Source organism: Verrucomicrobiia bacterium (assembly GCA_026414565.1).
GTDB lineage: Bacteria > Verrucomicrobiota > Verrucomicrobiia > Limisphaerales > Fontisphaeraceae > Fontisphaera.
Genome location: JAOAIT010000017.1, coordinates 57672 through 115342, shown reverse-complemented (window position 1 = coordinate 115342; position 57671 = coordinate 57672). Strand labels below are relative to the sequence as shown.

At 52.8% G+C, this 57671-nt stretch carries 40 protein-coding genes and 1 tRNA gene (2 of these 41 cut by a window edge); 7 read left to right on the top strand and 34 right to left on the bottom strand.

Annotated elements, in window-relative coordinates; genetic code table 11:
• Window positions 1-831, top strand: partial view of a hypothetical protein gene (locus N3J91_04245; GenBank protein MCX8155650.1) — the 3' end only. 1206 nt of this gene lie to the left of the window's left edge; only the last 831 of its 2037 coding nucleotides appear in the window; its start codon lies off the left edge, out of view; its stop codon occupies window positions 829-831.
• On the opposite strand, the gene N3J91_04240 is transcribed toward N3J91_04245, so the two are convergent.
• The 27 genes from N3J91_04240 to N3J91_04110 all read right to left on the bottom strand — a co-directional run bounded on the left by N3J91_04240 (window position 814) and on the right by N3J91_04110 (window position 38800).
• Window positions 814-3468 carry a hypothetical protein gene (locus N3J91_04240; protein ID MCX8155649.1) on the bottom strand — a complete coding sequence of 885 codons (2655 nt, stop codon included), beginning with the start codon at window positions 3466-3468 and terminating at the stop codon, window positions 814-816. The genes N3J91_04245 and N3J91_04240 overlap by 18 nt on opposite strands.
• A gap of 139 nt (window positions 3469-3607) precedes the next feature.
• Complete coding sequence (locus N3J91_04235; GenBank protein ID MCX8155648.1) at window positions 3608-4339, bottom strand: hypothetical protein; 732 nt, start codon at window positions 4337-4339, stop codon at window positions 3608-3610.
• 39 nt (window positions 4340-4378) lie between these two features.
• Window positions 4379-4891 (bottom strand): hypothetical protein, encoded by a 513-nt coding sequence (locus tag N3J91_04230; protein ID MCX8155647.1) that lies wholly within the window; start codon window positions 4889-4891, stop codon window positions 4379-4381.
• Between the two features lie 176 nt (window positions 4892-5067).
• Window positions 5068-5802, bottom strand: coding sequence for a hypothetical protein (locus tag N3J91_04225; protein MCX8155646.1), 735 nt, complete (start codon window positions 5800-5802; stop codon window positions 5068-5070).
• A 402-nt stretch (window positions 5803-6204) separates the two neighbouring features.
• Window positions 6205-6534: a PAAR domain-containing protein gene (locus tag N3J91_04220; GenBank protein ID MCX8155645.1), complete on the bottom strand. Its 330-nt coding sequence runs from the start codon at window positions 6532-6534 to the stop codon at window positions 6205-6207.
• A gap of 28 nt (window positions 6535-6562) precedes the next feature.
• Window positions 6563-7342, bottom strand: coding sequence for a hypothetical protein (locus N3J91_04215; GenBank protein MCX8155644.1), 780 nt, complete (start codon window positions 7340-7342; stop codon window positions 6563-6565).
• Between the two features lie 28 nt (window positions 7343-7370).
• On the bottom strand, window positions 7371-8783 hold the full coding sequence (locus N3J91_04210; protein MCX8155643.1) for a hypothetical protein: 1413 nt from the start codon (window positions 8781-8783) through the stop codon (window positions 7371-7373).
• A 7-nt stretch (window positions 8784-8790) separates the two neighbouring features.
• Window positions 8791-10791 (bottom strand): type VI secretion system tip protein VgrG, encoded by a 2001-nt coding sequence (vgrG, locus tag N3J91_04205; protein MCX8155642.1) that lies wholly within the window; start codon window positions 10789-10791, stop codon window positions 8791-8793.
• Window positions 10792-10889: 98 nt separating this feature from the next.
• Complete coding sequence (locus N3J91_04200; protein ID MCX8155641.1) at window positions 10890-11528, bottom strand: hypothetical protein; 639 nt, start codon at window positions 11526-11528, stop codon at window positions 10890-10892.
• Window positions 11529-11760: 232 nt separating this feature from the next.
• Window positions 11761-14526, bottom strand: a complete 2766-nt coding sequence (tssH, locus tag N3J91_04195; GenBank protein MCX8155640.1) for a type VI secretion system ATPase TssH — start codon at window positions 14524-14526, stop codon at window positions 11761-11763.
• 9 nt (window positions 14527-14535) lie between these two features.
• Window positions 14536-15612: a type VI secretion system baseplate subunit TssG gene (gene tssG / locus N3J91_04190; GenBank protein MCX8155639.1), complete on the bottom strand. Its 1077-nt coding sequence runs from the start codon at window positions 15610-15612 to the stop codon at window positions 14536-14538.
• Window positions 15576-17477, bottom strand: a complete 1902-nt coding sequence (gene tssF / locus N3J91_04185) for a type VI secretion system baseplate subunit TssF (protein MCX8155638.1) — start codon at window positions 17475-17477, stop codon at window positions 15576-15578. Before tssF ends, tssG begins: the two co-directional genes overlap by 37 nt.
• Complete coding sequence (gene tssE, locus N3J91_04180) at window positions 17474-17956, bottom strand: type VI secretion system baseplate subunit TssE (GenBank protein ID MCX8155637.1); 483 nt, start codon at window positions 17954-17956, stop codon at window positions 17474-17476. Before tssE ends, tssF begins: the two co-directional genes overlap by 4 nt.
• 7 nt (window positions 17957-17963) lie before the next feature.
• Window positions 17964-18755 carry a hypothetical protein gene (locus N3J91_04175; GenBank protein ID MCX8155636.1) on the bottom strand — a complete coding sequence of 264 codons (792 nt, stop codon included), beginning with the start codon at window positions 18753-18755 and terminating at the stop codon, window positions 17964-17966.
• Between the two features lie 118 nt (window positions 18756-18873).
• A complete protein-coding gene (locus tag N3J91_04170) occupies window positions 18874-19368 on the bottom strand; it encodes a type VI secretion system tube protein Hcp (protein MCX8155635.1) in 495 nt (164 codons plus the stop codon).
• A 125-nt stretch (window positions 19369-19493) separates the two neighbouring features.
• On the bottom strand, window positions 19494-20951 hold the full coding sequence (gene tssC, locus N3J91_04165; protein MCX8155634.1) for a type VI secretion system contractile sheath large subunit: 1458 nt from the start codon (window positions 20949-20951) through the stop codon (window positions 19494-19496).
• Between the two features lie 49 nt (window positions 20952-21000).
• Window positions 21001-21498, bottom strand: coding sequence for a type VI secretion system contractile sheath small subunit (tssB, locus tag N3J91_04160; protein MCX8155633.1), 498 nt, complete (start codon window positions 21496-21498; stop codon window positions 21001-21003).
• Window positions 21483-21770 carry a hypothetical protein gene (locus N3J91_04155; protein MCX8155632.1) on the bottom strand — a complete coding sequence of 96 codons (288 nt, stop codon included), beginning with the start codon at window positions 21768-21770 and terminating at the stop codon, window positions 21483-21485. The genes tssB and N3J91_04155 overlap by 16 nt, the downstream gene beginning before the upstream one ends.
• Before the next feature lie 57 nt (window positions 21771-21827).
• Window positions 21828-23108, bottom strand: coding sequence for a type VI secretion system ImpA family N-terminal domain-containing protein (locus tag N3J91_04150; GenBank protein ID MCX8155631.1), 1281 nt, complete (start codon window positions 23106-23108; stop codon window positions 21828-21830).
• A gap of 20 nt (window positions 23109-23128) precedes the next feature.
• The gene (locus N3J91_04145; GenBank protein MCX8155630.1) at window positions 23129-26416 is read right to left on the bottom strand and encodes an SUMF1/EgtB/PvdO family nonheme iron enzyme; all 3288 of its coding nucleotides are present in this window, start codon (window positions 26414-26416) and stop codon (window positions 23129-23131) included.
• On the bottom strand, window positions 26389-30075 hold the full coding sequence (locus N3J91_04140) for a hypothetical protein (GenBank protein ID MCX8155629.1): 3687 nt from the start codon (window positions 30073-30075) through the stop codon (window positions 26389-26391). The genes N3J91_04145 and N3J91_04140 overlap by 28 nt, the downstream gene beginning before the upstream one ends.
• Before the next feature lie 11 nt (window positions 30076-30086).
• Window positions 30087-30830 (bottom strand): DotU family type IV/VI secretion system protein, encoded by a 744-nt coding sequence (locus N3J91_04135; protein ID MCX8155628.1) that lies wholly within the window; start codon window positions 30828-30830, stop codon window positions 30087-30089.
• Window positions 30827-32239 carry a type VI secretion system baseplate subunit TssK gene (locus N3J91_04130; protein ID MCX8155627.1) on the bottom strand — a complete coding sequence of 471 codons (1413 nt, stop codon included), beginning with the start codon at window positions 32237-32239 and terminating at the stop codon, window positions 30827-30829. The genes N3J91_04135 and N3J91_04130 overlap by 4 nt, the downstream gene beginning before the upstream one ends.
• A 4-nt stretch (window positions 32240-32243) precedes the next feature.
• On the bottom strand, window positions 32244-33353 hold the full coding sequence (locus N3J91_04125; GenBank protein MCX8155626.1) for a hypothetical protein: 1110 nt from the start codon (window positions 33351-33353) through the stop codon (window positions 32244-32246).
• A 35-nt stretch (window positions 33354-33388) separates the two neighbouring features.
• Window positions 33389-35098, bottom strand: a complete 1710-nt coding sequence (locus N3J91_04120; GenBank protein ID MCX8155625.1) for a hypothetical protein — start codon at window positions 35096-35098, stop codon at window positions 33389-33391.
• Window positions 35099-35186: 88 nt separating this feature from the next.
• On the bottom strand, window positions 35187-37832 hold the full coding sequence (locus tag N3J91_04115) for a filamentous hemagglutinin N-terminal domain-containing protein (GenBank protein ID MCX8155624.1): 2646 nt from the start codon (window positions 37830-37832) through the stop codon (window positions 35187-35189).
• Window positions 37833-38281: 449 nt separating this feature from the next.
• Window positions 38282-38800 (bottom strand): glutathione peroxidase, encoded by a 519-nt coding sequence (locus N3J91_04110; protein MCX8155623.1) that lies wholly within the window; start codon window positions 38798-38800, stop codon window positions 38282-38284.
• A gap of 161 nt (window positions 38801-38961) precedes the next feature.
• On the opposite strand from N3J91_04110, the gene N3J91_04105 reads away from it, so the two are divergent.
• Window positions 38962-39561 (top strand): transcriptional activator RfaH, encoded by a 600-nt coding sequence (locus N3J91_04105; GenBank protein ID MCX8155622.1) that lies wholly within the window; start codon window positions 38962-38964, stop codon window positions 39559-39561.
• Window positions 39558-41891: a hypothetical protein gene (locus N3J91_04100; GenBank protein ID MCX8155621.1), complete on the top strand. Its 2334-nt coding sequence runs from the start codon at window positions 39558-39560 to the stop codon at window positions 41889-41891. The genes N3J91_04105 and N3J91_04100 overlap by 4 nt, the downstream gene beginning before the upstream one ends.
• A gap of 19 nt (window positions 41892-41910) precedes the next feature.
• Here N3J91_04100 and N3J91_04095 read toward each other — a convergent pair whose 3' ends face one another.
• Together N3J91_04095 and N3J91_04090 are read right to left on the bottom strand one after the other, a co-directional pair.
• Window positions 41911-42990 (bottom strand): ATP-dependent 6-phosphofructokinase, encoded by a 1080-nt coding sequence (locus N3J91_04095; GenBank protein ID MCX8155620.1) that lies wholly within the window; start codon window positions 42988-42990, stop codon window positions 41911-41913.
• A gap of 13 nt (window positions 42991-43003) precedes the next feature.
• Window positions 43004-45673, bottom strand: coding sequence for a YfhO family protein (locus N3J91_04090; GenBank protein ID MCX8155619.1), 2670 nt, complete (start codon window positions 45671-45673; stop codon window positions 43004-43006).
• Between the two features lie 372 nt (window positions 45674-46045).
• Here N3J91_04090 and N3J91_04085 point away from each other — a divergent pair, with 372 nt between their 5' ends.
• The 4 genes from N3J91_04085 (at window position 46046) to N3J91_04070 (ending at window position 52612) form a co-directional block, all read left to right on the top strand.
• Complete coding sequence (locus N3J91_04085; protein MCX8155618.1) at window positions 46046-46963, top strand: class I SAM-dependent methyltransferase; 918 nt, start codon at window positions 46046-46048, stop codon at window positions 46961-46963.
• Between the two features lie 8 nt (window positions 46964-46971).
• Window positions 46972-47889 carry a glycosyltransferase family 2 protein gene (locus tag N3J91_04080; protein MCX8155617.1) on the top strand — a complete coding sequence of 306 codons (918 nt, stop codon included), beginning with the start codon at window positions 46972-46974 and terminating at the stop codon, window positions 47887-47889.
• A 13-nt stretch (window positions 47890-47902) separates the two neighbouring features.
• On the top strand, window positions 47903-48826 hold the full coding sequence (locus tag N3J91_04075) for a glycosyltransferase family 2 protein (protein ID MCX8155616.1): 924 nt from the start codon (window positions 47903-47905) through the stop codon (window positions 48824-48826).
• A 1395-nt stretch (window positions 48827-50221) separates the two neighbouring features.
• The gene (locus tag N3J91_04070; GenBank protein ID MCX8155615.1) at window positions 50222-52612 is read left to right on the top strand and encodes an immunoglobulin domain-containing protein; all 2391 of its coding nucleotides are present in this window, start codon (window positions 50222-50224) and stop codon (window positions 52610-52612) included.
• Between the two features lie 134 nt (window positions 52613-52746).
• Here the strand turns inward: N3J91_04070 and N3J91_04065 are convergent.
• The 5 genes from N3J91_04065 to N3J91_04045 all read right to left on the bottom strand — a co-directional run.
• Window positions 52747-52822 (bottom strand) — tRNA-Glu (locus N3J91_04065).
• A gap of 62 nt (window positions 52823-52884) precedes the next feature.
• Window positions 52885-55410, bottom strand: a complete 2526-nt coding sequence (locus N3J91_04060) for a HEAT repeat domain-containing protein (GenBank protein ID MCX8155614.1) — start codon at window positions 55408-55410, stop codon at window positions 52885-52887.
• A gap of 39 nt (window positions 55411-55449) precedes the next feature.
• Window positions 55450-56748: a Gfo/Idh/MocA family oxidoreductase gene (locus N3J91_04055; GenBank protein ID MCX8155613.1), complete on the bottom strand. Its 1299-nt coding sequence runs from the start codon at window positions 56746-56748 to the stop codon at window positions 55450-55452.
• Between the two features lie 251 nt (window positions 56749-56999).
• On the bottom strand, window positions 57000-57182 hold the full coding sequence (locus N3J91_04050; protein ID MCX8155612.1) for a hypothetical protein: 183 nt from the start codon (window positions 57180-57182) through the stop codon (window positions 57000-57002).
• Window positions 57179-57671 carry the 3' portion of a hypothetical protein gene (locus N3J91_04045; GenBank protein ID MCX8155611.1) on the bottom strand. Its footprint extends 305 nt past the window's final position, so the window shows 493 of its 798 coding nt (coding positions 306-798); the start codon falls outside the window, past its right edge; the stop codon is at window positions 57179-57181. Before N3J91_04045 ends, N3J91_04050 begins: the two co-directional genes overlap by 4 nt.

Sequence of the window (57671 nt, the reverse complement as noted above, 5' to 3'; positions counted from 1 at the left end):
AATTTTGAAAAGCGAGCTCACGACGGCAAATGCGTTGTGGAAGGTGTGTTAAGATTGCCAGAAAAACCAATCTCTTCATCTTCTCGCGACCTGCTCTTTCTCACGTTGTCCGCCAACAACCGCAAACTAAACTTGTTAGCCGATATTGATTTGTGTGCCCCCACTGCCACGACAGGACATTGGTCTTATCAAGTTACGTCCAAACCTCAGTCATTGGCCATTGAATGGGAGAAGCTTCTGGGCAAGCCAGGGGGCAGTTTCTTCCCTCAGGCACGCATTCGGCTTCTTCCCAACCTCGGCAGCGGCTACGACTTATACGCCTGTGGCCTCTTGTGCCTTCGGTGCCTGCTGGCACACGATAGCCATTCTTTATTCTCCACACTTGAGCACCTGCACAACCTTGCGGAGGAAGTATCCAAAAATATTAGCCGCCCACTAGAATTGTCTCAACGAATCCACCACTTGCTGGAGGAGGAACGAAATTCATCACACCCTGAGAGCTCAACAGGGGGGTTACGCTGGCTCTCGACGCTGGGCCCGCATCGTCTTCTTGTAAACGAACTTGATATTGCTGACGCAGCGAATGCCACGCCTCTAAAGCTATGGTCACGATGTCTTGCTTTGGCTTTGCGATTGTTTCCCGGTTTAGTTCCAGAAAGTTATGCCCGCGACTTTGGTGATGGTGACATAGAAGCTCCGGAACTTATCTATCGCCAACCATTGGAAGATTTGGACAAGATTATGACCGACACCCGAAGGCTACTTTTGAATGATTGGACGCTAAATCGCGAGGTACACCAAGCGATTACGGCCCTACTTGGGCATAGGTAGAATAACCAACCGCATACCTGCGTTGGTGTTTGCCATACCACCTCCTAGGGTGTACTCACTATTATTAGGATTGACTCGGGTCCACCGATAACTTAACTTACCTTTCTCTGAATAGGCGTTGATTTTATGTAGCCACTCGAAGGGCCAGGCATCAATTCCTTCTAGATTTATTGTCGTCCTATTCTGATTTTTAATGTTCGTTATATTGTCCTCCCTTCCCCTCACTGCAATCCCACACCACTGGGCCTGTGTTGTATTTAATAAATCATATTTCCATTGAAGATCTCTGGGTGGTATATTCGTGTTAAGGATAGCACAATATTGTGCCGCGTCTATAGGACTTATATTATGCACAGCATTATTCTCAACTTTCTCGTAGGTGTTCGTCAGTTGTGATGGGTTCTTAATTTGAGCAGGCAAAACAGGGATGGCCTCCCCACCGATAACCTTCTTTAATAGCTCTATACCCTTCTTATACTGCTCATACGTTACCTTTGCTTTACCAACCCATGCCCCATTAGTCTTTATATCATCCCATTTGCCTCCCCCTGGCAACCCGTCCACCCATACGAATATCATGCCAATTTCATTTGTCCATAAGGAATCTAAATACCGGCTTTCCTTGGGCTCCGTTTGCTTTACCGTTACGAATATTATATTTGTTGCCGACCATACTCCATCTGAGGCTGTTATTATTACCTTTGCATCTCCAGCAGCCAAAGCGTTAATTACTACATTTCTCTCTCCATTGTCAAACGAAAGCTTTGCCGAGCAGATGCCCTCCGGTTGTGTGATGACGTTGGTATTAAAAATTTTCTGTTGGTCATCATTGAATGTCACTGGAAGGTTTGTTTCGATTAGCGAATCCATTATTAAAAAAACATTCGTGGTAGCATTAATGATTATTGGACGTTCATTTTTTTCAACTTTGATTGAAATGCGTGCCAATTCGGAGGTGTTTCCGTATCCTTTTGCTCTCCATGAAATATTCTCATATCCCCACATATCCTTTTTAGCGTTATAAGGAATTTCTGCTATATTTCCTTCCAAATTGAAGTTTCCATTAGTTTCAAAGTTGCCCAATTTTGTCTCCCCGATTAACTCATAAACAAGACCATTGGTTCGACTGCTTCCAACCGATATCTTTATTACACTACTTTCTCCTGCAAGTACGGTTGTTGTTGCATTGGATGCAACGATCCATGGCACGACAGCGATAGTCACCATTGAGGTCAATGATGTGTTGCCATTTCTTACGTGTACAGAAAGAATATTTGTCCCCATTTCTTTTCCATTTATGGTGACCTCTCTATTGCCATGAGTTACTGCCCTGTATTCCTTTGTATCATTGTTCTCAAGCTCTATTTCGTAATCTGTCATTTTATTTCCATCCGAATGCATAATAGAGAATATTATATTTGTACTACCATTCTCAACAACTTTGACATTATCAGGGATAGTTATGACTTGCGTGTCTGTGACCCATATAGGCATATTATTTGTTGTCCTCCACACTCCATCATCGATTATAAACCGAAGCCAGTGCTCACCTGCCCTTGATGGAGCGGTTAATAAAAAATAATATTTATTTTTTTGGATTTCACCTGAGTCGTATATTTCATTAATTTGGAATGAATTAACTTGCCATGTAAGATTCGTTTTATTTATAACCCGTTCATCCTCCAGCTCGATGTGGAATTGTTTAGTCTCGTTGACTTTTATTTCTCTTGGAATTGTATGATTGACCATCCTTGGTGGCTTGTTACTTTTTATAATCACATTTAAACACTCAGTTCCTGAAGTGCAATTTGAATCAAACGCCCTGATGCAAAAACTGTCACACATATCCGAAGAATATATAGGACTGTGGTATCTAATATTTATGAGACCATTAACAACACGGCCAGTCTTGTCAGCAATAATACCACGTTTTGGTTGTTGGACTATTTCGTATGATAGGTTCTTTAATTCCGATTTTACCATGATACTTATATCTAGTGTTTCTCCCTCTAATGCGGTTATATTATTCAGCTTTTGTAGCGCAATGGCTGGGCTCACCCTTACACGCAGGATATTTGAGTATGTGCCCTCCCCATGGATAACGCATATCGGGATCTGATATTCCTCCACATTTGTAAAGCATCCGGCTCTTGGACGAATAATGTTAGTTAACTGAAGTGAATATCCATCAATAAGGATCGGTGAGGCTGTTTTCGTTTCCAGGTAGAGGTTGGTGAAAAAACTAATGGAAATATTGCTAATCTGCAGCATTTTGGAATCTCGCCTGCGGATCTTGAATGATATTTCATGGCTTGCCCCTTCGGTAAGCTCATATAGGTCAGCCAAGCCAACAAATTCAAGCGCTGCCACTCCCATCACTTCAATCTCAACTGTCTGTGAACCTACCATTCTTTTTCCCTTCTTGCACTCAATGCGATATTTGTGGCGGCCAGGAGGATAATTCGGAGCCTTAAACACACAATCATAAATGATCCGACATAGTTTCCTGTTTGTTGTTAGAACGCCGAAGTCGGTTTCCGCTTCGTTGGGAAACTTAATCTGTAGGACTTCACTGTTAACTAGCAGCCCCTTTACTTCACATCGAAAATTTACCTGCTCCCCCGAAACAACAGTCATAAGCGGTGGATGGACTTGGAACCGAACATCAGTTAAGAAAATCCAGAAAATGCACCCAAACAACAAGAGGCCGATTGCGCCGCCTAGTATAGGGAGCGTATTATAAGACCAGCGAGGCTTATACTGGCGAGCAAACTGCTCAAGCCGTTGTTGATTGGTGGTAGCCATGGTTGCAAAGTTGATTGCACTTTTGGAACCAATGCAACGCCTGAGCTTTGGTGAAACGCCTTTTACGCAGGTCGCTGAGTGAACTCCACTCCTCTTCCGGATTTAAGGATTCGTCAGGAAGCGGCTGGCCTTTTATAAGAAGATAAATTATTTTAGCCAATGCCTGCAAGTCATTGCCTATCACATCATCCATATTAGCATGTGCAGGCAGTGGCTTTAGATCCGACAAGACATAACGCTCACGTTTTAGCCAAGTTCCCCGCTGATAAAAAACAGTGCTGGTCTGTAGGTTCCCATGTCCGCGGGGTGGACTCGATTTCCTCATTAATTCGCTGAGGCCAGCGAGAACATCCGAGACCACAGTATAAATACGCGTGTGATTGCAGCCGGAGGTAACCCAGTCCTCTACCGTGCCGCGAAACCGGTCAGTTACGTACCAGATGCCACGCTCGTCTTCATGGAAGTAATATATTGGGGCCAGGTGCTTTGCCCCCAGCAAAACTACCTTCTGCTGACACTTGATGGCCTCAATGACTCGTTCCGCCTCGGTCTCACCCGCTTTCAAACCTTGAGGTAACTGCTGCGACCGAATTGCAAAACGTAATAATAAACGATTTTGTCTCCCGTGATCGTCACGGTGAAATACCTCGAAGCCCTCAGGCACCTCCTTGGATATGATGTATGGTTCAAACAAATCGCGCACGCAGTTGCTATGGCCTTTGCAGCCGACAAAATCTATGGGTTATCTTTGCGTCGTAATCAGCGCAGCCGCATCACGCACAACTTCGACATTGATCAACTCTGCCTTTTTGTATGCTGGATTTCGCAGGTCAATAATAGACATGCGAATATCGCTTTGCATATTTTTCTTTACCACCTGTCGATTCAAGTCTGCCAATATGACTAGGTGGGTGACTCCATAATTCCTGATCCATTTACCCCACTCAGGATCTTGTGAGCGCAATTGAAACTTTTCCCCCTCAGGCAACTTCAGTTCACGAAGCAGCCCTTTCTCCTTAAAGGTTTGCCGCAATCCCTTGGGATTGTCAAACCATTCGTCAACGTTCATGGATTGCACCTTTTCAACCATGGCCAAAGGGACTGCCACCAGGTCAACCTCAATTTGCCCCACATTTTTCTTCAAAATGCATACATTAAGCGGTTTAGGTTTGGGAGCCCTCGCGCAACCGCCGGTGAAAATGGCGACCAAGGCCATGTTTAGGCAAATGACTGCCCAACTCATTAATTTTTTCATATTTTTGATTTTTAATGTTATTTTGATTAGCCTAAATTCCCTAGTGAAGCAATTGAAGGCCACTGTCAAGCTCAAATATTAGCCGCTTCTCAAGCTGCAGGTCCCGCAGCAGAAACTTCTGTCCAATATTCACCATCTGTGAAAAAGAGCGTCGTTTCTTAGCCATCAGATTTTGGTCAGGGTAATCCACCCATGAGGCCGGACGAACCCCAAGGACCTTTGCCCTGCCCTACATCGCAACCTAAATCTAGAAATGGTTCAACATTCTTTGCCATCTCTCTCCGTTGTTCCAGCGTCAGGCTTAAACCATCAGGCCCCATATCGGGCACTTGTGAAATCTCAGTTAAGCTGGTCGCCGGCAATTTTTGAACCGGCATTTTCATATCCGTCACCAAGCCAGGGTCTATCGCGGGTGCTTTTAGGCTTGGCGAAGGAGGTAAGATTCCTCCACTGGCTGGAATTGGTTTGCCAGCCTGCGCGGCAGCCAGCATCACCGCCCCTACAACCGCTTGGGCAGTTAATCCAGCACCAGAACCAGCCCACGCCGCACTTTGCGCCGCCCAAGCGGCGGGCGTCTGAAAACCGGTTTTCGCAGCAGCTTCGGCGGCAGCCTTTTGCCCCTCGGGGGTCGGATTCATCGCCCATTGCTTGGCCGCGTGGAGTGCTTCCCCATCGGCAGTGTTGGCGGGATTCGCCACTCTTTCCGCACTGGCACATGCCCACGTAACGGCCTTTTGTTCCGGCAAACCATACGCCAGTGCCTTAACTGCGTCATACGAAAGCTGCTGCTGATTGAGTGCCCTAGCCTGCTCACAGGGCGTCCGGCCCAGCTTTGCAATCTTTCGGGCTGTGGGGCTTAAGTAGCCCCAATCAGGCAATGATTCAGAATTTTCTGCTGCTGAAGCAACCATTTTAAGTCATATCAAGAGTCACTTCTTGCATAGGCCAAATGGTGGGTATTTTAGCTAATTGAATTCATGGGCACACCCGTTATTCTAGGTTGTTTGTGCAATCTTCCCAACCGTACGCCCAAGCATGTTGCCTGCGCTGCAGACCGCCAGAGCATTCCATTTTCATAGTTGATCCATTTGACTCATCTACAAACAAATGAGGGAAAGCATCGTAAGCTTGGGTACGGTCCACCCTACCGAGAGGACCCTCCCAGCTCTTCACAATAAGGCTTGACCATATTTCTCGGCTATTTTTTTAATTTCCGTCCAAAAATGAGACCTCTCTTAAAGCAGTTTGCTCAGGGCAAATGGCACTTTACAAACAAATGCTTCCCTCTAATCATCCGTCCCTTTTATCATGGCCTAAGCGGCTCTGCCGCCAGTCGCTCCCGCTGCATTTCCAATCAATACCGTTGGACAACCGCTCACAATGGCCCCACCATGGGCAGTATTATCTCCCATTCGGGCGGCCATCCTGTTTCCAATTAAAACGGTAGTTGAACCTCGAATTATAGTGTCGGGTGGCCCCACGCAAAGGCACATATCTCCCTGACAGGCAGCAGGACGGCCACCAATAAGCACGTTGGCAACGCCGGGGCCCGTTATTGGTCCTCCAACGTGTGGAATAGGCGGTGCACCCGGGTTCACCATCGGACATGTGTGCATATCTCCAATTCTCGCAGCTGGGGGCATAACGTGAATGAATAGGGCGGAGTTCTATCTAACGGACAATTAGCCATTTTCCTTCAATCTTCGCAACATAGATATCAAATTTAAAACGGCAGGACTCGGAGTGATATATCAGCGCCTCCTCCCAATTAGCCTGCTGCACACGTGCCAGTTTGTTTCCACCTATGACCATACAATTTAATGAATCAGCCGGTAAGACCTGCCGTTTTAGCCCTGGCTCTTCTAGAACAAATTGATATTGCTCACGCATGCTCTGGCGTAAATGCTCCAGATCATGACCGTTAGCTAAAGCGTCCTCACGGATTTTATAGTCAACCAATACCATAATATCATCCAGGTTTTGACGTTCTATGGCGTCAGCCAACTGCTCCACCAACAACAGGGCGGTCTGCCTATCCCTGGGGGACAACTTATCGGGCAAAGGTTCAGCGTCAACCCACAAGCGAGTAGGAGGATTCCCAGGCAATTCGAATATTGAACTGGATTCGTATGGGTACGCCTCTGGTTTGTCAGGCATCGGCCATCGATGTTGGGCTAGGATGTGCAACGGCTTGGGTATGGTTGACTCAGGATCAGATACAAATACTGAAACATTAGCTCTCGCAATACCCGGTTTATATGCCACTTCCGTGGGCCAATGCCAGAATGTACTAATTTGGTTTTTGCCGGGCATTATCCATTCATTTACAGTTCGAACCGACTTAAGCCCTACTCCATTTGGGTCGCGATATAAAGGAGCGCCATTCAACTTAATATAAGCCATCAAATGTTTTAATTCAACATATAAGCAGGTGTAAGAGGTGCCAGGCATATTTTTATTATCTAGCTCCAAGTTTTTGTTAACGGTCCTTTCCACATAGCCGGTAAGGTTCAAAGGGCCTATTAGGGTTTGGAAATACTTGGAAAGGCTCGAATATCTGCCATCTCAACTCTCCGGAAAGTATTTCGAACTTGAATGCTTTTAGTTCAACCCCAACAAATACCTCAAGCCCGCCAATCTCAATCTTAGGAGATAAAAAGAGCCCATCTTTATTCAATTCTAACTCATTCTGACCGCTCAAACCCGTTTCTCCGCCCCCCTCAACTTGGACTGAAACAACGGACTCGTGGCCAATACGGGCACATAGAGTGACTGTTACATTACCCTCGGCGCCAATCCGCACGCTGCCGCTTAGTTCATCCTTTCCATGACGGAAGAATTTCCCGGTTATACTGCCTTCAAGAAATGTTGATACGCCAATACCCACTTGAAGATAAATATCAGCTAAATATTTGCGAATGACATTTTTCGTGAATACCGGAGGTATTCCCACCTTGGCAGCAACTAATGTTACCAAGCTAAGCAGGATCTCGAGGCTAACGCCACACATGGGCCGAAGAGCGGCATTAACCTCCACTAAGTGAAATACCCGCCAATCGTCATTCTCGGCCCAGCCCCACTTGACATCACAACTGCCAGCCGCTGGCGCAATCTGTGGAAATATTTCTATAATACCGAAAGTATAAGTGCATAGTTTTTTCAAGTCTTTGTTTATGTCATCAGCAAGATCATCAATAGAATCCAAATCAAAATCTAGTTGATATTGCTGACTGGGAAATACTTCAATTCGAACTGCATGGTATACATCATCACAGCCGCGACCATATGCCATGTAGATATCCGGATCAGCATCAATCAGCCATAAATCATTATTAATTGGAGCGGGCACCACCTCTGTGCGCTTGGCGCCATTCTTCCACATACTTTCACTAGGTGGTACGCCATTTGTCAAACAGGTCTGCTTGCGGTTGACCGGCTGGCCGTCTTTGCTCTTGACCTCCATGTAAATCTCCTCGTTACCCCCCCATGCTTTACTGCCTGCAAAATGAAATTTTTCACAAAATGTCACATCCAAGCTAATATTGGACTGGCATTCTGGCACCACTTGTAACACCCCGCATTCATTTGGCTCGCGATTTTTACCTCCCTTCTTATGTTGACATGTGACCTTGAATATTCCAATTCCGCAAGGCTTTTCGGATTCCATCTGGGGTACTGGTGGAGGGAAGGCAAACAAATCTGAAGGTATCGGCCCTGAACCACCTGCCTGGTACTCCAAAACATCGGAGGTACCCAAACACTCCGAGCGGCGCCTCACGGGAGATTTATCCACTACTGTTACACCACCAGGATCAGCCGTATCAGCCAACCCCGCCATTGTGGGCCGCTTTGGCCGGACAACTTTGTGTGCGCGTCCGCGTTTGGGATTCATATATAAGCTAGTTTATTTTGACCAATCCTCCCTGAATTACCACCAATCCACGCCCCTTAATTGTGGCCATGTTACCCTTAACCGAGACATTCGCACCTGCTTCGATAGCAATCTGTCCTGGACTTGAAATACGAATTCCTCCTTTTTCGATGGCAATAAATGAGTCGCCGACTCTGATTGTGATGTTGGAATTGGCCTCAAGCACCAGGTTGTCGGCGACAAGATAATAATCAGACCAGACCTCTTCCGAGTGATTGGCCTGGAATACCTCCGTCACATTGCCATCAACAGTCAGGCTCTTTGCGCCCCGAATCAAAACCGCCTGTTCACCACCAATTTCAACGTGGTGATCTTGATCAATATTTTCATAGTGAGATTTGCCAATGATCTCGTGACGGTTTCCATTAATCCTCTCTAGCTTGTGCCCTTTGACAATTAAATGCCTGTTTCTCCCAATCGTCTCAATACGGTCTTGTCTGACCTGGATGTCATAATTACGTTGCGCGTGTACAAACAATTGTTCCTTTCCCTTTTTGTCCTCGAACCGTATTTCGTTAAAACCATTGCCACCTTTGGAACTGCTACTCTTTAATGTACACTTGGTTTTCTCCGCTGGAAGTTCATAAGGAGGCATGGCATCAGCATTGTATACGCACCCAGTTACTATTGGTTTATCTGGGTCACCTTCTAAAAATTCAACGATTACCTCCTGGCCAATGCGTGGGATGTAAACTGAGCCCCACTTTTTTCCAGCCCAATTTTGAGATACTCGCACCCAACATGATGACTTTTCATCTGCCTGGCCATAGCGGTCCCAATGGAATTGAACTTTTACCCGTCCGTATGCGTCGGTATGGATTTCCTCCCCTTTCGGCCCCACCACCAACGCGGTTTGGGGCCCTTGGATAATTGGCTTCGCAGTGAGTCGAGCCGGGCGAAAGACTTCTTCAATTGGAATGGCGGTAAAATTGCCATTAAAGAAATCACCTAGATTCCCCAGTTCGTTTGATTCAAACGTATCCGATACAGCCTGGAAGCTGGTTGAGACTACCAAATAATTGCGATTTTGGTCCATTCTTGGATGATCCACCAACGCAAACTTGTAGCCCGCCGCCAAGCCACGAACCGTCGTTTGTCCCCGGCATACCTTACGCAAAGCCTGCAATTCCTCGAGCCGGACTCGCGAATATGCCTGGCCACTGGCATACTGTTCATAACCACCGGGATAGTCATAGACCGCCAGCTTGGAAAATGGATGTGCCCGAGTCATCTCAGCCTTGGCCACCAAATTGCTGCGGGGCTTGGTGAAATCGTAATCATTCAATATATAAACACCAGACTGCACTTCTTGATCGATGATCCAATCATTAATAGTCTCCTGATCGCGCGCCATGGAAGAGGGAGGGCGAAACATTATTTTTGAATAACCGGGAATGGATGCATGGCAGCTCATGGCATCGGCAAGAACCAACACATGCTTGCCCTCTTGGTGCTCAAAGAAATAATATATTCCCTCCTGTTCCATCAGGCGGCTGACAAAATTAAAATCCGATTCACGGTACTGTACACAATAATTCAGTGGTGGGTATGACCTGGTTAATTGATCACGGAAATCCGTGAATCCCTTTTCACGAAAAATGGTTTTGATAATATTCGGAACACTTATTTCCTGAAATATCCTGCAATCAGATGTCCGTGTAAGGAACCAAAGCCAGGGAACTACTGTCGCCTGGTAACGGAAGTAGCTTCCTATCTGACCCGACTGTGAAAAGTGTGCCACATATCCATTAATATACCGGGTGCGACCCTTATTCACCTCCATTCGGAGAGTGACATTTTGTCCTACAATGGCATCAAAGCTGATACCGGCCTGCTCGCTTAGCAGATCCAAATGGAATATCGAAAGCCGACCAAGGGTTTCCGAGCCTACCAGACGTTGAACCAAAAGTACATTAGGTCCCAAGGGGGTGCCCAGCGCCAGCAGGCGATGCTCTTGTTTGGCTGGCATAAGATCTCAATTGGCTTATTTTACACTTGAATGGTGTGGTGCTTGCTCTGCCCGATGCGCATTCATTTTTTTCAACTTAGGACAGCCCATAGATTGAGTCAAATTTCGGAAACACATGACGCTGTGTTGAGTAGCTCGCATAAATAAACCAGTTGGGAAATGTTGATGAATGCGTCCATTTGTTTGTTAGCATCCTCTTGGGTATACGCAATTCCGCGGTTATACAACAGAAAACGTCCTGACCCATGGAGCGTGGTGTACTGCTGGAGATACCTGCGTATCGCTTCAGGGAGCTGCGCGGAATTAATTCCCACTCCAGGAACATTAGTACAAGCACTGGCAAACTGGGCAAGCTGGCTACCCTCCGAATAACCAGCCAAGACCAACCGTTTGCCATATTTCAGCTTGAAATAAAGTGCCAGTTTGGATGCTATCAAATAGGGCTGTACAGTCGAAACCATTAATTCTCTTTCACTGAGCCATCCAGTTATGTTACTTACCATATTACGCACCTTAGATATGGCTCCGCTATAAGCGAGTACTACCCGCCATTCATCAGGTCGGTTTGGGAGCAAGAGAACCGCCCGCAGATTGCCAGTACTGATTTCGTAAACAGCCAACAACTTCCACCGTCCGCTGTTCGAGGCTTCGCCCTTTCTGCCCCAAAATGCCATTTTCACGCACTCCAGAGCCTCGGGCTCACTTAAAAGTATTTCTTTTGGCAGGAAGTTCGTCAAGGTCTCCCCACTAGAAGGTAAGCCGTGGGGATAAGGATATAATCTTTTGAAATGTGCATCACGTATTCTCCAAAGGACGGAGGCACACCCGCCACTAATACCGATTGGAAAGACCTCAGCCCCCCTTGGCGCGCCTGTTCCGATACCAAGGGGTCCCCTGCTTCGTTTGAAGGGCCTGCTCATGCCTGCCTTTGGCTCTATTGAGGACTATTATAAAATGAATCCATAGTGTTCAATCAATATATTCATAACAAAAGTCGGTGTTATCCGCGCTAATTTTAACCTTACTGAGTGAGCGTCCGGCTCCCAATCGGATTAAGAATTCGCGGCTAATGGCTGGTAGCAGTGTGTTGGTTAATATTGCATCAACCATTCGTCCCCCGCTTTCCACTTCGGTGCATCGACAAGCAATCAAATCTACAACTTTGTCATCGTATTCCACGGCAATATTTTTGTTTTCTGCTGTACGCTTTATAATACGATCCAACTGGAGACGTACAATTTTTTTCAGAATTGAGTCGCTTAAGGGAAAGTACGGAACAGTCACCACTCGGCCGAGCAAAGCTGCTGGAAATGTCTTGAGTAAAATAGGGCGCAATGCTTTTGCCAATCCTTCGGCGTCGGGGCACAATTCGGGATCCTTGCATAAATTATGAATCTGTTCGCTACCCACGTTGGTGGTCAGCAATATAATGGTGTTTTTAAAGTCGATGTAGCGGCCCTCCCCATCTTCCATCCAGCCCTTGTCAAAAACCTGAAAGAAGATTTCATACACGTCGGGATGAGCCTTCTCAACCTCATCCAAAAGCACAATGCTATAAGGTCGCCGGCGCACGGCTTCAGTTAACACGCCCCCTTCCCCATATCCGACATACCCCGGCGGTGCACCTTTTAAGGTGGATACCGTATGGGCCTCTTGAAATTCACTCATATTGATGGTAATGACGTTGTGCTCACCTCCGTAAAGGGCTTCGCCCAAAGCCAGCGCCGTTTCCGTCTTGCCAACTCCGCTCGTACCAACCAACAAGAAGACTCCAATCGGGCGATTTGGATTATCTAGCCCCGCTCGGGCAGTCTGAATGCGTTTAGCAATGGTTTCTAGGGCAAAACGTTGACCAATAATCCGAGTCTCCAACGCATCAACCAAATGTAAAACAGCTTCTATTTCATTCTTTACCATTCGCCCCACAGGAATCCCAGTCCAATCCGACAAAACGCATGCCACTGACTGCTCGTCTACTGAATCCATGACCAAAGGAACCTCTCTGCGCACGGTTTTGAGTAAGGCCTCCTGGATAGTTAGTTTGTCCCGCAACTCTGCCAATTGCCGGTCGTCGCTGCCAACCCTTTGGCCATGGTCGGCACTTGAGGTCTTTTTTAGTAATAATGTTTTCCGCACTTCCAATATTTGGCCAACTATCTCTCGCTCTTTGGACCACGCAGCCTCCTTTTCCTCCAGTTGCTGCCTTAAAACAGAAAGCTTGATTTCGTTTTCCTTCAACCGCTTCTCGTGGTTTACCCCAAACGCGTATTCACGCTGTAGAATCTCTTGTTGCTTGACTAATTCTTTTATCTCTATGCGGCATTGTTCTACTTCAGGAGGGATGGCATGCTGACTTATAGAAACCCGAGCGGCAGCAGTATCGAGAAGGCTGATGGCTTTGTCAGGTAATTGCCGCGAGGGAAGGTAACGGTGGGAAAGCTTTACTGCCGCTTCAAAGGCGGAATTCAAGATTTGGACGTTGTGATGCCGCTCCATAACCTCCTTTAGCCCATGCAGCATCGCTATGGCCTTATTCTCATCAGGCTCCTCTACTTTGACTACTTGGAAACGCCGGGTTAACGCTGGGTCTTTTTCAAAATACTTTTTATATTCAGCCCAAGTGGTAGCAGCGATCGTCCTCAAAGTACCACGCGCCAATGCAGGTTTAAAAAGATTAGCCGCATCACCTTGGCCAGCCGCCCCCCCAGCCCCGATCAACATGTGTGCTTCATCAATAAACAAGATAACAGGTTTGGGAGATGCCTTGACCTCATCAATTAATTGCCGGACGCGATTTTCAAACTCTCCCTTCACACTTGCACCCGCTTGGAGGAGACCCAAATCCAACATCTTTAGAGAAACATCACGCAAGGCTGGCGGCACCTCACCCGCGGCAATCTTGAGTGCAAATCCCTCTACAACGGCTGTTTTCCCTACTCCAGCCTCGCCTGTCAAAATGGGGTTATTCTGACGCCGACGCATTAGGATGTCCATAATTTGTCGGATTTCAGTTTCGCGGCCGATCACCGGGTCTAATTCCCCATTCTTTGCCTTTTCAGTTAAATCTACAGTAAATTTCTGAAGTGCGCTTCGTCGCGGCGCCTGAGCGGATCCAGGACCAACGGGCACCACTCCATCTACTCCTTCCTTATTTGCTGTTTTGCCTTCCTTAAAGAGGTCTATACCATTTGCTGCTGCGGAGACAACGCCTGACATATCCCCCAACAAAGCTCCTCCTTCCATGGAGTCCATCGTGGCTTCGGGTGAGTCGCTTAATATTTTTCCATAATCATCACTTAGTTCGTCGCATTTAATTCGTTTAAACTGGTCTGACAAATTCCACAATGTCTCCCTGAGATTGCGTGTTCTTAAAATGGCCACCATCAAACAACCTGTGCGAATCCGAGTTTCCTTAAAAAGCAAGGTTGCATAAACCCAACCCCGTTCGACGGCTTCCTCCACTTGCGGGGAAAATCCAGGATTGCCGGAACTGGCTCGCTTCTTTTCGGGCAACGCACGAGTCAGGTCTTTCATCAAACGCGCGCAATCCATGCTAAAATGGCGCGCTACTCGATGTAAATCGGAGTCCTCCCCCATGTATATTTGATGGAGCCAATGTACCAGCTCGACAGACTGGTCTCCACGATGGAATGCATACTGCCAAGCATTTGTCAGTTCCCGGTAACCCAGTACCGTTAGTTTACCAAACAAAGATGCTAGCTCGATTTCGGCCATAATTTATTATTAGTCGGAAAAGTCACATACACTCAATTCCACACATAAATCATCGACGTCTCGCTCCATTTCACGACTCCTTATCCACGTCGTGAGACCGACGCGTGCCCCATTTCCAAGTTCTATTTTCGGAACTTGGTCGGCGCTCAATAATAAATTAAGTTCACACCGAATTTCATAACCCAAATAAAAGGTTACCCAGGCGCGCAACCTTTTAAATGAGTCAGTACCGGGAAGCATTCGTAAATACTGAACTAATCTGAGTGGTCCAAATTGAAGACGAATGGTCTGCTGGCATTCCCAGACCCGGCAACCTGCAATAAGGTTGATGCCCAAACTTCCAGACCCTGGACTTTGCCCGAGCCGACATACTGAATTCTCCGGCAAGGGCAGCCAACGCCCAATAAATTCTTGCACCTTGACCTTGCAGCCAAAAAAATCGGCCAGTATTGCGACCAGTCCCTCAAGCGGGCGCGAATATGATATTAAATGCCCGAGGTAATAATATTGGGAATACTCCCGAATGGCGCCGTTTTTGTCCTCAGAAGATATCTCATAGTCCTCCTTCCCTGCGGCAGCACGACTCGCCCCTAGCAATGACGAGAAGTAAAAGGAGAAGCTTCTTCCGCTTGATCGTTCAAAATCCACTGTTTTTTGATTGCTAGCCCAAGCACGGTAGAAGAAGGAACAAAGCCGGTGCGTTAATACGTCGAGAAAATCGCCCGGCGCTGAATCGCAATTTGGATATCGCCGTCGGTCCAACACAGCCTGAGTGAGGAATTCTGGCATGGGACCGTTCGGGCCAATTAATCCGAAAAAATAAACATACATTCGATGCGGTTGATTTACTGGATCCACAACGTTACCCCGTACAAAATCCTGAATTGATGAAGGGGCAAACACGACAAATGCCCGCTGACCGAAACGTACCACGTCTTCCCTCGGCAGTAGCGAATACCCCACCCGTGGGAACTCAGGGTAGGCGTTTTCCAGTAACCTTACAGCTTGGAAAAAATCAAAGCTGTAATACCTGTGCGCCATGTCTTCAATCAAACGATCTCTCGGGCTCCTGAACGTGGCGGCCATGTTTTCCTCAATGTGTTTCCCTCGTCGCTGGTTAATACGAGTTGGGTAAAGGAATTTACAGATGCATATTTCGCGAAAAAGCGCTCTAATACCGCACCAAGCAAAAACATTCCAAACCCGCCGCCTTTGTGATCGTCAACATCCATTTTAATCAGTAAACCACGCGCAAATGCGAAGGGCACCGGGCCCTTGGTTGGAACGCGATGGGTTACATAATCGACCTCGATTTTTCTCAGGTGTTCAATTTCGACCGGCGATTCTCCATCTTCGGTGTAGGCATAGAGCTTTAATAGTTTTTTCAGTGCACCAACCCCTGAATCATTACTTGAGAGCAGGCTTTGGTAATTTACCCCCAAATGCCCAATTAGGCGCCAGGCAAATTCGCCTTCCGCAAAGGATGGATAGGGCAGGGTTGGTCTTTCAAGGCAGTGTATGGATTCCAAAGGACCTCCAAACAAATCAAATCGCCTGGGCTCAGCCATGTATGCGGGAAGATGCCGGTTTGTGCACCAGGCCCGGACTCGCAAGCGCCTGAGTGAACGCACAGCATTTCCATGATATCGAGATGCCAGCGGCACTGCATTCTCATCCACCAATGAGAGAAAGGCATCGCACCCCAGATAAGCAGGGTGCTGGCCGGTGCGTTGCTCCTGGTCAGTAAGCAGCCGCTGCCGGCGATGAACTGTAAAATATGCGCCGCCTGGCCCCGTATCCCGATTTTGATAAAATGGCGAAAAACGTCGCGCTTCCGTTCCCGTGTCATCCAACCCCACAACACATTCAACCGAATGGACTTCATAATCCAAAGGCCTTGTCCGATCGGGCAATATCGCAAACTCATGGAAGCGATCGGTCAATTCAATCTGGTCGCACCAGAGGGGAAACAGATTTACCGCGGGCGTGCAAAAAAGTCTTAAGCCGTTAGGAATGAGCCGCCGATCCAAGACTCGGTTATCACGGTCAAATCCTAAAACGATTTCCATAGCGTCCCCATGGACCTTTTCCAACATCGGATTAAGTCCTTCCAGTTCAAAAAACATGTATCGCTGGGGAAATGCAAAGTACTCTTGAAGCAGACGGTAACCATCGAAACACCTCGAATCTTGCAGTAACAAGGCCTGCTCCCGGTCAAAACCCACTGGTCTCACACATCTCGATGGCAAAAGCCCAAGGGTCTCTCTCCGGTCTCCCGCCACCTGCACCACCACGTGTGAAAGGTGAGCCATTATCTCCTCGTAGAGTACACCCGCCAGTGATGGGTCAGCATGAATATAGAAGCTCAAACGGTCTAATTCCAGTTCGTTGAAGGCCACGCTTCCTTGAGTGCGAAGCCGGATACGAATGGCTGCATGAATATTTAGGCCATCAGGGAGACGCAAATCGGCAAGCCTTTGAGAATAATAGTGGCACTCTGGAGGTTGGATAGGCCTGACATCAACTGCATGGCCAGTACGAAAAAGACAAGGGGTGACTCGTTCCTCGTCTCCGCGGAGCAGCTCTCGTAATTCCGTGTGCCGCGGTATCTTATATCCTTGCGGGGGAACCTCGGCATACTTGGGCACAAACTCTACGATTGTCATAGATGGCAAAGGGCACAAGTAATAAGGATAAATAGATTCCAGCAAGGCCTGAGTGAAACGAGGAAATTCGGATTCGAATTTCAAACGCACACGAGCCGTTAAATAGGCCACCCCCTCAAGAAGCCGCTCAACATGAGGGTCAGGGCAGGAAATGCTGGGATCAGCGGAAAGAAACAGTCTAGCAGCGGCTTTTGGGTTTTGCGAGGCAAATTCTGCCGCTCGATGCCGCAGGAAATTCAATTCTTCCTCGTAGCAACGCAAAAGTTGTTGCCGACGGTTTTTCATCCTAAGTTATTAAAAACAAACACTCCTACATTTAGATCTAATCGGGTTTCATATTTTAAATATTCAGGCACAGGATGGCACCACAATTGCGCTTCAATCTCCAAAGCTACAGAATCTGGACGTTCTGCTTGAGGTCTCGCTGTCACTTTCAAGGAAGCTCGGTCAAAACGTGGTTCATATATCAGCAGCAGGTCTTTAATATGATATTCCAATGCAGGCATTTCTTGAAGCCCCATGTTGGATCCCCATGCGAAACGAATGCCATAATTCAAGACCGAGCACGCACTTTCAGGGTAGGATGCGGCCTCCTCATCTTTCAATATCGCACAGTTTCCCAACAGGTTCCTTAAATCCTCCAGTACTGATTTACGATACTGGCTAATTGAAACCAACCGTGAGTGGATGCCACCTTTGGCACTGGCACTTTCCCCGGAACATATGCGCTCAAATAGGCAAGGCAAAGTGGAAGTTGGCCTCATTTTGTTTTTAGGTGTTAACCTGTTCGACTTTATGTACCTCTAAAAAAGCCTGGTCACCCCAATCCGTCATCCATAAGCGCTGGCCCATGCCAATCAGCCACTTCTCCCCCACCGTTTCCCATTCTGTATGGCCCGACATTAAAAGTTTACCAGACCATGCTAAAGATGCCCCCGGATAACGAACTGGGACAAAACCATGTGTGTGCAGTCCATCAGCTAACCAAAACTCGGCGCGCCGCCAAACAAGGTCGTGGAGACGTTCAACAGGTGAAAATATGACCATTTTGAGCCTATAATTCGGAATCCAATAGTAACGTGTCTGGAGGAAGGCCTCAATGAAAGGCCCAACTCGAGTATCAGCATCGCTGAACCATGAACTATGTTGGTCGTTGATTTTATATTTAAATTGCGGCCAAGAGGATAATCCTTGTTCATAAAAGGTGCTAACCTCATCATATTTACCTTGGGTTAATCTCTCGCATCCTGCAATCCATGACCGGCTACAATATTCAGCTGCGCCATATAAGGGAATGCTGTGCATTCCTTGAAAAACCCGCTCACGTGCTTTTTCACTTTCAATTATACCTTGAAATATCACACTCCTATTTTGCCATTCGTGGCTCAACGATTGCAGAACATCCAGCTGGGCAACTGCTTGATCCCACTTAGCCTGCAAGCACAGACACTGGAATAAAACCTGGCGAAGTAATGTGTCACCTGGGTTACTCTTGATCTGCGCCTGCAGGCAGGTTACTGCACCGATCAGATCATTTTCTGAGAGATGCTCCTGGTAAGTCATAATATCTCCATACCTTATCCTCCTGGATCTGATTATGGGCCAATGCGACTCCACCGGTGCCCTTTTAAATTGATTATGACAGCGGTGGCGTCCTTATTGGCATATTTTTACATTTTCATCAGCCCTCGTTCGCGGTTAAATCCCAAGATGCTGTAGTCTTGCCCGCAGTGTTCCCTTTGTCGTCATAGGCCGTATACGTCCACTCAATTTTATTGTAACGGAATGTCACCTCTTCAGTGGGCAAACTGTCATTGTTGACCGTCACTCCGCGCGGTTTGACCGAAGTAATCAATACTTTCGACAGCTTGTATTCCATGTAGGGACATTGCTTGCCGTTTATCATTTTGTTCAATTCCAATTTTACTTCATCGATGTGCTGCCCTTTGGAGCAATACAGGGCCAGATTGGGACTGCTTTTGTCGAGGTATTTGATGATCTTAAGGTTTTCGTGTTGACCCCTACCAGTGGAGTGGGCTCCGGTGGCGGCTTGAGTCGCCCCGGATTCCTGAACAACTCCATGCTGGTATTCTATGACTTCCATCCAATCCTTGTGCTTTTTGTCGGTGCACTCGCCCGTGATTCCTTTAACTTGAAGGAAATAATTTGTCGCCATAACTAATCTCGGTTTTTTGAGAAACCCGGACCCGGTTCTCAATTTTTAGGATCTGGTTTGAGTGCAATGGTCCTGCTTGCACCCTTCTGTTTTATTACAAATGTGTTTGTTTAGCAATCAACTCCTCATGTACTCTGGCGAGCCGATGGGACCCTGGCAACCAAACTTATGTCGGTATTTACACTTTCAAGCTGATAATGTGGTCGCAGAGAAAACTTGGCTGTATAATATCCTGGAGCACCTTTGACTTCTTGTACCTCAACCTCCGCCGCCGCCAATGGTTGTCTGGCTTTTGCAATCGCGGAAGCGGACCCTGGATCAGCACATACATACTGGCGAATCCAGTTGGTGAGCAGATTCTGCATATCCTCTCGCGATTTAAAGGTGCCAATCTCTTCAGTTATTATTTGCTTCAGATAATGTCCGAACCGACTGGCTGTCATCAGATAACTTAACCTCGCTGATAGCTCCGCATTTTCCTGGTCATCTTGATTCTGGTATTTCTGAACCTTTTGCAAAGAATGTGCTCCCATGAAGGAGGCATGGTCTGCATCTTTCCAGTGGCATAAAGGAATTAAGCCACACGTATCGAACTCTTTGGCTCTGCGCGCACCAATCGCCACCTCCGTCGGACACTTTAGATCAACATCCCCATCATCGGTAGGGAAGGTATGGGTAGGTAAACCCTCAAGTTTACCTCCCATGCCATCTTCCGTATTGGGTCCCCATATTCTTGCAGGCCACCCACTGATTTTGTAGGCTCGGGCAATGCAATATCCAAATGCATAAGCCGAATTCGCCCAAAGGTACTTGCTGTGGTCTTTGCCATCCACTTCCTCCTCGAAATCAAATTCCGAGACCGGTCTGGTGCTCTTGCCATAGGGAAGCCGTGCTAGAAACCGCGGTCCGGTCAGCCCCAGAAAACGAGCATCCTCGTTTTCTCTCAGCGAACGCCATCCGGCGTATTTCTTCCCTTCAAGGAGCTTGGCCATGTCCGATATTTCATCTATCTGCTGCCAGCTTTCCAAGCCGAAAAGCTCTGGCGATACTCCGCTGATGAATGGCGCCATGGCGGCCGCGCTTATCTGCATCATTCCCTTCAACACAGAAACGTCGGTCGGCGAATGTGAAAAGTAGTAGTCTCCAATCAGGCACCCGAATGGTTTCCCACCGTGAGTGTCCAAGGGACCGTAAATCATTTTAAAAAGAGGGCTCTGATCCCACTTGGCACCTGGATACCTGTCGAATACTTCGGCCAGCTCCTCCTTTGTGGCATTTAGTACTTGTATGCGTAAAGAGGCATCAGTCTCAGCATTCATGACTAAAAAATACAAACCCCTCCATGTAGCTTCCAATTCTTGCAATTTGGGATTGTGCAAAATCTCATTTATTTGATCGGTTAATTTGGTATCTAATTCGGCGATCATGTTTTCCAAAGTGCGATCCAAGTCACCCTCGATGACGTTGGGAGATCCCTCTGTCACCCGTTGAACTAGCTCCTCAACCCCAAGGAAGGCCTCGGGGCCTAACGCGGTGACTGTTTCCACTGCTCGCTCCAAATTAAAATTCTCAGCGGCACACATAAGACATTAATACTTTATGAGTTTAACGTTGCTGCCATAATAAGCTCGTTTATTTTCCCGAAACCGGCCTATTGAGCATGGGGCCGATTTGTGTAGCATTATCCTTTTTAGTCAGTCCTGCCACGACCTTTTTGATTCTGTGGGGAGAATTTTTAATTTCGTTAAGTGCTTGCCGCTTATCATAGATGGCCTTAAGCTCTGGTACAGCTTGAGCTATAGCGGCAGGCGAAAAGTCGTCCATCTTTTTGAATGTGAGCTCCACAGCGAGCCTTGAGTCACTTCCACCCAGTTTATTATCCACTTTGAGGCAGACCTTGGGCGCTGTTTTTTTGAGAACCGTCTCAAAATTATCTTTATCAATTTCGATAAACTTGCGTTTCTCGTCCTCTACTAGGTGAGTTTCCGATGCCTCGCCCGTCAGGTTTGCCATCACACCTAGAACGAACGGCAAATCCACCAACACCGGCCCGTTAATATCGGGCTTATACTGAATGTGAACCCGTGGTGGGCGATTTCGTTTGATGAATTCAGCTATGGTAAGTGGCATAATTTATTATGATGAAGGTTAGGTTGGCTGGTATGTGGGAAATTTTCTAGGCGCACTAGTTTGGCGGTGGCTGTTGTTTCTTTTCCAGTGTTTTCAAAGCTCATGGTACGGGACCACCAAATAAGCGTTTTCAAATCTGGCCAAGTAAAACAGGAAATCAGATTGACAAAAGTCAGCAACTTGCTCGCCAGCCCCTTCGGGGCAGGCCCTTCCCATAATGAACGCCCTCTGGCACGCTTGAGCTGCATGATTTCCTTCAGTAAAATAACCATAATCACGTCGCTTTGTCAATTAAATAGTAGACTCATCACACCCGTTATATTTACGTGTTAGGGCTGATTCTCAGGATTCTCAGCCCGTGATTTTTCTGGCCGGAGCACGCTATCAACCCTCCCCATGGCCGCCTCCCCCAGTTCCAAGTCTAGGAGAATATCCCGAAATGACATTCTCGACCACCGCCTGGCACGTGACAACAGCATTGGCAACGGGCTGGAAGGTTCCTGCTGTCGGTAATAATCACCCACAGCTTCTAAAAGGTGTTCCGCATCATGACGACTCTGAACCTTCGTGATTGATATGGACACTGTTTCCATTGAACGACTTACACGTTGGAATTCCTCCAACCTCCCAAGCGCTGTCTTTACTAATTCCGGTGGTAGTTTGCCTGCGGTATGAGCTGTATCCTTCAGACGCTTATAAACATTTTGGCTTCTTAAAAGGAGATTTGATTGCTCAAGACCGGAACCCGGCGGCGCAGGGATGAGCGCCTCCACGGCTTCCAAAACCTGGCCTAGGCGAGTATGGTATTGCTCAATCTCTGGCAATACCTTCTCCATGTTCTTTGTTAACTTAACAATCTGATCTATGTCACTCGTAGTAGCCGTTATAAAAGGGCTGAAAAAGGCTACGACCTCCTGCAATACTGATTCCAAAGGGGTGAATCGCGGCAAAAAGCGCTCCTGAACACGGTGCTTCTCCAACTGTTGTCTTATTCTCCCTAAAAGATGCAGTCCCCGGTTACATTGATTCAAGATTTGTTCCACAATTGACAAAGGTGTAGTTTGTATCACAGCTTTAATTTCATCAAGCCGCATGCGCTGTTCTTCCGGCACGGCCACCTCGTAAGCTCGATCCCCCAAGGCCAGAGACACCATATCCATGCTTATTTTCCCTATCAGAGGTAATTCACGCAAGCGGTAAACGATCTGATAAGGCTCTCCCGGTATTAAGGCTAAATTCTCCAAAATGCCGCAACGCCGTGGCTCAATCTTGCCGGCCTTCTCAGCCTCGTCAAGAATCGGATGTAGATTCTCCCAGTATCGCTCAAGCCATTCCCCCATTACCTCCAGACAGTCATTGAATCCCCCAAGGCCTTCGGTTTTCAAGGATGCCGTTGCAAGGATGATCATAACCCGAAGGTCTTTGCCTCGCGCCAGCGTGGCAAGTGCCCGTTCCCGAATTTCTTCCCAATTAGGGTCGGCACCTGCTGCGGGTGTTAGCATGGATTCCAATACGTCAAATTCAGCCTCTGGGTCATACCGGAGGTCCACCCCACACGGAGATTCTAGGCTGATTGGCTCAATTAATCCAAGTTTCTCGTTTTCCTGCATGGCAAGTGCTCGATATTGATTTATGAACTGTTTCTTTGAGCAGGAACAATCAGGACACGAAAGCCCACGTTTTTTAACCGATGTGTTCGACTCGTAGAGCGCGTGCTGAAAGGAATAACGTTGGCATTCACAGTATCGAAACCACCACCATAACAGACGGCGTTTGTTTCGTTGGCCACACACCATTCCCAGACATTCCCAATCAGATCTTGTATCCCAAGAGGATTATGATCACGCAACTCTCCTGTTTCAAGTGGGTGTTTATGCATTGTTTCGGCCTGTATAAACACCGAAAGCACATGGTTGGTGGAAGCAATAAATTTGCCCTGCTGGTATTGTGGGTAGGCTGTGTTAAACATATGCTTCCACTGTTCAACCGTTGGCAGTCTAAAAACCCATCCCTTGCGCTCCCGCCCATTATCCGTCGCTTGATTTAGAAAATCACAAAAAGAGACCGCTTCGTTAAATGTCACATTTTCAACAGGCAACTTTCCGCTCCATGACTTATTAATTTCTTTAAAGAACTCTCTGCCCGCGCTGCTGGGATTTGTCATATTCCGACTGCTAGTGTACGCCTCGTACTGGGTCTGGTTGACTTCATATTTGCCAACCCAGCCCCCTCCCCGGTGACTCTCATCCCAATCACCCCCACCGGGCAGGCCAGCAACCCACACCATCTCGAATTCGACCTGAATGCCGTTTTCAGTGTTAATCCGGAAAACCTTTTCCTTAACCAATGATGATGTCATAGGCAAAGAATTGGTATTTTGAACCACCAGCAAAATCTTGCAGACATCACCGCATGCGCCGCCATCCCCAAGAACTTTAATAGTCAACTCCACAGTATGACCACCGCTGCCAGGCAAGGCTTCCAAATCAAGAAGAGCCGCCTGTTCTTTCGTTTCGACTGCGGCGCGTACCATCCCCTTGGGCTTGGACTCAACTTGCCATTCCACATTTTTCACAATTGGAGCCTTTGTTATTTGAATATCGAAATTTCTTGACTGGCCGACCAGGAGCGCTATTTTTGCTGAACCAGGCCAGCTGATTTTCAGTGGCATGATGTTCGTAATTTGAATTGCTACGTTCCCAATCGCTGAGGTCTTATCGCCTTGATACACTACAAACGTTAACTCGTCCATGCTTGGCCCCGGAGATGTGAGATATTCTAGTTTGGCCGCACCATTGTTCATAATTCCCTCAACCGGTGCTACTTTGCCATGCTTTGGCAAACTTAATATCCGGTATTTTAATGGCACGTCGGGGTCTCCCATGCCTTGAAGAATTAAGGAATGACGATAGCCTGGATAGGCAATTACTTGTTGACTTCCTGCCACCAGGTCAACTGGCGGCTTTACTACTGTTATATAATACTTGTCTAACGTATTGGTTTGTCCATCTGATGCTCCAAGCCTCATGATTGCCCTTTGGTTACCGATGGTCTTATCAGCTGTCAACGTAATTCTCCACTGGTTCTGCAATATTTGATTAGTTCGAATGTGCAGGCCACCCATGTCAACCGATACTTCCGATAATACTACTGAATCAACTGGTGTGTCCTCATCCTCAAGTAAAACGAGAATGTTGGTGCTTCCACCAGCTTGAAGCATAATATTGGTTGTATTCACACGAATCGCTGGTGGAAGATTTGGCCTACCATCTACCTTCCCCTTATTAATACCCGGCATTTGCACCTTAGCCGCAAACTGGGTACTATTGCTATCAGTTTCTCCAGAAGTCCTTTTTATTTTCGCCTGCAATTCTGGTCGTTTGTAACCAGGCAAACATACAAACAATACTGCTAATCCGAAAAGAATAATGGAAAGAATCTTTATAATAATGTTTGGGCGTGTATTCTTATCTAAAATACAGAACAGGTCTTTAATTGATAGAATTCTCCGACTGGGAGCATTTACCTGTTGAAGTCTTGAGTGAATCGCCGACGAGGATTCTATATGAGTGTGAGTATTATCAATTACTCCTTGATTGCCTGCCACCCCGATTTTATGGAGTTGAGGGACGCCTTTCCCAACGGCAGCAAGGGGCTCGCTTGTCGGCTGATAAATAATATTGCTTTTGGGTTGGGGCTGGTCCACCTCGCCATTATTCTCCATTACATCTTTAATGGCGTTAGCAGGAATAACCCCACCATCAATGCCAGCCTTATTAACTTTTTTGTCCGACGCGCTATCAATGATGACCTCCTCTTTAACGTAGGTACATCTTACATCTCCTGAATTATACTCTGCCGCCAAAAATGGAGCAGTTGCGGTAATCGCCTGAATAACAGCAGCTCGACAATCGGGGGTTTGATTTTTACCGGCTTGTACAAAATATGGCCAAGTAGCTATGGGCGCCTTTATTGTTCGTACCTGAGGGACACTGATTTCGGAGCCTGAAAAGAGGCCGATCCAGCTGTCTTCTGGTGCGACTATTATAGTATAACCATATTCTTCGCCTATTATTTTGTCAAGTAGCGCAGCCCATATCTTAATATCCGTATCTAATGTTTGTATGCCCAGCGGCACGCGCACACCCCGCCCCGGTGTCACGCCTGCTAATCGTGCGTTTTCCCATAAATCAGCTAATACATGCTCAAGCTTTGCGCGATTAGGATCCCAATCTGACCTATTAAAAAACTGTTCCAATGTTTTTTGCTCGACACCGGTGTAAAACACCTCTTCCGGCAACGAGCGTATCATGTTATTAAACTCTGCCTGCAGTTCAGCATGTGCTTTACAAACCTCCTCCTGAGTTATAGCAACAGTGCCATATTCCTTTCGGTTTAAGGGAAAGCACCGAACTTGCGGGTTGGTTTTTAACACCCAACCATATAACGGATGCGATTCAACCTCTTCCTGCTTAACTCGTGGAATCACCGTTCGATGGAATCCTCTCAGTCGCGGTAATACTTGTTCAAATACATAGTCCCTTGGCAATCCAGAGGAATAGGCAGCAATAATCAATGGTTTTTGTGCACGACGCTCAATGGAGCCATCAATGCACGGAAATATTCCACCCACTACCAATGATTTCCGAGCAGCAATAAAATATTCCAAATTAAGGCCCCACCGGTTATCTATATTTCCAACAACCCCTGAATCCAATAGCCTGTCAACGGTCTCGAGTTCCGGGGGCCTTAAATATGATGGTATATGGTCTTCCCATGCTGGATGCTTTCCAAATAGCCCCAGCAACAATTCTCTCTTTTTTCCCGCTGCAATCCGGGTTAAATGCTCACGAATAATGTTCGATGTTGGGATTGGATGTGCCATATATGTCACCATTCCAACACGACCGGCGGCCATTCATTGGTTTTAGGTAAAGGTTTATACAGTTCGATATTTAACTTAATTTTTTGTTTTATCTTAGGCATACTATATTGAACCTCCCATACGGCACCCCCACTTCCAGGCTCGCAGTACTCAGCAAGCATTTTGAATATATTATGAGTCAGGGTATTTGTGGCCCCATTGTCTTTCTCTATTACACTGACAGTAAAACCATTTGTTATTATTATATCATCTATTTTATTGGTTAAATCGGTGCGATACTCATTTTTATCATTATTACCTATCCTAATCCAATTATATTTATAGTAGTCCAACCAACCATCTTTGATAATAGGAATATAGGTACATTCCTTTACCGTTCTAACTTTTCCTTCATCTATATCTATTATAGCATCCCGGAACCTAATCATTCTATTTATATTCGTAACCATGTGATCTCTAAGGCCACTGTGTAAAGATGCCTTCAATAACATACAAATCATTTGATTTGTAAGCCACGGTTGTATTTCTTCAAGTCCATTCCATGCTGTTGGGTTCGCCAGCAAATTACTATTATATATGGCGGTATATTTATTATTTATATGAGTTACAATATTACTTCCTAATTCCCTTCGCTTCTGTGCGATGGAATTTGTGATTTCGTCAAATATTTTGTGCCAATTACTGATTACATCCATCCTCTTTCCTGCTGAGATGTCTTTATCTATATTTATTAACTCCGTTGCTATATTTGTTATATTGTTTAATGTCATAATATTTCTATTGGTTAATAACTGTCTAGCTGCCCGGCAGTATTCATCCACCACCATGTTGAACAAATTGGTATTATAATAGCGGGATATATACACCACCAGTTCGTTTACGTTGTTGCTTAAAGGTCCTGAATATTGGCTAGAATATGTCGCCAAGATGTTTACGTGATTCGAGGCCTTTTGCAGTAAAGGTTGCCATTCCTTGCCTACCAAATCGCGATATTCAAGACCTGACGGAACCGGAGATTGACTGGCACCCATTACAACTTTGTATAATTCAAACCTGCGATAATATGACCGGTTCGTCAGAATATTGCTATCCAAGGCGTAATTTGTTGTGCGCTCCAAAAATTCCTTATCCATTATTTCGGCTCGCCTTTTAATATCCTGGAGAGCTTGCGCCACTTTTTGAGTGATCTCATTTCCGATGGGCATACTATCTCCAGCGGCTTTTATTGGCTTCAACAACTTATTCAAGTCTTCACTGGTCTTTAAGAATGCATTACTACTTATACTTTCATACGCCATATTCAGGGCTTGGTCGGAATATTTAGCCGCCTCATTATTATCCAGATTTGAGAAGCAATTGCTCAAGGATAGCCATGCTAAATTTATTGTAGAATAATCCCCCGTTCCTACCGAACTCAGATATCCAGTTTCATTAGTGGCATATGCAATAAGCATATTTTGAAGAGTCTTTAACCGATGAAGATTGGTCGTTGCTGCACTTAAATTATTAGTCACATTGTTCAGCAATAACCGCAACCCATTATTAATGGATGGGTAATCCGCCAGATTAGTTGCTCCTTTTGCTAATCCTTTTGGAGGCCAGTGCCACTCCGCGCCCGTGCGTGGCGGCCTGCCTCCATAAACCCCATTCCAAACCCGTACTATATTGCTACTGACCGGGTTGGTTATCGCCAAGTAATAATTAAAGGCATTAATATATTCAGATCCGTTCGTGACGTGTGCAGAATATTGGCCATATTTTTCCAAATCGAGCAAAGCGGTCAAGGCCCGTGTGAGGCTGGATGTCCAATCATGGGGAGAGATTTCAATAACGGCCCCGGGATCAGATTCCATCTTTTTGCGAACGCCAATCACTAGTGGAAATACGAGACTGCGCTCAAATATTATTCGCTGTGCATTTCTACGGTCTTCGGAAAAATCATCAACAAACCAATGAGCCAATTTGAATACTGGAGGAATCTTTAAGTTTGTCGTACTAATATCGAATATTTTTACGTGGTAGTCTTCCAACGAAGTTCCAATTTCTTTAATAATATCGGCCCCAGCATAACGATATTGTTGCCCACCCGGTGACTGTACTATGATGGGAGGCCAGTAACTGCTTGTTGCCCAGTTGGCGCCTACATTCCAATAATCGCGTTCAGTTCCCAAGGTATACTTAAATTGTTTTTGGGCATGCCAGGCGATGCCGAGCAGCAGGAGTAGCGCTCCAACGCTAATGGACATGGCCGCAATCAGGCGGTTACGTTTAAGGCGCTTAATATTTGAAGCATCTGTCACCAGCAAGCGTTCCGGAAATATTTTGCGGGTGAACAAATGCTGGATAAAATAGGCACGGTTTCCTGCTTCGTTTTGGTCCACGTCACCCGTGGCCTTGGCATAGCGGATTCGCAATTCGTCCAAACTTACATTTAGGCTGCGGGCAAGCACCACGTCAAACACCGTATTTTGGCGTAATGCTGAGGTGAAGTAGAATCCACGAAAGAATACCGGCTTTTCTGAAATATCCTCCATCTCCAATAATTTATTTAGATACTCACGCAGTTTAGGAGCCAGATCTCGTAAGGCCTGGGGCAATGCAAAGATCGCATCATAATCATGCGCCCCGCGCACGCCATTGATAGGGTTTGCCGGATTTCGAAACCAACTTACCAGGCGAGTATGAACCCTTTCCGCTACTCCTTCCACCCATTTGTCAACGTCATTCTCGTCCACCTGCTTGTCCAAATCTTCGTTCTCCGGGTGATACGACCAACCGAATATCTGGTCCTCCAGCCGATCCTCAGGTGGTGCGGCACTGTGGTTTGACTCAGTATAAAGCCGTTGAGTAAACTCCCGGAATCCCACCATTAAATCACACTTGGATACAATCAAGTACAGAGGAAAACGGATTCCCAATTCGTCACGCAACTCATTGATACGCTTCCCAATCAGACCGGCATTGATTCGAATTTGTTCCAAGGAGGAGGAAGCAAGGTAATCGACCGGGACAAAAAGCAAGAGGCCGTTGATCGGCACACGAGGGTGAGCCTTTTTAAGTTTCCGGAGAAAATCACTCCATGTTTCCGATTTAAGTGAGTCCTCAGGATCGGCACCCCCTTTGGCTCCTCCCTCACTATCCATGGAGGACTTTTGCGTGCCGTGTCCCATCAACAGCGCTCCGGCTGTGTCCAATATCACAGCATACTTACTTTTGCCAAATTTGGCAAAAAGGAAATTCATTCCTTTCGTACCGCCATCACCTCTAAAGCCAAGCTCTTTTGAGCCATCCTGTTCTTCTCGCCATGGATTAAGCTGCTCTACCAAAACGCCGCTGTTGGCCAGCAGCATGGTCTTGCCCGAGGCCGGCATTCCAATTACCAGGTACCATGGCAATTCACCCCCGCGATGAAAGTCGAGCTGTTTCTTGCCAATGGTTTTTAACCCCTCCCTGAGTTTTTCCCAAATAACACCTATTAATTCCTCATCAATCTTCGCCTTGCGACGGAGGCGAGCGCGGCAATAAATCCAATATGCTCCAAAAATTAACAGTCCTAGTAATAAGACGATACCAAGCGCCAATAATGCCGTCTTCCATCCCCACCACGCCGCCGCCCCCACCGGCACAGTTACACCGATGGCACCAAGTGCCCACCTTGCCGGTTCAGGTATGCTTGTGGTTTTATCTGCCATGATCCTGAAAGTCACCGCTGCGATTGGAGGATTAATTTCAAGGCACCCCGTATCTCATCGGATGACTTGTAATATACCAAGGTGTAACAAGCCAAGATAACCAGACTGAGGAAAACAAAAGAGGCCACATAAAAGGCATAACGGGTTGCCTCCGGCGGAGGCAATGCTCGAGTATCGCAATAATATGCCTCGCAAGGAGGTCCCTCGCATATTTTCTTGCCGACATCGTGGAGCCAGTATTGGCCAAACCGGCTTTGTTTGAGTCGGCCTTCAAGGCCAGTTAGGCGGCGATTGATTTGTTGGTCTTGGTCGGGCATTCCCCGGAATCGCCCACAATATCCCATCCCCAAACAGGCATAATAAACCGCCATCAATTCCGGTGCGTCAGGATCATTGGAATTTAGCAAGTTGTCCAAGCGCTCAATAAACGCCTCGTCACCCACGAGGTTCTGCGGAGGTTGATCCAAATAGGTCCATTCAAATGCAATGGGGCGCCATTCGCCCATAAAGTTGTTTGATGAATCTCGCGGCAGGGCTAATATCATCCCGTCAGAAAACCACACCAGTGGGGCTTCAATCTTGTTCCAGAGACGAGCTAAAACAGAATCTCTATCCGCTTTCCCGCGTAAAGCGAGGATGGTGTCCACGAGATTGGCCCGGACGATGTCAGCCTTAACCGGCTGGCCGATTGCTACCGCCCGGTAAACTTCTGCAATCCGTGCAAACAGCGGCTCACAATGGCGGTATAAAATCATAAACCTTCGTTGCCAACAGGCACCGTCATCACTAGTTTGAAGCGGGTTTCGCCCATGTTGAACTTCGTCGGGTTGTATAGCAGGATAAGTTCCCGCTCTTTGCGTACCAGCTCCCATTCCGCCTGGTTCCGACTGATGTCCAGTCGAAAGTAGCTCAAATCGTTTCTAAATGGTAATGCCGGTGTGTATCTTTGCGTCTCCAACGGGATTCCACCCACCAGCTTGTTTCGGGAACTTCCGGCCATGACTTTGAATAGCGCGGGATTCAAAACAAAATTTGCCAGAGCCGTGGTCTCCAAGTTCGATTCCAATGCCAGGTACCAGCCATTCGGCTTAGCGATATGTTCTGGATGCAGGGAAACGCTCAAAACGCGCAATCCCATGGCTTTTCCGGCGTCGCTGAATGTCAGCTCCATGCACGTGTCCCGGCTCAACGGAAGCATGGCTCGGATGGCGTCATTGAGCTCCCGAAAAGCCGGGTAAGGGTCTTCATGGCGGTAAGAAACTTTCAGGAATTCCAGCCAGTCCCGGTCAAGATTAAAAACCGCCATTTCTGCCATCAGTTCAGCCAGCTCAAGATAGCACTCGTAAGGATGAATTAAAGCCAGCAAATGACCGCCAAGGCGGCGGTCTTCGTAGAGCCAAGCACGAAACTTGGCACCAAGCCGGTTCAACGTCTGAAAGCGCATCAAACGTTCACTCTTCTCCGCGGCCGGCACCTCCCGAGCCACAATTACTTCATATAAGTGCTTGCGCGTCGCCAAGATTTGCTCCATCAAATCCTCCACCAGCCGGTACAAGTTCATCGAGCCACGCATCTGCACACAGGGAGGGGCGTAATGCAGGTCTTCCATTGGCCAACCTTGGATGGGGTCTCGCGCGATGCGGCAAAGGGGAAGCACCTCCCAATTATCCATGTTCTCCCCTTCGATAAACAAGCGCCCGCGAATCTTTAACATTTCTATGGGCTGAACGGATTTCCCATCGTTTTCATCAGCAAATGTGTCACTGCGAACCTTGTACCTTATGCTGCTGCGGGAATCCACTTCCTCCTTTTCGCCCACGGTGTTCTGTGCGTCTGCATGCCAGTGGGGCACACCGAGGTAAACCAGTAAACCTTGCTCACTCCTTGCAAACTCAGCGGCGATATCGCGCTCCGCCGGATCCATCTCCAAGTTGCCCGGGTAATGTACCTCCAGGCCGCTGCGCAAAATAGCCTTCAGTCGCTCCATTCGCAGTTTTCGGTCTCGTAAATGATCATAAGAAATTGAAGCTTCAATGACACCATAGGGATGCAAGTGGCCCCTCAGCCTTAAATCATTCATCCCCTCCACCACCATACGCTGTTGAATCTGCAAGTGGTGCTGTTGCAAAAACAAACCCTCCCGCCAGTGAATGATCTGTCGCATGGGGTTATGCTTGCGAGGTTGAGTTAATCTTGGTCAACCAATGATTGACCAACTCGGCTATTCTCGCCTGCACTTGGGGCGAGTTGCCTTGTCTTTGGAGGTATTCGGAAACACAGACTTTGAACATGTTGTGTGTTGCGCCAAGGTTACCCAGCTCCTCCTCGTAAATTTCCGTGTACTTGCTCCAATTGGCAGCCGCCTGTTGAAACATGCTCCGTCCCGCCGCCTCTTCAATAACCTCTGGACGCAATTTTGCGGCCAACTTCTTGACCAAGCATTTATCCGGCAGGAGGTCATCGCTTGCCCCATAGTGCAGCATTGAAAGCAAAATAAGCATGCAGCGTTTGAATGAATCTCGACAATCGCTGCCAGAATCCCCCTCTTCAACCCCCTTAAGGGCCTCAGCCAGACCTTCCACCCCTGGCATGGGCAAATGATTCACATATTGCTTCCACAGCTCCCGCAAATAGATGTCCAACCAGATGGCAAAGGAAACACTTAAACGATATGCCGTTGGTATCCCTGTAGATGGGGTAGCAGGACGGTCCAAGAAACCGGCTGCCTCCAATTGCTGACAAAGTTTTTTTCTTCGGTTAGCATCGATCAGACCTTGATTCTTCCACGTTACAAGCTGATTAACCAAGGATTCAGGGTCCTGAGGCACCCGGCTGAGCAATCCCTGCTTCTCCAGTTCGGCGGCCATCTGGCGGCATTTGGCTGCCTCGACTCGTTTTTCTTGCAACAGTAGCAAGGCTTCATCCACCACGGAGCTGGGATCAGTTCGAACACGGTTGCCCATCCCCAGTTTCTCCAGTACAGCGGCGATTCGCTGACAATTGGATGAGCTCATCTGGCCCCTTTCCATCATCTCAACAACAGCTTCCACGCCGGCAGAAGCATGGGAAGTAAAAGTTGTTGCCGCAGGCTGCCGCGGCTCAAAATCTGTCTCAGACCAGACGGGAAACTCCTCCAACAAAGCTAACAGGTAGGGACGCCTGGCGTCCGCTGATAATCCCTCAAGTGAGCTTAAAATAAGTTCCTGTACCGCCTGTTGTCGCTCTCCTTCCGGCAAGCCGACCCATTGTGGGAACACTTGCCTGAGATAAAGGCTCATGGCAGCTGCCCATGATGTTTCTTTTGTGTAGGTGATCAAAACAGGAGTCGAGCGGTTAAATGAAAGCCGTAATCTTGGTCAGAAATCTCCACACGCCTTCGTATTTCATCATCAATTTTCAACTGGTAACCGGCCTCAAATCGAAGTTCAAAATTGCGATGTAAATTCATGCGCAAGCCCCCACCCACAGATTGCATGGTCACATGCGGATCTTGATCCGTCACTTGAGGCTTATTGATGGATGTCTCACCATGGTCAAAAAAGGCATAGACCTGCAACCCGTCCACTCTGTTTTTGCCCAATGGGCTTGACCGCCGAAAAACTGGTGAGCGCAACTCCGTTCGGATGAAATAACCCGTATCACCAATCGCATAACGCTCGTCATAACCGCGCACGGTGGCGTAACCGCCTACACCGAACATTTCGCTATAGGTCAACCGTTGCGGCGTGTACTGGTAAACCCCATGCGCCGCCAGCGAAAAACCGGCCGGTAGTTTGAATACCCGCTCCGCTTCCAGTTGCCCATAGACATAATCCGCAGAGCTCCCCCCCCGAGCAGCATCATAATCCCCATCCGTGTTGCGATGAACCAATCCCCCCGGACTGTACCACGCTTCAACGCCCAGGGTGGTCTGGCCCAGCGAATCAGGCAGTACACCTCGATAGCCAAAAGCAAACTGACCCACACCTATTGGCGTCGAAGGCAAGGGGGCGCTGGAGAAGAGCAGCGAACTGTCCAACCTGCGAAAATCGAACCCAACACTTAACTCGTGGCGATAATTACCCAACTTGGGCATGGATGCATTATATCGGGCAGAAAGCTGGTAATAGCTGCCTTTCGAATAAATCGCTGGACTTCCCAACGCCGCCCAATCCGGTTCAAACGAGGCATAACATCCCAGCAAACTAAGCCTGTGCCCCCAAGGCAGGGAAACCAAGTACGTCAAGACATGTGATTCAAAAAGATCAAGCTCAACATCAGTGGTGTAACGATAGTCCAAGCTGTGATCCAGCAAGAAGGGGTAAGCCCAAGTGATCCCCGCATTCAGCCGGTCCTTTCCCAAAGCTTTGGTTCCATAATTGTCATACCCTAAATAAGGTCGCAGGGGAAAACGATCACGCACCTCCACCTGCACATCGGCGTAACCCAGATTCCCCTGGGTGAGTTTGTTCGTCACTTCCAGAAAATCCGAGGCCGCACTGAGTTTCAGCGTCACATCCCTAAAATCCGGCTGCTGGCTTAGGCGCTCGAGGCGCTCCACTAGTTGTGGATAACTCAAATTTTCCCCCTCCCGTAGACCCAGCCGCCGCAAAATGAACTGGTCACTATACCATTTCTTGCCCTCGTTCTTGACCGTAACCTTGCCCACCTTGCCTAGCACCACGGCCATTTGCACCGTGCCATTAACGATGCGTTGATCATCCGGATAATACACATCCACCACCCGGTAACCCTTGCTGGCACAGTATTTAATCACTTTGACCTGCAGCTCCCTCAGGCTGGTTTCGGAAAGCTCTTTGTTCAAGTACGGGGTTATCAAAGATCGGAATTCATTGTTATCCAAAAAGGCCGGCCCACGAATCTGAAGTCCGGTGACATTACTGACCCCCAACCGATTGATCATTTGCGGATCCGGAACAATCACCAGACCGCGAAGACTTGCCACGATGGACGGTTCCTGGGTGGTCTGCCCACAGGCCATCATGACGCCGGCCATTAACAAAGCCGCAATGTGGATCATCATTTTCCGCATGGCTGTTGGTCCCTTTCCTGTTTAATTATTTTCCATCGGTTCTGCCAAGTTATGCCATCTTTTACTTTAGCGGCCCGGTTTAAGGCTTCTTATTGGTCTGCCTGCGCGGCTCCTTGACGGTTTTCTTTTCACGGCTTTTCTCAGGCCTCGGCTGCTCCGCCGCCAATTGTTCCTGGGCCAACACCCATGAACTACGCGTGGTAATGCCAGGCGGTGGTTGAACATTGGGATCGGAATCAATGGCCAACAAGGGCGGTTTGATTGGAAGTACCAGTCTGGGTGCCCCAAACATTGCGATGTTCTCCACCACTTTGCCACCCGTAAATGCTTTTATATTGTAATCGTATACTTTTGTCCCAGATAAGATGAGGTAATGACCCTGAAACATTCCAGCAGCAAAGTTTTGAGCAGCATTTATGATATTATTCTCCAAGTTCAAGCGTATAGAATATTCGACAAGATAATTGTCACTGAACACCACCAAATTATTGACAGTCATAGGTTCATTTTGAGATATCATTCCTCCATTCACATTCTTATAATATGCTTTTAGAATTAAAGTATGCTGTTCGCCATCCACTTTATTAAGATGTAAATTTCCCCCATTCGCCACCAACATAGTGTCCTTCCCCAACCTCACCACCCCCTTGTAGGTCTGATCCCCCGTCGTGCTCACCGCTCCCCCGTTCAACGTCGCCCCCTTCCCCACCGCCAGCGACGTCAGCTTCGTCACCCCCCCCACCGCGCCCCCCAGCGTCGCCGCCCCGTCCACCGTCAGCGCATAGCCCCCGTCCACCGTCGAGTTCAATGCCACCGAAGCCCCCCTCAACGTCGTGTCCGCCCCCAAGCTCACCGCCCCCGCGTACGTCTGGCTGCCGTCCTGCCCGTTGCCCGCCGCCGTCGTCACCAACCCCCCATGCAACTGGATCGTCCCATCATTGGCCACCACCCGGTTCGCCCCCACCGTCCCGTTCACCCGCAGCGTCCCCGCCGCATCGCTCGTCAGCACCTTCACCCCGCTCACGTTCCCCCCCAACGTCGTCGTCCCGCTCCCCGCCAGCGTCAAATCGTTATTGTTCCCCGCCACCGTCGAGTTCAACGCCAGGTTCACCCCGCTCAACGTCGTGTCCCCTTCCAGCGTCACCGGATTGTTTAATGTCAAACTCCCCGCAACGCTCACCTGGCCCTGCACCCGGGCAACCCCCTGGTTCTCCGTCGTCAGATTCCGCAAATTGCTGTATGTCCCCCCGTTCAAAACATTCCCGTTAATCACCTGTCCCCCGCTAAATCCCAACGTCAGATTGTAATTGTTCCCCGCCACCGTCGAATTGAACGCCAGGTTTGCCCCCCTCAACGTCGTGTCCGCCCCCAGGCTCACCGCCCCCTTGTAGGTCTGATCCCCCGTCGTGCTCACCGCTCCCCCGTTCAACGTCGCCCCCTTCTCCAACGTCAGCGACGTCAGCTTCGTCACACCCCCCACCGCGCCCCCCAGCGTCGCCGCCCCGTCCACCGTCAGCGCATAGCCCCCGTCCACCGTCGAGCTCAATGCCACCGAAGCCCCCCTCAACGTCGTGTCGGCACCCAGATTGACTGCTCCGTCCAAGGTTAACTTGCCATCGAGACTGATGCTGTTCTTAAGATTGATAGTTGGAGCTTTCAAAGTCAGTTCGCCCCCTTTGAAAGTCGGGTTGACAAGCGGACTCACCAGAATGCCACTTGAAGCGTCAAACGTGGCAGTACCGGCCTTGGCTTGGCCTGAGACGTCCACCACCACAGAGCTTCCCGACAGTTCAACCTCTTTGGCAGAGACCACCACTTTACCGCCCTGACCGTCCGCTCCGCTGCCGGCGGCATTCAAACCTCCTGAATTGACCACCTTTCCATCTGTAGCACGCAAATAAATCTCGCCGCCTTCGTTAACCAGTTTCGTGGCCCGGATCGCACCTCCGTTATTAATTGCCAAGCCCAGGACGTTTCCCCCTGCGGCTTTAAGTTCGGCAATGGCGGCATTGATCTGTCCTTGATTATCCACTCCAGTTTTCGCGGAAGTTTCATCCACGCCCGTGACCACACTGATGCGCTCGGAATCGGCGGCCCGCAACTCGATCCGGCTGCCCGTCGCCAGACGCGCACCATTTTTCGCGGTGATGTTACCGCTGTTTTCCACCCGGTGGGAGAAAAGCACCACTTCGTCGGCCATGATGGAGCCCTGCACTTTTATTCCCTTATCGTTTTCTGGGGTGGGAGCCTGCCCGAAGATCAGCGTGGAACTCCCGGCCTGGAAATCAGCATCCGCAACGTTAAGCGTTGATCCATAAAAGGCACCCGCGTTGATCGCGCCTCCCGGCCCAACCACAATGCCATTGCGATTAATCAGATAGATATGACCGGCCACGGTTGCCCCGTCAGCGGCCAGTACCGATTTCAACGCCCCATTGATCAACGAAACCTGCGCCCCGCTGACGCGATTGAGGACGGCCGCATCTTGCTGCAAGACCTTGAAGAGCACCGAATAGTCAGCGCCAATACTGAATGAATCCCAATTGTAAATCGAGCGCACCGTACCCGGCGTCACGGTCATCGATTTGCCGTCAGGCGCTGTCTGGATGGTAGGATCTCCAGGGGTCCCAGGAACAGGTAACGGAGGCGTTTGCGCGTGGGAGGTCAAAGCGAGGCTGGCCAGGAGGTAAACCGACACAAGTCCACCACTCCGCATTGCTTTCATGATGTTGTGTATTTACGGGTTTATCTTGAATAGAATGCTCATCGAGAGGGGGGTGTTAATCAAAACCTTTTTTTTCACATAGCGTGTATCTGCCCGCGCGTGCGTCAGACCGACCCACGAATATTTTTGTTGTGGCGCAGGAAAACAGAACAGAGGGAAATTACTGATTTAATCGAAACCAAATAAAGAAGCTGCCATCCAGCGTCACGACGCGAGGACCGAATGAATACTAAACCGTTTGTTTTTAAAGGGCGAATGATTGGCCCGTTTACTTTCCCATTGTGACTTTGAAAGTGGAGAGTGCCTTCCCGGGGAGGGCACATACCTTCTGCCAACTAACCACTGTGTGGTTCGCTCACCAGCTTCTCCAGAAAATGGCAGATTACAGCCAGTATGGCCGGTTGATTCTCCGTGCAGCTGGTTCCGGCTCCCCGGGCTAGGGGAGTATTTTATTTCTTCAATGCGGCTTCGATGGCCTGGGTCACCTTTTCGCCGTCGGGTTCATCGCCAGACTCAAAGCGCGCCAGGATCCGGCCATCGCGTCCGAGGAGGAATTTGTTGAAGTTCCATTTGATGGGGCCGGGGAAGGGGGAAGTCTTGCCGGTCAGCCAGGCATACAGCGGATGTTGGCCGGGGCCGGGTTTGACCTGAATTTTGTCAAACAAGGGAAAGGTGACGTCATATTTCGTGGTGCAGAATTGTTTGATTTCGGCGGGCGTGCCCGGCTCCTGGCCGCCGAAGTCGTTGCTCGGAAAGCCGAGAACCACCAGGCCGCGGTCTTTGTATTTGCGATAGGTGGCCTCCAGGGGTTTGTATTGCCGGGTATAGCCGCAGCGGGAGGCCACATTGACGATCAGCAGCACCTTGCCTTCGTAGGCCTTCAAGCTGGTTTCTTTGCCCTCAATATCTTTGAGGGGAATATCGTAGGGCGCGGCGGCCAGGGCCAGGTGGGCGCCCAGCAAGGCCATCGTTGCGCTGAGAAGCCATATTTTCATCGCTGCAAGCTAGCCCCGTTTCTGCAAGCGTCAACTGGCAATCGCCCGCCGCCGCCCGGGCGTGCAGGCGATTTCCGCCGCCAGGCGGGGCCGCCGGCATTGACAAGCGGAGGAGGCTTGCGCACCTTGATAAGGTGTATAGTGAATCGTTGACACCGCAGGCCGGCGCGCCGGGGGCCGCATCGCCTTTGCCCGGGGGGCGCCACTGGTTCTGCATCAAGGCCAAACCCAAGCATGAGCACATCGCGGCCGCGCACCTGCATTTGTGCCCGGAGGCGGAGGTGTTCTTTCCGCGCATCCGGTTTCAACGGCCGTTCAAGGGCAAAAAGATTCAGGTCACCGAGCCGTTGTTTCCGGGTTATCTGTTTGCCCGGTTTGAGCTGTCGCGGCATTTGCTGCAAGTGCGGTACGCCGCCGGCGTGCAAACCATTGTGCATTTCGGCACGCACATCCCCATGGTGCCCGATGAAACCATGGCGTCCTTGATGGCCGAGTTCGGGGCCGAGGAGGTGCGCGAAGTCAACGCCGAGCCGGAAGCGGGGGACACGGTGGAAATTGTGATGGGCGCTTTCGCGGGGTTGAAAGGGTTGGTGACGCGGGTCATTCCCGCCCGGCAGCGCGTGGCGGTGCTGCTGGAGTTTCTGGGACGGCAGTTGACCGTGGAAATCCCCGTGGAATTGTTGCTCAAAAAGCGCCCGCCCCGGCATTTGGTGGCCGGCCGTTTTAACGCATGAAAAGCACACGTTACGGGCGGGCGGCATGGCTGGGCGCGTGGCTGGCGGGGATGCTCTCGCTCCCGGCAGCGACGTTCACCGTCACGCATACCAACGACAGCGGCCCGGGGTCCCTGCGTCAAGCCATGACGGACGCCAACAACCAGCCTGGCCCGCACCAGATTGGGTTTGCCATTCCAGGCGCAGGGCCGCATCGCCTGGCGCCGCTCAGCCCGCTGCCGCAAATCAATGAAACCCTGACGCTGGATGGCACCACGCAACCCGGTTACACCGGGCAGCCCCTCATTGTGCTGGACGGGGTGCAGGCCGGCAACGCCTACGGCCTGCTTGTGCTGGCGGATGATTGCGTAATCCGCGGGCTGGTGATCCACCGCTTCAGCCGCGACGGCATACGGCTGGAAAATGTCTCCCGCTGTGTGATTCAGGGAAATTATATCGGCACGGATGCCACGGGCACGGTGGCCGCCGGCATGGGGGAAAATGGCATCGGGATCTCGGGCGGCAGCGGCCATCTCATCGGCGGTTTGACGCCCGCAGAGCGCAACCTCATTTCCGCCTGCACGGAAAACGGGATCATCCTCTCCGGGGCGGTGGGCGGACGGCATCGCCTCCGGGGCAATTATATTGGCACAGACGTGACGGGCATGGCGGCGCTGGGCAACAGGCAGTCCGGGGTGGTCCTGGCAGCTTCCACGCAAAATGAAATCGGCGGCCTGGAGGCAGGCGCGGGCAACCTGATCTCCGGCAATCAACAAAGCGGTGTGTACCTGCTCGGCCCCGGAGCCGATGCCAACCTCCTGTGGGGCAACCGCATCGGCGTCAATGCCACCGGCACGGCCAGGCTGCCCAACCGGCAGGATGGCGTGACGCTGTTTCAGGCGGCGGGCAATGTCCTTGGCGATTGCCGGCCGGCGGGCGCCAACCTTATCGCAGGCAACCAGGAGGCCGGCATCTACGTGGGCGGCAGTGGCAGCGTGAGCAATGTGATCACCGGCAACCGCATCGGCGTCAATGCCGCGGGCACGGCGGCCCTCAGCAACCAATGGGGTGTGGCCATCGAAAACGCGCCCCGCAACATCATTGGCGGCAGCACCCCCGGCGCGGGCAATCTCATCTCCGGCAATCTGGTGGCGGGCATCACCGTCCAAGGGTTGACGGCGGCGCAAAACCGGGTGGAGGGCAATCTCATTGGCACCGATGCCACCGGCCGCAGCGCGGTGCCCAACAATGGCCCGGGCATTTTCCTGAACGCGCCCTCCAACTCCATCGGCGGCGCCCGGCTCGGCGCGGGCAATGTCATCAGCGGCAATCAGACGGTGGGCATCTCGCTGATCAATCCCTTGAGTGCGGGCAATGTGATCCAGGGCAATTTCATCGGCCTGGCGGTGGACGGCCTCACCCCGCTGGGCAACCAGTTTCATGGCATCGAAATTCAACTGGACGCCAGTTACAACCGCATCGGCGGCACCGGCCCGGGCGAGGGCAACCGCATCGGCTACGCCCGGATGGCCGATTACGACGGCGTGCGCATCCATGATTACGGCGTGGGCAACGTCATCCGCGGCAACGCCATCTTTGGCCAGTCTGGTCTGCCCATTGATTTGGGGCCAAACGGGCCGACGCCCAACGATGCCGGCGATGGCGATGACGGCCCCAATCTCCTGCAAAATTACCCCGTCCTCACCCTCGCCACCGGACGATTTGCCCTGGTCCTCAGCGGGCAACTGGCCTCGCGCCCCGGGCAGAGTTACACCCTGGACTTTTATCTCACCACCGCCTCCAACCAGTTCTGGCTGGGCGAGGCGTCCGTCGTCACCGATGCCGCCGGCCTGGCGCCGTTCACAGTGAGATTCACCAACACCTGGGCCGCCACGGGCACCGTGTCCGCCACCGCCACCGATGCCGCCGGCAACACCTCGGAATACTCGCCGGGCATCACCCTGGCCGCGCCGCCCTGGGTGGACAGCGACGGCGACGGCCTGCCAGATGATTATGAGCTGGCGTTTGGCTTGAATCCACTCAGCGCGGCTGATGCGTTGCAGGACGCCGACGGCGATGGCGCCTCCAACCGGCAGGAATTCCTTGCGGGCACGCATCCCCGCCGGGCCGCCAGCGGCGTGCGCTTTACGGCGCTGTATGCCAGCCCCTGCGGCGGGAGGATCCTGGAATGGAGCAGCGGAAACAATGGGCTGTGGGTGCTGGAAGGCGCGGCCCAGGTCAATGGCCCCTGGCAGACGCTGCTCCCTGCGGCGCCGGCCCTGGGACTGCCCATGCGGTGGGTGGACACCGCTCCCAGCGAGCGCCGCTTCTTCCGCCTGCGCCTGCCTTGAACGTCGGAGTCCCGGGCAATCAATCTCCCAGGCTTATTCCCAAATCGCGGGCGGTTTGCACCAGTTCACCCCGAGGATCTATCGTGCGCAGCCGGCCAATGGCCTCACGAATGGGCACCGCCACCACCTCCGGCGGCCGCAGCGCCGCCATGTAGCCGTATTTCTCTTCTGCTATCAGCCGCACCGCCATGGCGCCAAATTGCGTGCAAATCATCCGGTCAAACGTCGTGGGCCCCCCGCCGCGCTGCAAGTGGCCCAACACGCACACGCGGGTTTCCTTGCCACTCCGCCGCTGAATCTCCTCCGCCACCACCGCGCCAATGCCGCCCAGCCGCGCCTCGCGATTGCTCTCCTGCGGGCCCGCGGTGACAAAGTCGCCGCCCTTGGGCCGCGCCCCCTCGGCCACCACCACCAGGGTGAAATGTTTCCCGCGCGCCTCGCGCTCGGCAATCTTGGCGCAGATGCTCTCGTAGGTGAACGGGATTTCCGGAATCAAAATCACATCCCCGCCGCCGGCAATGCCCGCATGCATGGCGATCCAGCCTGCATACCGGCCCATGACCTCGAGCACCAGCACGCGGTTGTGGCTTTCCGCGGTGGTGTGCAGCCGGTCCAGCGCATCGGTGGCGCACGCCACCGCGCTGTCGAACCCGAACGTGAACGCCGTGGCCTCCAAATCATTATCTATCGTCTTGGGCACGCCCACCAGCGGCACCCCCGCCTCGAAAAGCTGCTGCGCTATGGTCAGCGTGCCGTCGCCCCCCACCACCACCAGCGCCCGCAAACCCAGCGCCCGGATGTTCTCCTGAGTGCGGGCCAGCACGGCCTCCGGAATGCGGTGCGTCTGGCCGTGGCCGGTCTTCACGGCAAACCGCCCCTTGTTGGTGGTCCCCAGGATGGTCCCGCCCCGCAGCAGCAGGCCGTCCATGTCCTTGTAGTTGAGGAGGCGATAATCGTTGTCCAGCAGGCCCTCAAAACCGTTGCGAAATCCCAGCGTCTCCCAACCGCGGGTGGTGGCCGATTTGCCCACCGCCCGGATGACCGCATTCAAGCCGGGACAATCACCCCCGCCCGTCAAAATGCCGATGCGCACGCTCATGGTTTAATCCTCCTTACTTTCTCCGCTCCGCCGGCCCCGGGCCTGGCACCGTCACCGGCACGGGCACCGGCTCCGGCTGGCGCACGGCCAGCAGCAGCCAGACACACAGCACCAGCGCCACGCCAAACGAAGCCAGGCTCACATAAAACACCGTCACCGGCGGCTCAAACCGCAGCTCCACCCGGTGTTTGCCCGCAGGCACAAACACGCCCTGCATCAAAAAATTGGCCCGCACCAGCTCCGCCGGCTGGCCGTCCACCCGCACCTTCCACGCCGGATGATGCTTGTTGTTGATGAGCAACACCGCCGGTTGCGGGCACTCCGTTTCCACCGTGTAGGCCTTGGGCGCGTAACTCACCCACTCCACCTTGCCCGTGGCTCCGCCCTCGGCCGCCGGCTGAACCCCGGCCGGCGCCGACTCCACCAGCACCCGCTGCCACGGATCAAAATTCAAGTCGGCCAGCAGCTTCAACGCCTCCCGTCCGTCCGGCACCACCTGCCATTGCGGATACAATTTGGCCCGCGGCAGCGCCCCCGTGAATTCAATCAGCGCAAACGGCCCGTTGGTGGTAATCTCGGTGGTCAAATCACTAAACTGCCGCGCCTCATTTTTCTTGGGCACCACGTTGAAGGCCGTATGCAGGCGGAACCGGCGCTTTTGGGGATCCACCATTTGATTGAGCAAATCCGGCAAATTCCCGGCCATCCCCAACAGGTAACGGGTATTGGTCAGCTCCCACATCCGCCCCAGCAGCGCCAGATTCGTCCCCTCAAACGCCTCCCGGTACATCACATTCTCCACCGCCCGGCGCGGCTCCTGCACAATGTCGAGGGTCTGGATGTTGAAATAGGGGAATTGGTGTTGCGCCCACTCCACCTGATACACCTGCTGCAACAGCCCCATCGCTTCGCTCACGCGGAAGGGCAGAATCTTCACCCGATGCTCATGCGGTTTGTCGCGCAAAATGTCCAGCACGGGATGAGATGCCAGGCGCTCCTTGTAATTGTAGTAAATGACCCACGGCGCATTGGCCCGCGCCATGTCGGCCACCAGCACCGCCAGCGCCAACCCAAACGCCCACCCGGCCCGCGGCCCGCTCAGCGCCCGGCTCATCACCAGCACCGCCAGCCCGCCGGCCAGCCCCAAAAACAACAAGTACCAGCCAATCTCGCCCAGGCTGGAGCTGAAAACCTGCGCGGCCGTCTGCGCGTCAAAACCGGAACGGGTCAGCCACTCCAATTTTTCCTTGCGGCCGGCGGCAAACATCAAAAAGCCCACCCCACTAATCCCCAGCGCCGCCGCCAGGCCCCAGCAAAAGCGCTTCTCAAACCCCCGCTCATTCCGCCACCACTGCGCCACCTGCCCGGTCAGGCTGCTCCGGCCCGCCGCCGCCCGCGCCAGGTAGGCCCGCCACACCCCCACCAGCCCCAGCGTGAACAGCACAATCACACTTAGGTGAAACGGATGCGTGAACTTGATGGGATTGCGAATGGTCGAGAAATACGGCAGCGCGTAGATGAGCCGGTAAAACGGCGCATGCCGCCCCCACGCCAGCAGAATCGAAATCAGCGCCGCCACCGCCCAAAACAAAACGATCTTGCGCTCCCGTGGCTCAAACACGCTCTTCTCCCCCCGCAGGGCCTGCGCCAGCGCCCACACCGCCACCAACACCACCAACACCCCAGCATACTCGCCCGCCCCGGAGTACCGCGGCCACCCCTGCCGATGCTCCTCCCACCCGGGCGTCTGCCCCACCGTGCCCCAATACGCGCCCCCGTCGGGCGTGTCCATGCGATAGCCATACAGGCCCGGGATGAGTATGCGCAAAGTCTCCGCCTTGGGCAGGCTCCATTGGGTGGCCTCGTCCCAGCGACGCTCCACGCTTTCCCGCGTTTGCTCCATGCCGGCCACGCCCTTGATTTGCGTGCCAATCAGCGTGGAAAGCGTGTGCGCCGCCATGATCGCCGCGCACACCGCCAGCAAACCCACCCGCAACAGCCCGCGCCCCGCCCCGGCCAGTGGCTTGGGCGCGTCAATGATGGCGAGGAAAAATGCGAATGCCGCAAGGTACAGGCTGAAAATCGCCCCCACGTCGTAGCTCTCCATCAACCCCACCCCGATGGTGAAGCCGGCCAGCACCGTCTTGATGAGCCAGTGCCGCCGCTCCGGCCCCCACAGCGCCGCCAGGCCCAGCAACAACACCCCCAAGGTGAGCGGGCGCGCCGCCAGCCCCCAGCAGGCGTAGCTGAAAAAGTTGGCGTTGAGCGCCGCCGCCAGCCCCGCCAGGGCCATGACGCCGCCATTGCCCCCCAGCCGCCGCGCAAAAAACGCCCCGCACAAACCGGCAAACAAAATCGCCAGCGGCGCATACCATTTCAAATGGCCTACCGGACCGAAGGCGTAAAGAATGAAAGAAGTAAATGTGGGCGAAGCACTGGGTTGCTGCCCCCCCACCCAGTACAAATCATTCCACACTCCAAAGAAAATGCCCGGCATCTCCACAAACCGGGCGCTCATGCCGCCCAGCGGGCCGTCATTGGAAAACATCACCTGATCGGACGTGAAGCTGCGCGCAAAAATCAACAGCACCACCAGCAAGACGCACCCCCCCGCCAGCCCCCATCCCCCCCACCGGCCGCCTGCGCCCAAAGACTCTGTTGCTGCATTGCCTGGCTTTGCCATAAGTCGCGTCACTCTAGGCCGCCCCGCCCCCCAAAGCAATCTTGGAAAAGCCCCTTCAAGGCTTCACCCCCGGATTTACCGTGAAACACACCCCCGGTGCATCTGCTGCGACACTGGATTTCCGCGTCCTGGGCCGAGGGCCATCTTCCAGAGCAAAAAAAACTCTCCCTCTTCGGGGATAAGAAACTTGGAGCCGGGACAGATGCCACATGGGATGCAAGATCTTATTTGGACCATTTCATTGCCGCATGGTTGACATATTTCATGTAATAATGGTACGCACACCCTGTGAGTGTTACAGCGAAACCCAGGCAGGTTATGCGGGCAAAGCCCCAAGAAACCTGCCCCCTTTGCCATCAGTGTGGGGAGAATTTGTATCAAAACCTGCATGACCGTTTGTTTGGCGCTGCTGGCCAATGGTGCCTTTCCCAATGTCCAAATGCCCAGTGCGGTCTGATTTGGATGAACCCCATGCCCCTGGATGAGGACTTGCACCTCGCTTATGAAACGTACTTCACTCACGAGTCAAGCCAGGAAAGCACAGCACGAAAAATATGCCTGGCCATGTACCATGCCTTTAATTCCATCGCTGGCATCTTTACCGGGCTGACCCAGTACAAGCAAAAAATGCAGTGCCTCTATCTGGAAAATGTTTCCCCCGGCAGTCTCCTTGATGTGGGATGCGGTGATGGGCGGTTTCTAAACGAGATGAAACCGCGCGGATGGCAGGTCCAAGGGGTAGAAATCGACCCGCAAGCAGTCAAAATTGCCAGGGAAAAATACAAACTTGAAGTGCATTTGGGGGACCTGAAGCAGGCGAACTTTTCCAACGATTCATTCGATGCCATTACTTTGCGTCATGTTGTCGAACACCTCCCCCATCCAGTGGACACCCTGCGAGAATGCAGGCGCATTCTAAAGCCGGGGGGACATTTGGTTGTGGTAACGCCAAATACAAAAAGCTGGGGCCATTCCTTGTTCAAGCAACATTGGCTTGGCTTGGACCAGCCTCGTCACCTGATGATTTTCTCTCCCGCATCCATGGCCTTGTGTGCAAAGCAGGCGGGCTTTGAAAAGATTCAGATCGTTACCTCCCCCGCCAATGCTGAGACCGTCTTCTCAGTCAGTTTTTCGCTGCTTCTTCGGCACACCCATGATATGGACCTTGGCAGGCCACCAGAAATTAGTCGAGCAATCAAGGCGGTTTTCTACCAGCATTGGGAGTCCCTGAAACTTAGGAAAAACCCCAAAATAGGTGAAGAATTGGTGATGCTGGCAACCAAATATTAAAACATTTAATGATCCGTATTTGCGGCATAGTGGTGACCTTCCACCCTTCCTCTCTCCTCACGGACCAGCTTTCCCTGCTGAACCAACAGTTGGCTGAAGTATTAGTTGTGGACAACGGCACCTTCGCCTCCTGGCCCCCGAGCCTGCAAGCTGCCCTCCAAAAGCCCGGCATCACGCTGTTGGCCAATCCGGAAAACCGGGGGATCGCTGCGGCTTTCAACCAGGGATTGCAATACGCCTTGAACAACGGGTTTGCCTGGGCGGCCACATTTGACCAGGACAGCCGCCCTCCACCGCATTATTTTGCGGGACTGTGGGAAGCCCACCAAATGTGTCCCTTCCGCCATCAGGTGGCGCTCATCGCCCCCCGCTACTGGCTCAAAGAAACCTCCCCGCCCGCACCTGCATCGCCGGCGTCAGCCGCATGGCGGAAAATTCCCGTCGCCATGGCCTCCGGCAACCTCGTGAACTTGCAGGCCGCTCAGGCCGTGGGCTGGATGGACGAATCTTTTTTCATTGATTACGTGGATTTTGATTTTTGTCTGCGTTTGCGCCGGCAGGGCTGGCAGATCATGGAAGCGCGCAACGTCTGGCTGCCGCACCGCCTGGGTTCCCGCCAATCCCACCGCTGGCTGGGCCTGCAGTTCAGCCTCGTCGCCCACTCGCCCCTCCGCCGCTATTACAATGCCCGCAACCGCATCGTCACCTATCGCCGCCACGCCCGGCGATTTCCCGGCTGGTTCATCCATGATGCGGCCTGGTGGCTCCTGGAAACCGCCAAAATCCTGCTGTTTGAACCCCACAAAGCCGCCAAACTCCACGCCATGGGCAGAGGCGTGAAAGATGGCTGGCTGGGGCGCATGGGACCCGCTCCGCCGGCTCTGGCGAACAAATGGACTCAACTTTCCTCTGCCCGTACCACGTAGCCCAGAGCTTTCTATGGCTGATTCTTCACACCATTCCTCCCTGCCACCGGTCGGCGTGGTCATCGTCAATTGGAACCTCAAGGAAACCCTGCGCGCCACCCTCGAATCCTGCCTGCAAATAGACTATCCCCAATTCCAAATCGTGGTGGTGGACAACGGCTCCACCGACGGCGCGCCCGACATGGTCCGACGGGATTTTCCCCGCGTCCATCTCATCGCCAATCCCACCGGCATGGGCTATGCCCATGCCACCAGCCAGGGCATGGCCTGGCTCGTGCAACAAGGGGCCCGTTACCTGTTCAGCACCAGCAACGATGTCCTCTTCGACCGCGCCATCCTGCGCGAAATGGTCGCCTTCCTCGAGCGCCATCCCGAGGTGGGCCTCGTCGGCTCCAAGGTGTATTTCCACGATCGGCCCCACATCCTCTGGCATGCCGGCGGCCACATCGGCTGGCATGGACACTCCCGCCACTTCGGCTGGGAGCGCCGCGATCATCCCCGCTATGACCAGCCCCGCGAATGTGTCTTCGTCACCGGTTGCGGCTACATGGTGCGGGCGGAGCTGGCCCAAAAACTGGGGTATTTGAAAAGCGACCTGGTTTTTTATTCCGAGGATTCCGACTTCTGCCTGCGCATCCAAAAGGCGGGCTACCGCGTCATGTACCTGCCCACCGCCAAGCTGTGGCACAAAACCTCCACCACTCTCGCCAAAAACCGCGGCCTCCAACTGCGCTACAGCACCCGCAACAACCTCTACGTGCTCCACACCCATCGCGTGGGGCTGCCTTACCCTTTGACCCTCTGGCTCCACCTTGGCGCAGTCCTGCCTCTCAAAATGCTCTTCTTCCTGCTGCTGGGCCAGCCCGCCAATGCGGCCGGCATCTGGCGGGGCATCCGCGATTGGCATCAGGGTAAATACGGCATGATTCAGGAATGACACTGCCTGCCCTCCTATCGCTGCGCGGTAGCCATCACAACCCTCAGCCGAAAACCACCCCCACTGGTCTTGCTTGTTAAGATATTCGCCAGTAAAGCGCCACACACGGATAAGCTGTTTCCCCACATATATCATATACCCTAATTCGACTTATTATTATTTTGAATACTAAAAAAATGCTTGCCCGAAGCAACCTTAGGTCTTATGATAACTCAGTTAATTAGGCCAATTATGAGAACAAACCCCGCTGTCAAAGGAGTGTGGGCACTATATGCGGCCCTCATTTTAACCACTGCATGCAACACGCTGGCAAGCGATTGCACACCCGTACCCTTGGGAATGAAAAGCTGGTGGCGAGCTGAAGACAACCCCAACGATGCCGCCTCGACTAATCATGGAACCTTATTGGGTACGGCCGGATATACTCAAGGCATCGTGGGCAAGGCATTTGAACTGGGTGGTGGCAATGATTCGATTGACATACCTCGTTCGCCATCACTGTATCTAAACAGCTTCACTATTGAAGGCTGGATTTTCCCCAGAAACGTTGTAACCCAGCAGGCCCTGGTTGAGTTCTCACAACCATCCCAATACGGGCTCCACTTCTGGATCAACCTCAATGGGTATTCAGAAGTTCCCGGAATGCTTTATGCCAATCTAAGAACCCGGCATGGCGAGGATAGGTTGATTTACAGCCCACCGAACATCCTGCGATCAAACCAATGGTCTCATGTGGCGCTGACTTTTGACATCACATCAGGCAGTGCAGTCATTTATCATAACGGGGTGGTGGTGGCGCAGAGCACTCTAGATACTTCCGAGGCATGGACCGCTCTGCCACTTCATCTGGGCTCTCGCCATGGATACTATGGATTCAATGGCAAGATGGACGAGTTCTCCATCTATGACCGTCCCCTGAGCGCTGATGAAGTCAGAGCCATTTATTTGGCGGGAGCTGACGGCAAGTGTTTTACGCCCTCGCCGCCTCGAATCCTGGCAACAACCACCAATTTAATCAGGTTTATTGGCGATAATATCGTTCTCAATGCCACCGTTGTCGGCACTCTCCCCATAACTCTACAATGGCAATTCAATGGTACTAACTTGCCAGGCGCAACGAATCTCTTTTTAAACCTGGACAACCTGAAACCGGAGGACCAGGGGGTTTATTCACTTTGGGCTGCAAATCAGTACGGAGTCACCTCTGCAATTATCGCAAACCTCACTGTGACCCGACCCACTTGCGCGCGCGTGCAAGAAAACCTCGTGGCATGGTGGGCGGCCGAAGGAAACGCCGAAGACGCACTCGGGAAACACCACGGTAGCCTGTCTAATGGCGTTTATTACACTAATGGAATAGTTGGCCAGGCTTTTGGCTTTGCCGGCGGGTCCTCAATGGTGACGATTCCTGCTGCGCCGGAATTAAACGTGCGAAACCTTACCATTGAAGGATGGATTAATCCCGACGAGACCATTACTCAACAAGCACTTTTTGAATTCTCGAGCCCCTACAATTACGGACTCCATATCTGGATCAACATGAACGGCTCATGGGATGTGCCGGGAATGCTGTACGCCAATCTTAAAAACTCTTATTTGATCGACCGCATTTTAACAAGCCCCGCCGGAGCGATAAAATCGAACCAGTGGTCTCACATCGCTTTAACTTACGAGGAGTCAAGTGGAATAGCAAAGCTCTATATAAACGGCGAAGTCGTGAACAGCTCCTTCATCGGGACTGAGCCACCACGCACCAGTCTGCCGATTTATTTGGGATCAAGGCAAGGTTTTTATGGTTTTAAGGGTAAAATGGACGAATTCGCTTTGTACAATCGTGCCTTAACTGATGAGGAGGTGCGCCGCATTTACCTGGCGGGCAGCCTGGGCAAATGCCCGCCGGAAATCCCACCTTCCATTGCGGGCACCAATCAGCAAGTTACCGTGGCCCTGCGTAATCCGCTGCGCCTGACTGCCACTGTGCTGGGCAACCGCCCAATGAGTTTTTGGTGGCAGCTCAATGGCACCAACCTGACGACCGAACCCACCTCCGCCGAATTATTCATCTCCGCCGCAGCCCTGACCGATTCGGGCAGCTATAGTCTGGTGGCCAGCAATGCCTTTGGCGTGACCACCGCCTTGGTGGCGCAGGTCACTGTGCAGCCATCACCCCCCACCATCGCAGTACAGCCGCGATCCTCCACAGTCCTGGTGGGGCAAAGTGTTACGCTGCTCCTCAGGGCCTCAGGCTCGCCGCCGATGGCGTTCCAGTGGTACTTCAATGGCGCACCCTTGGCGGGAGCCACCCGTGACATGCTGACATTGAGCGCCGTCACCTTGGCGCAGGCGGGCGCTTATCAGGTGGTGGTGACCAACGAATTTGGGGCCGCCACCAGCACGGTGGCCACACTCACTGTCCAGTTGCCCCCCCCCAAGTTCATCGTGAGCAACGCCTTGACCATGGCTGGCTCAATACTCACAGTGCCCATCGTCCTCGCGGCGAACGGAACGGAAAACGCCATGCAGTTCAGCCTCACCGTCAGCACCAGCCGCCTCCAGTTGCTGCGGGTGGAGCCGGGGCCTTCCCTCACCAATGCCACCTTCCTGACCAATCTCAGCCTCTTGTCCCAGGGCCGCATCGGCGTAGCCATCAGCCTGCCTTCCGGCGCGACCATGCCCGTCGGCACCCAGGAAATAGCGCGGTTAACCTTTCAATCCCTACCGATGGCGGGGTCTTACACCACCCCCCTGAGTTTCAGCAGTTCGCCGCTGACGCAACAGGTGGCCAATGCCCAGGCGCAAGTGCTCCAAGCCGAATACGTCAGCGGGGTGATTAATCTGATGCCCACCGAATACGAGGCCGATGTCGCGCCACGCGGCGCGCCTGACCGCCTGGTCACGGTGGTGGACTGGGTCCAGGTGGGCCGCTTCGTGGCCGCACTGGACACCCCGGCCGCCGGCGCGGAATTCCAGCGTGCCGACTGCGCCCCGCGCAGCGAGGGCGGCAACGGCCTCCTCACCGCCTCCGACTGGGTGCAGGCTGGCCGTTACGCCGCCGGTCTGGACCCGCTGGCCATTGTGAGCGGCCCGACGAATTTTGCCCCGCCGGGTCTGGTGCGCCAGGCACTGGCAGGCAAAAATGCCAATGGCAACGCCTGCACTGTAAGCGTGGCTGAAACATCGCTGCTCCTGGGTAAAAACGTCACCGTGCCCGTGATGCTCCACGCCAACGGCACGGAAAGCGCCCTGACCTTCAGCCTGCAGTTCAACCCGGCCCAGCTCACGTTTGTCCAGGCCCAGGCCGTCTCGCCGGCGGGCACCTCGGCGGTGTTGAATCAAAACCCCGCCCAAGCCGCTCAGGGCCGCGTGGGCATGGCGCTCTCTCTGCAGGCCGGCCAAACCTACCCCGCCGGCTTGCACCAGGTGGTGCTCGTCTCCTTTGCTGTCCGGCCCGACGCCCGCGGCCCGGTGGCGCTGAGCTTTGCCAGCCAGCCCGTGGCCCGCGAAGTGGCCAACCTGCATGCGCAACCCTTGACCGAAACCACCTGGGCCGGGCGCAACCTCGCGCTGGCCCTGCCCACGCCGCAGATTAGCACCGCCACCGAAGCCGGACAGCTCACCTTCCGCTGGCCGGCCGGCCTCCCCGGCGTGTACTTGGAAGCCACCGATGATCTGGTCAACCCGCAGTGGATGCGCGTCAACCTAACCCCCGAGGAAGTGGACGGCCAGGTACGGCTGAACATCCCGGCCGACGCCGCGCGCAAGTTCTACCGCCTGCGCACAGAGTAGGCCGCCCGCCACCTTTATCCAACACCAGAGCAGCCCCGCGCGGGCTGCTCTTTTTTTCCCCTCCCTCCGGCCGCAAAAGGCCTGCCTGCTCCGGTGGCGGAGGAGTCTAAGCGGGGAAAATCTCGGAAATGATCTGGTAGCGCGTATGGGAATCGAACCCATCTTTCGGCCTTGAGAGGGCCGCGTCCTGAACCGATAGACGAACGCGCCACCCGCGACCTGTCGCCCCCTAGCTTAGGCACGGCGCCGCTTTTGTCAATCCCGCGCGCAGATTATTCCGCCGCCGGGCCGACCAGCACGTTGGCTATGTCCTTGCCGTCCGCCGTCCGCAGGCGCACCACCCCGGCCCATTCGCCGCCGCCCTGCGTAATTTTGACCAGCAACGCATTGACCCCCTTGACCAGGCGGATTTTCTTTTTGTCCTGTCCCGGCGTGCAGGGGCGCACGGCGTTGTTGCTGTGCACCACCCTGCCGTTGAGCCACACTTTGATGCCATCGTCACTGCCCATCTCCAACAGCGCCTCCTGCTCCTGCTCGGAAACAATCTGCGTCTTGAGATAGGCCACCCGGTCATTGCCTCCCCGCAACAATTTGTCCAGCGCCACCACCCCGTTGCGCGGTGCCGTCACCGGTCGCCACTCGGCTTTTCCGCCGGTTTGCTCCGGGGGAAAAACCTCGTCAAACAACGCCGCCCCATCCTTGCCCTCCTTCGTGTAAGGCCCCGAAACCAGCCAGGACACAATGAATCCCTCAGGCGAAAGGCCGGCGTTCTGCACCGCCTTGAGCGCCTGCGCGGCCTGTTGTTTGAGTGTGTCCGGCAAATTTTGGTTTTGCGCCTGTTCAAGCGCAGCCAGCGCCTGCTTGGGATAAACGCCCCCCATCTGGCGGGCCAGCCGGATGATCGCCGCCCAGGCATCCTGCTGCAACGCAGCCTCCTGCGTGGCGCCCTGCAACGTCTCCAGCGCGGACGGCAGGGGCAAATCCGCCAAAATCGCCAGGGCACGCTTCTTCTCCTCCGGCCGCCGAGCATTCTCGAGCACCCCCCGCAGCAGCTCCACCCGGCCCGCCATGGGCAGCTCCTCCATCTCCGCCAGCCGCAGGCAGCCGTCACGCAGCGCCACCACATTCTGGTTGGCATCGGTGGCGTTTTTGGCCAGGGCCAGCAGGTGCGGCCCCGCGGCCAAATCCGGCCAGCCCACCAGCGCCTCCGTGGCCGCTTTGGCCACGGCGGCGTTGGCATGTTTCATCGCCGCCAGCACCGCCTGCAACGCGTTTTCCCCGCCGGTATATACCAGCAAACGCAGCAACGCCGCCTGCGCCTCCGGCGCCGGGTTGCTCTGCAACACGGGCAGAATGTGGGCGGACAACGCCGCCTTGTCCGGGCTGCGCCGGCAGATGGCCGCTGCCGCCGCCTCGGCCGCCTGACGCACTTCGGCGGGCGTGGCCGTGGCAATCAACCCGGCCAGGTCTTTCACGTTTTCCGGTCTGCCAATCACCCCCAGGGCGCGCACCCCGCGCACGGCCAGCGCTGGATCAGGATTCTTCATGATGCGCAACAAGCCCGGCACCGCCGCGTCCGTGCGGCGCTGCGCCAGCACGTCCACCGCCACGGCGCTGATGGCCGGCGCGCTGCTCTCCACCAGTTTCAGCAGGGCCTCGTCCACGCCCGGTTTGCCCAGCCGCTGCAAGGCCCGTTTGGCGGCCTCGGCGGCCGCGCCCGTCCCGGCGGCGCGCCCGGCCAGCAGGGGCACATCGGCCGCCGTGCCGTGACGGGCCAGACAATCCAGCGCCGCCGCCCGCACCACTTCATCAGCCGTGGCCTGAATCACCTGCAACAACGCCTCGCGGGCGGGCACCTCCGGCAAATCGTGCAACAAACCCAGCAACAGCAACTGCCCGCCGGGCGATAACTGCGGCAGCTCCCCAACCACGGCGGCTTGCAGGGGACGGTTCTTCGACTCCGCAAAACCGGACAGGGCCCCCTCGCGGCGGGCGGCATCGTCGCCCTGCAAACTCTGGGCCACCCAGCGGGCCGCTTCCGTGGGCGGCAGCACGCTGACCATGCCCTTGGCCGCCGCCACCCGCAACGCCCGCGGCTGCTGGGCCCCCAGGTACTTCTCAAAAATGCCACGGGCCAGTTTCGCGTTGCCGGTGCCGGTAAGCTGCGCGGCCGCCTCAATCTCCGCCCGTCCCAGGGCGCGGCTGAGAGCCGGCGGCACATTGGCCGAGGCCAGCACCCTGGCTGCTGCCGGCGTGCCAATCTGCCCCAGCGCCGCCAGCGCCGTCTCAGCCACCCAGGGATCAGGATCGCTGATATATCGGGCCACCACCTCCACCGCCTGCGGATCCCGCCGTACCCCAATCGAGCCCAAAATCCCCGCCCGCAGCCGGGCCTCCACCTTGGGCAGGGCCGCGCGCAGGGCGGCCCCGGCCTCGGGCGCGGCCAGCGGCTCCAGCGCCATGCGGGCCGGATGGGACAAATCAGGATCCGTCAGCAGCTCGGCCACCGCCGGCACACACTTCGCCGAGCCAACCACCCCCAGGTAACGGCACACATAACGCTTGGCATCCTTGGACGTGCCAGGCGCCTTGAGAATGGCGATCAATCGCGCCTCCACCGCCGGATAGTCGGCGGGGGCCGTCTTGCGAATCAACTCCTCCACCCGCGCCAGCGATTCGCGGCTCTGGCTGAAGGTATATTGGGCCAGCCCATCCAGCGGATCGGCGGGCGTCTGCGCCGGCGCGGCGGCCCCGGCCGCCCACAGCGCGGTGAAAATCAGCGAAAACATCTTTTTCATAACACGTTTAATGCAATAGGGGGGGTTCTCCAGCAGGCCTTACACAATGATATTCCACGGCTCGCGTTTGGCGCGCCCCAGCAGGGCATTGGCCGAAGGATCGTTGAGAAATTCCTCCTTCTCCGGATCCCAGCGCAACTTGCGCCCCAGCGTAATGGCAATCACGCACAAATGGCCGATGCTCGCCGAGCGATGTGCCACCTCGGCGGGCGTGATGGTCTGGCGCCGCGAAATCACGCAATCAATGAAATTGCCGATGTGATTCTGCGAGCGGTACAGGTTGATTTCCTCCGGCCGGATTTTGTCTTTTTTCAGCTCTTTCGGCTCGGTCTCAAAACCCCCGCGGTCCACCCACACCCAGCCCTCAGTCCCGATCCACCGCGCCCCCATGCGATGGCTCCCCTCCGCGTTCTGCACAATCATCTTCACCCCGTTGGCGTAGGTGCACTCGATCCGATAGCGCGTGGCGGCATCCCAGATGCCCACCTTGGGAAACTCGGCGCGGATGGGGTTGATCTCCACCGGGCCGGTGTATTCCGTGCCCAGCCCCCACTGGGCAATGTCCCCATGATGCCCGATCCAGTCCATCAACTGCCCGCCGCCGTAATCCATCTGCCAGCGCCAATTCCAGTGGGTGCGATCCCGCGAATACGGCGCCCACGGCGAAGGCCCGCACCAAAAATCATAATCCAACTCCGGCGGCGGGTCCGTAAAGGGCGCCGTCCCCCCCGCCCCGCCGGTGGGCAGCCCCACCTCCACCGTATGCACCTTGCCGATGCGCCCGTTGCGCACCAGCTCACAGGCAAAACGAAAATCCCCCGTCGAACGCTGCCACGAGCCGGTCTGCCAGATGCGCCCATAACGATGGATGGCCGTCACCATCGCGCGGCCCTCCTTCAAATCATGGCTGAAGGGCTTTTCCCCGTAAATGTCCTTGCCCGCCTTCGCCGCCATGATGGCCGGAATCGCATGCCAGTGGTCCGGCGTGGCCAGCGAAATCACATCAATGTCATCCCGCGCAATCAATTCCCGGAAATCCTTGTAGGCCGCGCAATCCTGATTGCCATAATGGCTGTTGACCCGCTTCTGCTCCCGCTCCCGATGGCCGCGATCCACATCGCACACCGCCAGCACCCGGCACCGGCGATCCCCCAGAAATCCGCCCAAATTGCCGGAGCCCATGCCCCCCACCCCAATTGCGCCCACCGTGATTTTGTTGCTGGGCGCCTCCGCGCCCAATACCCGGGCGGGAATGATCTCAGGTAAAGCCGCGGCGGTACCCGCCAAAGCCAGTCCCCGCAAAAATCGGCGACGATTCACAAGCCAGGCTGTTTTCATGCCCAGCAGTGTGGCCACGCCAGCCCTCCCTGTAAAGCGTGAATGGCGCCCCACGCCAAAGGGTCTATGCCCCAAGCCCCTTCACGCAGAAAATCCACCTGGTCAGCAGCACGAGGAAAAACAAAAAAAACGCAACCCGCCGAATCAGATTTGAAGACAACCGCCCCTCTTCCCTCGGGGCAGCACCACCTCCCACCAACATCCCAGCCCGCCCCGGAAGTAAAGTATGAACCCCCCAGCCCGGGGCTGGCTTACCGCCCCTCATTCAAGCTGGTGGGCAGCCCGCCCTCCCAGGCTTTCGGGGCATTCCACGGGCGCGACGAAACATGGGAAGCATCCTTCTCCACCGAGCCGCACCCGCACAATCCCAGCACAAAACCTGTCAGGACCAGGCCGCCAATCAGCCGACAACAAAGCAGGCTCCACGCTTTCATTGGCTCACCTTGGGTTTCACCGGCCGATGCAGGGCCAGATCCCCCTCCTGCACGTCGGTGATCTTCCATCCGCTCATGATGGTGGCAATGGAAGAACTGGCCGTGACGCTCTGAATCTTCACTTTGGCAATCAATTTGCCATCACGGTAAATGATCATGTTGCCGCCCTCCCGGGCCTCCTGGTCACTGCCCACATCCAGCACCACAAAATTCCATTTCGGATCCACCGCCACCACTTTGGCCTTCAAATCCGTGGGCAGCGGCACCCCTTCTTCCACCCGATCCGAGGGATCCGGCTGCAACAAATCATCCAACTGCCGCTTCAAAATGGCCACCCGCTGGTTGAGCACCTTGTTCTCCGATTGCAGGACTTCATTTTTGCGCTTTTCCTCGGCCAGATTGTTCATCAGCCCCTTGACCTCCTCCACCTTGATGCCCAGCGCATCCCAGGCCGCCAGATTCTGCCGCGCCGCCGTCAGGTCACCCTGC

What these genes read in the sequence shown, in the direction of transcription:
- N3J91_04220 (MCX8155645.1), bottom strand. Translation starts at nt 6,534, where the DNA reads ATGCCCCCAGCTGCGAGAATTGGAGATATGCACACATGTCCGATGGTG.
- tssG (MCX8155639.1), bottom strand. Translation starts at nt 15,612, where the DNA reads ATGGCCGCCACGTTCAGGAGCCCGAGAGATCGTTTGATTGAAGACATG.
- tssH (MCX8155640.1), bottom strand. Translation starts at nt 14,526, where the DNA reads ATGGCCGAAATCGAGCTAGCATCTTTGTTTGGTAAACTAACGGTACTG.
- N3J91_04115 (MCX8155624.1), bottom strand. Translation starts at nt 37,832, where the DNA reads ATGAAAGCAATGCGGAGTGGTGGACTTGTGTCGGTTTACCTCCTGGCC.
- N3J91_04135 (MCX8155628.1), bottom strand. Translation starts at nt 30,830, where the DNA reads ATGATTTTATACCGCCATTGTGAGCCGCTGTTTGCACGGATTGCAGAA.
- N3J91_04230 (MCX8155647.1), bottom strand. Translation starts at nt 4,891, where the DNA reads ATGAAAAAATTAATGAGTTGGGCAGTCATTTGCCTAAACATGGCCTTG.
- N3J91_04150 (MCX8155631.1), bottom strand. Translation starts at nt 23,108, where the DNA reads ATGCAGGAAAACGAGAAACTTGGATTAATTGAGCCAATCAGCCTAGAA.
- N3J91_04075 (MCX8155616.1), top strand. Translation starts at nt 47,903, where the DNA reads ATGGCTGATTCTTCACACCATTCCTCCCTGCCACCGGTCGGCGTGGTC.
- tssF (MCX8155638.1), bottom strand. Translation starts at nt 17,477, where the DNA reads ATGAAAAACCGTCGGCAACAACTTTTGCGTTGCTACGAGGAAGAATTG.
- N3J91_04095 (MCX8155620.1), bottom strand. Translation starts at nt 42,990, where the DNA reads ATGAGCGTGCGCATCGGCATTTTGACGGGCGGGGGTGATTGTCCCGGC.
- tssE (MCX8155637.1), bottom strand. Translation starts at nt 17,956, where the DNA reads ATGAGGCCAACTTCCACTTTGCCTTGCCTATTTGAGCGCATATGTTCC.
- N3J91_04070 (MCX8155615.1), top strand. Translation starts at nt 50,222, where the DNA reads ATGGTGACGATTCCTGCTGCGCCGGAATTAAACGTGCGAAACCTTACC.
- N3J91_04145 (MCX8155630.1), bottom strand. Translation starts at nt 26,416, where the DNA reads ATGGCCGCCGGTCGTGTTGGAATGGTGACATATATGGCACATCCAATC.
- N3J91_04125 (MCX8155626.1), bottom strand. Translation starts at nt 33,353, where the DNA reads ATGAGCCTTTATCTCAGGCAAGTGTTCCCACAATGGGTCGGCTTGCCG.
- vgrG (MCX8155642.1), bottom strand. Translation starts at nt 10,791, where the DNA reads ATGCCAGCCAAACAAGAGCATCGCCTGCTGGCGCTGGGCACCCCCTTG.
- N3J91_04175 (MCX8155636.1), bottom strand. Translation starts at nt 18,755, where the DNA reads ATGACTTACCAGGAGCATCTCTCAGAAAATGATCTGATCGGTGCAGTA.
- N3J91_04215 (MCX8155644.1), bottom strand. Translation starts at nt 7,342, where the DNA reads ATGCCTGGCACCTCTTACACCTGCTTATATGTTGAATTAAAACATTTG.
- N3J91_04155 (MCX8155632.1), bottom strand. Translation starts at nt 21,770, where the DNA reads ATGGTTATTTTACTGAAGGAAATCATGCAGCTCAAGCGTGCCAGAGGG.
- N3J91_04055 (MCX8155613.1), bottom strand. Translation starts at nt 56,748, where the DNA reads ATGAAAACAGCCTGGCTTGTGAATCGTCGCCGATTTTTGCGGGGACTG.
- tssB (MCX8155633.1), bottom strand. Translation starts at nt 21,498, where the DNA reads ATGCCACTTACCATAGCTGAATTCATCAAACGAAATCGCCCACCACGG.
- tssC (MCX8155634.1), bottom strand. Translation starts at nt 20,951, where the DNA reads ATGTGTGCCGCTGAGAATTTTAATTTGGAGCGAGCAGTGGAAACAGTC.
- N3J91_04050 (MCX8155612.1), bottom strand. Translation starts at nt 57,182, where the DNA reads ATGAAAGCGTGGAGCCTGCTTTGTTGTCGGCTGATTGGCGGCCTGGTC.
- N3J91_04110 (MCX8155623.1), bottom strand. Translation starts at nt 38,800, where the DNA reads ATGGCCTTGCTGGGCGCCCACCTGGCCCTGGCCGCCGCGCCCTACGAT.
- N3J91_04210 (MCX8155643.1), bottom strand. Translation starts at nt 8,783, where the DNA reads ATGAATCCCAAACGCGGACGCGCACACAAAGTTGTCCGGCCAAAGCGG.
- N3J91_04100 (MCX8155621.1), top strand. Translation starts at nt 39,558, where the DNA reads ATGAAAAGCACACGTTACGGGCGGGCGGCATGGCTGGGCGCGTGGCTG.
- N3J91_04140 (MCX8155629.1), bottom strand. Translation starts at nt 30,075, where the DNA reads ATGGCAGATAAAACCACAAGCATACCTGAACCGGCAAGGTGGGCACTT.
- N3J91_04090 (MCX8155619.1), bottom strand. Translation starts at nt 45,673, where the DNA reads ATGGCAAAGCCAGGCAATGCAGCAACAGAGTCTTTGGGCGCAGGCGGC.
- N3J91_04120 (MCX8155625.1), bottom strand. Translation starts at nt 35,098, where the DNA reads ATGATGATCCACATTGCGGCTTTGTTAATGGCCGGCGTCATGATGGCC.
- N3J91_04240 (MCX8155649.1), bottom strand. Translation starts at nt 3,468, where the DNA reads ATGACTGTTGTTTCGGGGGAGCAGGTAAATTTTCGATGTGAAGTAAAG.
- N3J91_04130 (MCX8155627.1), bottom strand. Translation starts at nt 32,239, where the DNA reads ATGCGACAGATCATTCACTGGCGGGAGGGTTTGTTTTTGCAACAGCAC.
- N3J91_04225 (MCX8155646.1), bottom strand. Translation starts at nt 5,802, where the DNA reads ATGGTTGCTTCAGCAGCAGAAAATTCTGAATCATTGCCTGATTGGGGC.
- N3J91_04080 (MCX8155617.1), top strand. Translation starts at nt 46,972, where the DNA reads ATGATCCGTATTTGCGGCATAGTGGTGACCTTCCACCCTTCCTCTCTC.
- N3J91_04170 (MCX8155635.1), bottom strand. Translation starts at nt 19,368, where the DNA reads ATGGCGACAAATTATTTCCTTCAAGTTAAAGGAATCACGGGCGAGTGC.
- N3J91_04060 (MCX8155614.1), bottom strand. Translation starts at nt 55,410, where the DNA reads ATGAAAAAGATGTTTTCGCTGATTTTCACCGCGCTGTGGGCGGCCGGG.